Below are 46,171 nucleotides of genomic sequence, written 5' to 3'. Positions count from 1 at the left end.
CCAGGGTGCCGGGGGTCGCGCAAGTCCCGCACCGAGAGGTCGGAGGCCTGGCGGCGGATCTCGGCATCGGAAAGTTTTACCGCGCGGGTCTTGCTCATGCTGCAGCCCTCGTCGGTGGCAGCATCAGGTAGGCCCGCAGCTGCTCCATGGCATCGAAGTGCCCACGGCACACGATCGCCAGATAGCCCTGTTCGGTCAGCGCATGGATGTAGGCATCCTGGCTGGGCGATACAGCGGCATCAAAAGGCGGCGTGGCCTTGAACTCGATGTACAGACCGAAGTAGCCACCACGGGCCATCGGCAAGACGAGGTCTGGAATGCCTGCCTTGACGCCCTGCTCTTTCAGCTTGACCGCCACTGCCTTGTGCCGATGGCCGCCGTTGGGCACGTGATAGATCAGCTTCGCGACAGCCGGGTGGAGTAAGGCAACTTCGCGCAGCAGAGCAGCCTGCTCGAGGCCTTCACGGTCAACATACGGTGCACGCGCCGCTCGCGGCTTGGTGACTTTCGGAGCGAATGGCTTCATCACAGGCGGTCGCTCCACTTACAGGCTCTTAAGCAGGGACTGGAGCTGCTTGAGCTTGCCCAGCGCCTCAGCGTTGCCCTCACGCTCGACTTCCACTGACAAGGCAACCTCTTCGATCCGCCCGGCCAAACGCTTCATGCGCGCCGAGATATCGTCCGAAAGCGCGACGACCTCAGCAGACAGGCTGGCCAGCGCATCGAGAGCCTGAACTTCCGGCTTTTTGATGGCGACGACGGTTTCTTTGGCCGGTACGGGCATGGCGATTTCCTTGACTGTTTTTTGTGAGTAAGCGTCGCGCTGAAACTTGCCGCCCGTGGGCTCACGGATGATCCCGGCGTCTTTCATTTCGTTGAGAGCACGGCGCACAGCGTGGACGGCGACAGAGGTGGCATTCGCCGCAAGAGCAGCGATCTGGATATCGTGGGCACTCCAGCTTTCCTGAATTGGCACATGCGGGAATACCTTGCGGGCTGTCGAGGATTGGCCAGCCAGAAGCTGGACTACTCGCGATTCGGACATAGCCATCAGGCCACCTTCCCTTCACGAATCAGGATGTCCTGGGTACGCATGACGCCCTCGGCGTGAAGCTGGCGAGCCACAAGCCGATCATCAGCGCGACGGCTACCGCGACGGCCGTCGACGTAGTCGTGGCAGGCCGAGCACGCCCAGGCGCCTTGGAAGTCGTTCGGCTTGCAGCCCATGCCGCTGGTACCGGCCAAGCGGTAGTGCGCCAGCACGGTCGTCTCCGGATTGCCGTTGCACACGCCGGGCACGCGCACCTGGCAATCGCGGCCGCGGGCGGCCTTGGTCAATTTGGTCTGTCGAATATTCATCAGTACACCTCGGCCAAAGGCCAAATCGAACGAGCCGTGGCCAGGGCCTCGGCGTAATCTATGGGTTCTCCACCCATGCGGAATGGGTTGTAGCCTGGAACAACGACCCGCCAACTACGCTTGACCACAGGCACCTTCTCGCGAAATTGCTGCTGCAATAGCGTTCCGCGCCTGGCGCTTGCGCAGGTAAATGCGCACGCGCTCGGCCTGGCCTCGCTTGAATGCGGCGCGGCGGCGCTTGGCCTTGTCCGCATTGATGATCTCGCGCACTTTCTCCAGCCTTTTCGCCACCTCTGGCGAAGCTGGTCGGACCTCGCCGAAGAGCAGTCCCGCCACTGCCAGACCATCCTGGGTGGTAGGCGCTATCCGCAAGTCAGCGATATAGCCGGCCGCCTGGTCCTGCGTAATCAGGTTCATGCGCTGCGCAGTCTCGACTGCACGCAGGCGGCGGTTTGGATCAAAGCCAAGAGAGACGGACCACCGCACAGGAGTGGCAGCGGCCCGCGCCTGGGCAACAAGGCGCTCATAGGCGCTGATGAAGGCCATCCGGGCACCAACCTTGTCGCCCATGGCGAGGATTGGCGCGGAGGCGGTCATGGCCTGCTGAATTTCAGAGGTCATCACCACCGTTTCCGCCTCGTCACTTCCCGACAGAGCAATCGACCAGGCCTCATCCTTTCCAGGGCGGCCATCGGCACCGTCGGCGTGCTTGATGATCGACGCTACGGTCAGTCGCCCACCTTCGCGTCGGCAAGCCTTCAGCGCCTGGGCCAGTACAGGTTCCGTGTAGCTGACGAGGTCGTCGACCATGATCAGCGCAGCGCCTTGGGTGAGCTGTTGACCCATCGCCTCAGCGGTGGCGAACAGGGAAATCAGCAGGCCGTCCTGTTGGTGATCATTGAGCATTGGCTGCCCTCCGCTCACGCTGTGCGGCCAAGGCCTGCTCCAACGCAGACAGGTTGGCCTGCGTGTTCTCGGCCTGCCGAGCACTGGCGCCGGTCATTTGTTTTTGGGTGGCCCATTGGGTGTGGTAGGACTCTGCGTTGGCCAGCAGCTCACCCAGTGGATGACACTTCCGAAGCAGTACCGCGTCGTTGATGTTCACGTAGTACGCAGCCACGCTGTGAGCCACCTCGACGCCCAAGCGGCCGATCAGCAAACCAAGCTGGCCGCCAACCTTGCTGTTCCACACCGGCCAGGCCTTGTACCGCTTGCGGTAGGACATGGCGTAGTTCGCCCATGTCTTGAAGGTTTTGCAGCACTGATCCTTCGGGCCGGGCATGTCGTCGGGGATGGCAACCTTAGGCGGCTCGATGCCGCTGACCAGCACCAGGGCGCCGGTTTGGTTCGGCAGCGCCGAGCCCTCCGGCAAGTCCTGACTGGTACCCTGATTGGTATCCTGATGATTGGTATCCTGATTTGTCGGAGATTTTTCCGACCTTTGCTCGGATTTATTTCCGACCTTGCTCGGAGATTTATCCGAGGTAGATCGGATTTTTTTCCGACCTTCGCTCTTCGGTGGGGTCGGATATTTTTCCGACCCATCCAGCTTCTGGTTCCAGGTCTTGGATTTTTCAGTCAGGCGGAACAGGGTGATGTTCGATGTACTCGACAGCTCAATCAAACCGGCCTCGTCCAGCGCCTTCAGCATGCGGTAGGCCGTGTCTGGCTTGTCGGTCAGCAGGGGCAGCTCTTCTGTGATCTTGGCTTTGCTGAGCGCGTAGAACACGCCGGCATCGGTGGTGATCGGCTTGGTCCAGCTCGGGCATCCGTAGATGAACGCAAACAGCAGCGCTTGCTGGGAATTCAACCCCCACTCGAGCGCCTTCACCTGATTGATGGTGATGGTGAACTGCATTTCAGACCTTCCCGGCCGGCGACAAGCCGGTGACTTTTTCAGCGAGCACAACGAGACCGCGGCGGGTGACCATCACCTGCTCGACGATCTTCAGCTCTTCGGTTTCATTGCGGTTGACGCGCACCATCTTGTGCTCCAGCAATCCGCCGGTGATGCGAGGCTGATATGCGGACCAGTTGGCAGAGGGCATGCGCCGGTAGATCCAGCGGTTTACGTTCAACCAGGCAATCAGCTTGAGAGGGCCCATGCCCAGGTGCTTAGCGGCATCGGTGAGGGAAACGGAGCCTGCAGTCTTGGCCAGCCGCTGCAGGGCTGCGACTTTCGGCGCCTGCAACTGGATGACACCAATCAAGCGCTCGTTCTCGTCGGCCTTGTCGGCAGCCAGGCGTAGGGCGTCGGCAAGATTGGTCGGGATGACATAAGGCGCAGCCAATTGCTGCTCGATTTCACGCAGGCGCTTGATGACGCGGTGACGGAGCTTGACGTTGTAGCCGGTGATCAGCGTCTCCGTCAGATCGCGATCAAGGTAGAAGCACGGCAGAACGCGGCCGGAGTCGTCTCGATAGCTGCCCCCAATTGTGGGGTCAGTGATTTCCAGCTCGGCGAGCATGCGGCGGATGTCGCGCATGACGTGGTCGTGGCGCTTTCCAGTGAGATCAGCGATCTCGCGTGAAGACATGACGCGACGCGTCATGGTTTGGTGATTCTGGGCTAATGACGAATCATGATGGGTATTGCGGGGGGTGATCTGAGTGTGCATAATCGGTCCCACGTTTTGATGTTGAAGAAGCCGCCCTGCCAGGCGGTTTTTTTTCGTCTGCGTTTTTTTACTGGTTAAATCAACAGCCCTGCTCGGTAACTACCTTCAAACCCTTGGAGGCCGGATAATTATTCCAATCTCGATCAGGACGCCTTTCTCAGGGCCTGATGGGCTGGGAATGGCTTCATCTCGTGAGCCGCGTAGCTGCCGTCATCCAGCTGAGTGACATAAACGTCACGCTCAGCCTTCAGTGCCTTACTGATTCCGCCCTGCGACATACGCAAAGCAGCCGCAGCCTTGATTTGGCCGATGCTCGCGACGAACTCGGTTAGCGGGATGCCTCGCATATGCAGTCTCCTTCGTTATGCATAGCCAAGTATTACCTGCGGTCTTTAACAAGTCAATATCGGCGGTCTTAGAATGGAATTACCGGACGTAATACAGTTGCCTGATGAATAAACCAGCCAAAAAACGAAATCTATCGGAAGAGGAATTGCGCGAATGCGCAGCCTTGAATGCCCTGTACAAGGCAAAAAAGAAGGAGCTAGGCCTTAGCCAAGAAAAGATCGCTATCGAGGGGCTCAAGGCAAATAGCCAAAGCGCTGCCAGTCATTACCTGACGGGTAGGAATGCTTTAAACGTTGAGGCTGCATCGGTATTTGCTAGGTACCTTCAAGAGCCCGTCTCATCGTTCAGCCCGCGGCTTGCAAAGCAGATTGAGCAAATGTCCTATAGCGGTCACGCCAATGTCTCGATGATCGAGCAGCCAAACATGATGTTCCGGTACCCGGTCATATCCTGGGTTGCGGCTGGAGCGTGGTCCGAAGCAGTTGAGCCCTTCCCTCCTGGCTTCTCCGATCGGTATGAAATGTCGGAGTACGACTCAAAAGGCCCAGCTTTCTGGCTTGAGGTGAAAGGCGACTCGATGACGTCTATCACGGGGCAAAGCGTCCCGGAAGGTACGTTCATCTTGGTGGACACCGAGGTCGATGTGCAGTCTGGCAAGCTGGTGATCGCCAAGCTGGCCGATAGCAATGAAGCCACGTTCAAGAAGCTGGTCGAGGATGGTGGTCGCCGGTTCCTGAAGCCGTTGAACCCGGCCTACCCTACTGAGATGTGCACGGACGGCTGCCGCATAGTGGGCGTGGTTGTGCGGGCACTGATGAAGCTCTGACATACCTGGACGAAACGCTACTGATGGCCGCATCCGTGAATCACCTTGCACCGGGCCAGGTGCTGGGATGGCCATGAGTTTTTGGCAGTTGGTGGCATTCCTGTAGGAAATTCGCCATTGGTGCTGTACGCGTTCAACCATAGCTATAAAGAATCGAATCGATAGGCCGAAACAAACGTTGAACCGCCTGGAACAGCCCCCATCTGAGCTATAGTCGTTTCGTGCGCGCCACGTTTTGTAAATTCACGTTTCGTGGCGCGGAATGCGTTGACTAGTGTGACGGCATGACGATAATCGCCTGTTCGACGCTCTCGGCTACGTAATTTGGCGCAGCCGCCAATTTAAGGAGAGGTTATGCACAGCTGCTTTGACGTAGCAAAGTATTTCCTTGCTCAGTCCAGCGAGGACGCTGGCGATCTGATCTCAAACCTCAAGCTTCAGAAGCTTGTGTATTACGCCCAAGGGTTCAGCCTTGCGCTCAATGGGCGGCCTCTGTTCAACGAACAGATCGAAGCATGGTTGCATGGGCCTGTTGTCCCAGAGCTATACCATCAATACAAGGCTTGTGGATCTGGCCACATTCCTCATCCGGATGCATTCGACCTCGACACCTTCTCAGTAGAAGAGCGCGAACTGCTGGATGAGGTCTATGAGTTCTACGGCCAGTATTCAGCATGGCGCCTGCGTCAGCTGACCCACGACGAAACTCCTTGGCGTGAAAGCTACAGAGAAGGAAGCAACCAGGTCATAAGTCAGGATTCAATGGCCCGTTTCTTTGAGACTCAAGTGGTACATTGAGTGATCTATGGCTAAAAGGATCAGGTCTGCACCCACACCGCCAAGCAGGCTTCTGAAGCCCAAGACAGTGGCGACTGAGCGAAGTCCCGAGCAGCTTCCCCCAATTTTTTCGCTTGAGCATTTGCAGGCAAGTCACTGTGTTTCAGCGATCACTGACAGGTCAGAGCGCGGTCTTTTCATGGACGCGCTTTATACGCTTAGTCGCATGTCTTGGTCTCAAATCAATTCGGCGCCTCGTCACGGATTGGGGACAGAGCGTATGCCTGCAACCCAAATCAAAGCAAAAATACCTTCTTGTGTAACCGAGGACGTGAACCTTCTCGTTTTCCGCTGGAAGGGGAAACTACCGTTCATAGGATTCAGAGATGGACGAGTTCTGCATGTGCTTTGGATTGAGCAGCAATTCGGCGATCTTTATGACCATGATTGACTCTATGCCCGATCCAGCGCCGGGCTTTTTCGTTTCTAGCGTTTGAAGTCAATTTCAAATCCCCTTGCCCTTCTCGTTCAGTCACATAACGTCCGCCTGGAGCCCATCCAGGAGAGCGCTATGCGCCGCTATGACAGCATCACCTCCAACCTTCCCCTCTGCACACCACTAGGCCTACAAGTGACCCTCTGGCAGCTTGGCCAGGCCGACGTCGTCTTCAAGATCCAGCGCGCCGACCTGGTCTTTTTTCTACGAAGCGATCGGCCGGACATTTTCGGATTTCCGAGCAACGCTAATTCTCTGAGGCTCCTTTTTATGACAGCGGTCGATTCGCAGGACCGACGCAGTTCTGATGAGCCAGACCTTTCCTACGTGCCTATTGCCAATCTCCTATAGCGCCACTACTGTATGTACATACAGCAGTAGAAAAGGAGGTTCACAATGCTTCACCAGCCAGACTTCGCTCAGACCAAGCCACGCACCTACGAGCAGATCGGCCACCGAGTGCAGGGCATCATCAATGACCCCAAGGTGCAGAGGCGTCAGTTCGTTCTAGTGTCCAGGCTACCCAACGAGCCACCTGCTGACTGGCGCCGGCTCTTGAGAGAGCTATCAGAGACGGCCGGCATCAGGGTAGATGAGATCGATGGAGAGGAAGTCCGGATAGGCTGGCGTGAATATTGCGAAGCCTAAGACAAGCCCGTCTCGCGCGGGCTTTTTATTACCTGTTGAAGTTTTTATTACCTGCGGTCTTGACTCATTTTATTATCGCTAGTAATGTTGACTCATCGAGACGCCACAGCGACTCGGGACACGACTGGTGAAGCCGCCAGTTAGCACGGGGCCAGCGAATTGGCCTCCCAGCCCCGCGAGGGATCGACTGGAACCAAGTTCTTTAAGAGAGACGGATTTCACTGGCTGGCCTTGGCGACAGGGCCAGACGGGAAATCAACCGCCTGGAGGGCACTGCAATGTTCAACATGGCAACCATGGCGGTTGACGAATGCCGCGAAGCCGCCGAAGAGCGCGCCTACTACCGCTGGATCGATAAGGCATCCCAAGCGCTCGGCCAGCACGTCGCGCTGGGTTCGCACGAAGAAAGCGATTTGCATGACCTCTACGCCGATGGCTGCACTCCGGCCGAGGCTGTAGCTGAGCTACTGGCCCAGGCGGAACTGGATCAAGCTGCTTGACCGAACTATTTACTGAAGCGCCTGGGCGACCGGGTGTTTTGGAAATCAATGGGAGGACATGGTTATGACTACTGAACAACGAGAACCCTACCCGCGCTCTGCCGACAACGCGGACAAAATGAATCTGCCGGAAGGAAAGACCTGTGGCGACTGCGTCCACTGCCGACGCTGCACGATGATGTTTGGCCATATCCCCGAAGACGAGTCTTGCGACTGGAGCCCTTCACGCTTCACTCCAGTGAAGGTGGTCGCTTGAACCATCCTCCTGCGCATTCAGCAAGTGCGCAGCGGGATGCGGACGATTCTCCACCGCGCAACGCGGCCCTCAGCATCAACCCACCCCCAATCCATACGACCGCATCAGCAGATGCTAGGCCACCATTCACGGTGGGTTTGGTCGCCCGCGCCTGGCATCTGACTAATGCGGTTGCACTACCGAGGACGCCACAGTGGCCGCGCGTACGGAAAAACAACCGCGGCGCGGTTCAAGCCACGCTTGGCCACGGTCTGCGGTTCGGCATTGTTTCAATCTGGCCCACGGCCATATTGAGGACGCAAGGCGGTTCAGGGATCGGCGTGACCACAAGTACGCGGAGATGTCGCTGGCCGATGCCGCACATGCTCATGGACTTGCGCGCCAGCTGATTCGCAGCATCCGTTCATAACACCACTTACCAGCCAACATATCGCCGCGGCGTGCACCGCCCGGGCCCAGCCACATCAGAGGCATCAGCATGGACACCATTATCAGCGGCGAATGGAAAGGCCACCTCGGGCGCGGCCTGGCGCCGAAAGAACTGCAGTACTGCATGTCCGTCGCAGCTGGCATGACGGCCAAGGAAATCGCCAAGGTGTTCGGCATCTCGCCGGGCACGGTGAAGAAGCGTCTGGACGTGGCCATGTTCAAACTCGGCGTGCACCGCCGGGCCGCGCTGGTGGCCGAGGCGATGAAGCGTCAGATCATCTCGCCTTTGTGCTTTGTGCTGGCAGCTCTCATCGCGATGCAAGCGGTGGTCGATGATCAGTCAATCCGCCGCGACCGCCGCGCGCCGGATCGCCGAGTTGCAGAGATGCGAGTTACGGGCCGGACAGAGGGCTACGCATATGCGATTTAAGCGAGTGGCGCACCTTGTAGCCAATAGGCAGATCGACACCTCTCGAGCCCTTCCTATTGCTCAGTTCGCGTCGAGTCTTTTGCGGATCGCTACCACAACGATCCTGTTGGCCATTCACGTGACGTCGCTTCTGCTGACGGCAGGAAGCTCCAAATAGCCTGTTGGTGACGCTGCCAATTCACAGCGGTGTACGGATGGAGGGTTGAGTCATGAAGCCATAAACCAGCGCCCGCCCAGGGCAGCACGCACCGCTCTCGTAGGGTGGTACCACTTGAGCACAAAGCCCGGCATGTCCGGGCTTTTCTTTGGCCGTCGATATGAGCCAGCACCCTGCCCCAGGGTCCTGACCAATGCCTTCTGACAAGGAGAAAGACATGCACCCTTTGATGCATCAGCGCGTAACCGTCCTTGAGGCCGTGCGCGCTCGAATGAACACCGCCACCGTCGACCTCTTCACCCGCATCGGGAGACGCTCACCAGTGCAGCAGTTTCGCTATCAGATTGTGGGCAAGGGCCCAGGCGCCTACCAAGTCACCGAGCGCTCGACCTGCCAGGTAGTTGGCGAGCGGGACACTTGGAAGGAAGCGAGCAAATTCGCTCAGGAGATGGAATTGAAAGCTGACGCCAGGGCGCTGATCGAAGGCTCAGGGTTCGAATCTTGAAGCGCCTCACCAAAAGAGTAAGTCAGCGCCGGCGTCTGGCCTGGCTGGATATACCTGCGAGCGGACTGCATGCAAAAGATCACTCGAAACCACACGAATCATCGCTGCGGTGCCAGCCACCAGCGGGCAAAGCTCACCACTGAACAAGTATCCGCCATGCGCGCCGAGTACGAAGCGGGCGTTGGTGGTTACGAATATCTGGCGGCCAAGTACGGCTGCGGTGTTTCCACTGCACGGGACATCGTGAAGTACCGCACCCGCTGGGCTAGCTGAACAACGAGGTACCTATGCCCGCAAGTAAAAAACCCACCAAACCCCAGCTCGAAACGCTCGAGCAAATCCGCCAGTACATCGCAAAGCACGGTTACTCGCCTACCCTGGCCGACCTCGCCGAACTCGCCGGCGTCCGCCAGAACTGCATCGCCGAACGCCTGGGTGCCTTGGTCAAGTTCAAGCTGATCACCAAGACCCCGGGCATCGCCCGCAGCATTCGCCCGGTAGAGCATGCTGATGATTCAGCAGGATCTGGGGAATGAGGTTACTACTCCAGACTTTAGGGGTTGGCGTCGCCCTTTCTCATGGCGTACCAGTCCTTGGCTAACTTAGCGCCTTGCTCGTTCGCTGCTTCACGGCGAATAGGTCCCTTGATGCTCCCTATCTCCTCCACAATGTCACCCTGTCGAACTACGACTGTGACCCCACTCGCCACATGACCTGGCTCGTGGTCAATCCAGTCGCAATGAACATAGGCGGTCACACCTTGTTCGAGTTCAATCTCATGGCTGTAGTACCTGTCCTGCATCGTTGACATAGAAGCTCCTTGATCCGGCCGCACGCCGGTCACCATCTGTACTCCAAACCCACCTTTCTTTGCCACCCACCAAGATATCGTAAGACTGGACACGGCGTGAGGTCAGGCGTCGAGAATTTCGTCGGCTGCTTTCAGCACTGCCTCTATAGCAGCCTCGTTGGATTCCCAAGGCCCATAGATGACCTTGGTCTTCATACCAACAACCACATTGATGATGCGCAGCGGATCCGATTCACCAGATCCACTCGTCCAGTGAGCGAAGGCTCTGACTGTATGCCCTTTGTAGCTCAAGGGCTTTGCCTCATTCGTCCTTGTGTCCATGTCTGTGCCATCCAGACCAAAACACTCATTTTAACCAGTCTGCCTCCTTCCGGATACGGAGGGCGGCGCCTGCAATGGAGATACACCGATGCCTATCCGCCACATGATCATCCACCAGATCGACAAAAAGCCGGACGGTAGCCCGGCGATCCTTCACCTGGCTGACCAGGTGCTGCCAGAGTCGCAGACCTGCGAGACGCTGCTGCAGGATTTCAACAACTCCTACAATGCCAAGCAGGGAAAGGGATGGGGCCTCTTCCATCCAGAATCTGGTGCGTATCCACTCTGCGGCATGTTGGCCCAGTGCCTGGCTGGCCGCCAAACCTTCGTCGACTTCTCCCGCGAGGCGACTGAGCACCTTTGCGAACTGCTCGAAGAGTCGAATCTCACTACTGGCGGCCATGTGCTGTTCGCTCAGTACCAGCAGGGCATCACCGACTACCTGACCATCGCGGTGCTGCAGCAGGTCGAAACCGTCTCCGTGGATGATCAGCTGCGCATAATCAGCACCCGTAGCCTAGACGCTGGGACCGTCACCCTGGCCGCTCGGATCAACCTGAGCGAATGGCAGAGCAACGCCAAGTCCCGGCAGTACATCTCGTTCATCAAGGGCAACGGAGGCAAGAAAGTCTTCGGCTACTTCCGCGACTTCATCGGCTGCCAAGAAAGTATCGACGGCCCAGGCGAGACGCGTACCCTGCTCAAGGCGTTCAGCGACTTCATCTCGGCCGAGGAGGTGCCGGAAGAGTCGGCGCGGGAAAAGACCATGACTCTGGTCGACTACGCCGCTGCCCAGACAAAGTTGGGCGAGTCGGTCAGCCTGGACGAGCTGTCCGGGCTGATCGACGAGGACCGCCCCACGGCTTTCGCCGACCACATCCGCAACAAGGACTACGGGCTGTCTGCTGAGATCCCCGCCGACAAGCGCACGCTCAACCAGTTTCGGCGTTTCACCGGCCGCGCCGAAGGGCTGTCGATCAGCTTCGAAGCTCACTTGCTGGGCTCGAAAATTGAATTCGACCAAGAAGGTGGATCGCTGACCATCCGCGGGCTTCCTACCCAGCTGACTGATCAGCTGAAGCGCGCAGCAGGCTAACACCCCTCCCTTCACCTATCACGCTGAACGCCTCGGCAGTCACCGAAAAAGTGAAGCGCTAGGATCGACGCAAGACATAAAGCTTTTTTGGGCCTTCTGAATCTCGCTTGTTTGGGTCTTCCTCTTCAAAGACTTCCCAGTCATCGCCATTTTGAACCAAGTAACCTGCCGTCAATCCTGAGGCAGAAAGCAACTGCAAATCTCGAATGTAGTACTTAACGGCTCCTTGGTCGTTACGAACCGCGCCTGTTTCGTCAGTTGTCCCGAGGAGCTGACCATCTTTGCCGTAGTAGGAAGGCTGCCGCAGTTGATAGCTGAAGCTCAATAAATCGATAGCCATATTTTTCTTCTCCGTATCCGAGCAAAGCTCTTAATACCCCATTGCAACGAACTATGCCACCTGCGTATGGCGGGCGGCTGTCTGGAGTATCCATGAACATCTATCGGCACACGTTCACAGCCACCTGCCCTTCGAACGGAGACACGATCATCTACAGGCTGGAAATTCGCTCTTTGGCTGTGATGATGGTCGAGCACATCCGGACCGCTACGGCGCTGATCAAATCCGGCTACCACGAGCGCATCGCTGATGACCTGGCGGAGCGGCTGGGTGGTGACCAAACCATCAAGGCTGTGCACCAAGGCATCGAGATCGAAACGGTGAGGCTGAGCGGATGATCCACTACCACGGTACCCCGATCGGGGGCACCCGGCAGGATGGGGCCAGGTTCCTTGCTGGTCGTCACGCACTGGTGCCCTTCCCGCGGCAAGACGACGTGGGGATAGTCGCTGAGGTGTGCCAATCGTTCGTGTTCGACAACGGTGCCTTCAGCATCTGGAACAAGGGCGGGACGCTCGACGTCGACGGCTATACCCGCTGGGTTGAGGACTGGCACCGCCACCCAGGCTTCGACTGGGCGTTGATCCCTGATGTGATCGACGGGGATGAGGTGGCGAACGATGCGTTGCTCGAAGCATGGCCCAAGGCGCTGCGCGGCGTGCCAGTGTGGCATCTGCACGAATCGCTCGAGCGCTTGCAACGGCTCGCCAGCGAGTGGCCGATGGTCGCATTCGGAAGTTCCGGCCAGTGGCGCTCGCCGGGTACAGCAGGATGGTGGAAACGGATGGCAGCGGCTATGGCGGCCATCTGTGACGACCAAGGCCGGCCTGCATGCCGACTGCACGGCCTGCGCATGCTCGATCCGGCTATCTTCCAGCACCTGCCATTCGCATCGGCCGACTCCACTAACGCAGCAGTGAACGGCGGCAGTATTAGCCGCTTCGGCATGTACACACCGTCCACTGCCGGCCAGCGTGCCTGCGTAATCGCCGACCGGATCGAGGCTTACAACAGCGCGCCGCTTTGGCAGAGTGACACACAAACAGAGCTCGCTTTTTAGGCTAAAGCGGGCAACCTACAAAACCAGGAGCCCAGTTTTAGCTCCCATTAGCTCGCTACTTATCTTTTTTGGCACTTGCCTCAACCGCCTTTCCTGCCCAATCAAGCATCTGGGTTGGCGCCATTGCACCCATTGAGGTGAGCATGAGAAGTACACCAACAATCACAACCCCTCCTGCCAACCACAAGCTTTTGTGCTGACTATGAGTAAGAATTCCGCACCACAGAAACCCCATTACCCCAATTAGGAAAAGGAAGTTCTTCCCAGCTGGGGAAATCCATGTGCAGAACGCGAGCGCTGCCATTGTAAACACCACAACCAGCGAAGGAAGAATATACCAAGCATTGCTCATCGGCTTCGCTGGCCGCTCAAAAAAATCTTTCGGGTCCATACCATGGTTCTCTAAGAACCCTTTGATCTCTTCAGCAGTCCCCTCTGCTTGCCCTAGCTTCATTACTTAACCCCTGAACTGGCGAGGAACGATTTTTTCTACGTCAGCTTTAGCCGCTTCCTCAGTCCATTCTCTAGGATTTCCGTCTTTTATTATGACTAACCCATTTTCCTCCATGATAATGTTCGTCCCCTTGAAGTTGAAACCATCAAGATTTCCACCAAATGCATTCTGCTTAACTTTGGACAGCGCCTTATTAACACTTGTTACTGCCATTTTGTAGGTATCGCGATTCCCTTCATGCTCACCAAGCTCAAATACAATTACAGCTCCACCATCGCGAGCGGGGCGAATAAGGCACTTTACTCCAAGCCCAGGACGTGTATAAGCAGATAAGAACTTCCTAAAGCTATTTATATAGCTTTGAACATTCTCACGCCTCACATGATCTTCTTTCACCGATGCACCTTCCTTTGCCTATTATTCTCAATCGGGGCCATATAGTACTCAACCTATAAATAATGTTGTAACCCCCAGTGCCGTATTTCTTATCGACTTACGAAGCGCCAAAGCCCACAGATCAAGGAAGAGTACACCCGTACTCAACCTCCAACCAGTAGTCCACCTGCCTCACAAAGGCATTTTGACACGTGTTGCGGGTGTCCCGCCCACGGAAACCACCGCTCCTGCTCCAAGAAGCGCCAGCAGCGGTATGCACAAGCGAGGAAACAATGAGCCTACTAGCCGCTCAATGCGTCATCGTGTGGCTCTGCCTACAACTTCCCCTCGGCATGATCATCGGCCGCTACATCGCGAGCGCCGACGTCATCGCCAAGTAACCCCTTCCCCTTCAATTCAAAGTCAGCCGCTGTAGCGGTGAGGACGAAGTCATGCCTGAAGAAAATGCACTGAAGCTCAATCGCGCCGCACGCGACGTGATCGCGGAGCGGCAGCGACAAGTGTCCGGCGAGGGCTACACGCTCTATCGCGATGATGGATACATCAAGGGCGAAATGGCCGATGCCGCCGCTGCCTACGCCACCTGCGCTGGGCAACCTAAGAGCCAGACAACCCTCTGGCCATGGGGCACCGGAACGTTCAAGCCCAGCGATGACCGCCGCAGGGGTCTGGTGAAAGCCGCAGCATTGCTCCTTGCTGAGATCGAGCGACTTGACCGACTGCCGCTGATCAAGCACTGGCCAGTCAAGCGCGACGAAAACGGATTTTTCCAGCACCCCGACTTGCCCGACTTTGACGAGGGCGATGGAGAACGCTGCAAAGCCTGGATCGCTGAGCAGGGCCTGCAGGTGGAAATGGTCAGCCTCGAATACCACAGCGACGAAGCGATATCCGAGCGCTACTTCGAAGCAGGCGACCCGGACTGCAGCTACTGGGAGCCAGATCGACCTGATGGGGATCACTGGTTCTGCCTGGCCATCCACGATACCGATGACGGCCCGGTGTGCTGGTGGGCTCGCCGAGTGGTGACGCCATGACCAAGCCAATCAAAGAACGTCCGGTCCTGTTCTCCGCGCCGATGGTGCGCGCCATCCTGGAAGGCAGGAAGACGGTCACGCGGCGCGAAGTGAAGAAGCAGGCCGCGCTGGATTGCTTGGCCGCCGGTTTCGAGCCTGCGTTTCTGGCGCTGCCCGGCAACTCTGACCTTTGCCCTTACGGCCGACAAGGCGACCGTCTATGGGTGCGCGAGACCTGGCAAGACGTTCATCCGATACAAGTTTCTGATGGCCGCTACTCGCAGACAGGGCGCGCCGGAATTCCAGGGCCACCCGGGGTCACCTACCAGACCATCTATCGTGCCGATGGCCCATATCCGAAGGTGTTCCATACCCACCACCATCCTTATCGCGGGCTGGAGCCGCATCCCGATCATGGCTTCAAAGCTCCAGCGGACAGCGGCTATACAGGTTGGACACCTAGCATCCACATGCCGCGCTGGGCCAGCCGCATCCTGCTTGAGATCACTGATGTGCGGGTCGAAAGGCTACGGGAAGGCGAAGGCGAGACGGCATTCGAAAGTCGATACATCGCTGAGGGGATCCACCGCATCCATCACGGCGATGGCGAGTATTACTACCACCCATTCAGCAGCGAGCCAGGTCCTGGAAACTGGATCGATCCATATGACGCCTGGCGAGAGCTATGGGTGGCGATAAACGGGGCCGAATCCTGGAACAACAATCCGTGGGTGTGGGTTGTTGAGTTCAAGCAGGTGATGCCATGACCGACTTGATCGTGGTGCACACCCCCACCCTGAACGGCGCCGCCCTTGACTGGGCGGTAGCCCAGGTCGAGGGCATCGAGGTCGCCATCGCCGCCCCCCACTACGGCACCGACTGGCGCGTCTACCGGACAGAGTCCGGCGGCAAGTACTCGCCGTCGACAGACTGGGCGGTTGGAGGGCTACTGATCGACAAGCATCAGCTCACCGTCAGCTCGCCACAGGCGCTTGTGCACCGTCACACGGGCTGGGAGCCGTCCGGCATTTGGTCGGCGTGCACTTGGACGAATGATGGCTACGGCGCCAGGTCCCACGGCTGGCATCAAACAAGCGCATTGATAGCCGCGTGCCGGGCGATCGTGCACAACAAGCTGGGCGACACCGTGCAGGTGCCCAAGGAGTTGATCCAATGAAGCGAGCCAATCCGGCAGACCTTCGCCGCGCCGTCGACGTGGCTCATACCTACGTCAAGGCCGGCATCCTGTTCGTGCCCATGCCAGCCCTGAACCAAACCGACCATGATGCTCTGGTCGCGCAGTCCGCCGAACGTTTGGAAAAGATGGCTCAACAAGCTGAACAGGTGTCGCCATGACCGTCTATGTCGACAACATGAACGCCCGCTTTGGCCGAATGAAGATGTGCCACATGCTTGCCGACTCGGACGAAGAGCTTCTCGCTATGGCCGACAAGATCGGCGTACAGCGTCGCTGGCACCAACACCCCGGCACTATCAAAAGCCACTTCGACATCTGCACCAGCAAGCGTGAAAAGGCCGTTGATTTAGGCGCCGTCCAGATCGACTACCCCCGGTGACGTGGCGAAAATCATGAAAGCCCGCCGCGCTGCGCTAGCCAAAACACAAGTCTGACCCCCTTCCCTCCCACCTATAGAGCCTGCCGGTAATCGGCGGGCGGAGTATTGCCATGTCCGCACTTGATCGATTCCACGAAGAAGCAAACGACGCGCTCGAGCGGATCGCCGCGCGCCTGCCGGCCGAGGCAGAAATCTGCCTGGCCATCTACATGCCCGGCAAACCTGATTCGGACATCGTCCTCAAAGGCCCTTCCACTTCGCTCGATGAGGTGGTCTCAACGCTACGGCGGCGCGTCCTGACCATCGACGGTGACAACGCCTACAAGCGCGATCTGCTCGACGCGGTTGTGGGCGCCTTGGCGGTGGGAGCTCAGAACCGCAATCCGCCTCCGCCAGGTCATTGGGGTCAGCGATTCTGGGACATTGGCCGTGAAGAGCGGGCGCTTACAGATGAACTGGTCGAAGCGTTGAAGCTCACTCGCGAAAACCTCCGAGCTTGCCAAGCCACCATCCACCTCTGTGGTGGCTTCGATCCGGCATATGTAAACGACGCCCAGGCGGCTATGAAGGTAGCCGATGCGGTGCTGGCGAAGACTTCCGAATAACCCCTTCTGCCGCCACGCGCGGAACGGAACATCCTATGGAACCAGAAATCATCCACATCCCCGAGCTGGCCAAGATGCTCGGGCGTACTGAGTCATCCATCCGCAGCGCGCGGCAGGCCGGTGCATCCTGGCTGCCGCCCTACTTCAAGCAGGGCAGCCGGATTTGCTGGCGGATCGACACCGTCCGGCGTTTTTTGAGGGAGTGCGAGGAAGGCCGGCATGTGCCGGTCCGGCCAGGACGGAAGCGCCAAACGCCCCCAACCCTGGCCAGCGTCAGTTAGCCGAGCTTATCGGCGAGAGCATCCGGGCAAAGGTGCGTGTAGCGCTTGAGCATGCTCAGTGTCTTGTGCCCGGTGATGGATGCCACCTCCATCATCGAAAGTCCCTTCTCGAATAGCCTGGAGGTCCCTTCATGGCGCAAATCATGGAAATGCAGGTCGTCGGCCTGGGCCGCGCGGCAGGCCTTGCCGAAATAGAGCGTCACCGAATGAGGCGCGAGGGAGAACACTTTGCCATCCAGTCGGGCAGGCAGCGACTCAAGCAGCGCTCGGGCGCGAACGGAAAGCGGCACCATCCTTCGCGAGCCATTCTTGGTGTCTTCGAGCAGCGCGTGCTTGCCACGTACGTGCTCGCGCCGGAGCATCAGCAGTTCGCTGCGCCGCATAGCAGTCTCGATCGCGAGCTCGATCACTGCGGGCATTTCAGCATGGATCTCTCCAGCGGCTTTGATGACCGCGGACAGCTCCGCCTTTGTTGGCCGGCGATCCCGCTCTCGGCTGCCCTTCGGCATGCGCAGTTTCGTCACAGGGTTGCTCAGTCCCTCTATCCCCCAGTCCTTGATCGCGACCGTGTAGAGATGGCTGATCAGGGCCAGCCCCAGGCGAACGGTGTTCGTGGAAGCGCCCTCTGCCAGCCGCGCATCGCGGTATGCAGCCAAATCGGATGAGCGAATCTCGGCCAGCGACTTGTTCCCGTACTTGCTCTCCGACCAAGTCTTGATCCTGGTCTTCTCCTGAACAGCACCTTTCTTGTGCACGGTCACTTCGCGCTGATAGCGGCCGAGCGCATCAGCAAGCGTGGTCGACTCGGCCTCACGGGTATCGACAAATCGCTTGCGCGACATATCACCTTCGATTTCGGCTGCCCAGCGCTGAGCATCCGCCTTCGTGTCGAACGAGGCAGAAAGCGCGGGATAGCCTTTTTTGCGGATCTTCGTCCGCCAGGTGCCGTTGGGGCGCTGTTCGATAGTAGCCATGTTGCGGATTTTGCAGGGACCCCGCGGGACATGCAAATGATCTGAGTGTCCCAGAATTGTCCCCAATGTCCCCGCCTACAAAATCCGCAGGCACAAAAAACCCCCGCAGCCCAATGGCTACGGGGGTTCAATGATGGAGGCCGAGGTCGGAATCGAACCGGCGTAGGCGGATTTGCAATCCGCAGCATAACCACTTTGCTACTCGGCCTCAGACGCGAAACAAACCGCTGCTTCGCGAAAACAAACTAGCGCAGGAGAGATACTTCAAACCTTGAGCTAACCTTTTGATTAACCTGGATTTTTCTCATTCCTGCCTCAGGAATGGACGCAATTCTGGACTGCTTTGGAAAGCTTGTCAACACGCAGTATAAAAAACTTCCGCCACGCGCCCTTCCCGTCCAACCTCGACACACAGTATCAGAATCCCACCGCATGTCCGTCGCGACGACTGTCGCTGGCGGCTACGTAGCCGTGATCGGCATCGTCGGAGAGTCGCCAGATGAACTGGCCGGAACCGAAGTCCATATAAGGATCCTCCACCGACTTGAGTGCATGCCCTCTGCCGGTCAAGCCGCTGACCGCCTCGGCGTTCATAGTGGATTCGAGGTCGACCGAGAAATCCCGGTTGACCTTCCAGCGCGGCGCGTCGCAGGCCGCTTGCGGCTGTTGCTGGTAATCCAGCATGCGCACCAGCGTTTGCACATGGCCTTGCGGCTGCATGTCCCCACCCATGAGACCAAAGCTCATTTGTGGGATACCGTCCTTGGTCAGGAACGCCGGAATGATGGTGTGGAAAGGTTTCTTTCCTGGAGCCACGACGTTGGCCGATGCAGGGTCGCTGGAAAATCCGGCACCGCGGTTCTGCAAGCTGATGCCGTAGCCTGGCACGACGATGCCGGAGCCAAATCCCATGTAGTTGGACTGGATGAACGAGACCATCATACCGCTCTCGTCGGCCGCTGTGAGGTAGACGGTACCGCCGGATTTGGGCATGCCGAAGCCAGGGTGACTGGCCTTGACCGGGTCGATCAACCGCGCACGATTGGCAAGGTAAGCAGGATCGAGCATCTGCTCAGGCGTCACCGCCATGCTGGCGGGGTCGGCGACGTAGCGATAGACATCGGCGAATGCGAGCTTCATGGCTTCTATCTGCAGATGCTGTGATTGCGCCGAATCAACCGGCAGGGCCGCCAGGTCGAAATGCTCGAGTATGCCCAAGGCGATCAAGGCCGCAATGCCTTGGCCGGCGGGTGGAATCTCATGAACCTCATGACCGCGGTAGCGTTGCGTGATTGGCTTGACCCATTCGGGCTGGTAACGGCGCAGGTCATCCAGCGCCAATCCTCCACCGGTTGCCTTAGCGTAGCCGGCAATGGCCTCGGCAATCTCGCCTTCGTAATAGGCTCGCCCGCCCTGCTGACCCAGCAGCCGAAGGGTACGGGCTGCCTCCTTGAAGATGAACTTCTCACCGGTAACAGGGGCGCGGCCGCCCGGCATGAAGGTGTCAGCGAACCCGGGCTGGTCATGCAGGGCTGGAATGGCCGCAGCCCATTTGTGTGCGACGATGGGGGCCAGGGTAATCCCTCGCTCGGCGATCTCGGCGGCCGGCTCCATTACATCGGCGAACGGCAGTTTGCCGAAGCGCTCGTGCAGCGCCGCCCAACCCGCCACTGCGCCGGGAACGGTCACCGCATCCCAGCCCCGAACCGGCCGCTTGACGTGCCCTTGGCCATCTTCGCCGTAGCGCTGGCGAAAGTACTCCAGATTCCATGCATGCGGCGCGGGGCCGGAGGCATCAAGCCCATGCACCTGCTGACCGTCCCAAACCAAGGCGAAGGCATCGCTGCCCAGGCCGTTGGAGACTGGCTCGACCACAGTCAGGGTAGCCGCCGTGGCGATGGCGGCATCGATGGCATTGCCACCTGCCAGCAGAATCCGCACCCCAGCCTGCGCCGCAATGGGATGGGAAGTCGACACGACATTGCGTGCGAACACGGGAATACGGGTGGTGGGGTAAGGGTTGTGCCAATTGAAAGTCATGGACGTATCTCTAGCGTTGAGTGTTTCGAGCCGCACCGGGCTCCCAGAAAATCACCCGCCGTTGCAGCCAGCGGATGAATTGCGCGCCGCACAGACCGATCAGCGCCAGCAGCACCACGCCGGAGAACATGGTCGCCAGGCTCATGCTCACCGAGCTCGAAGCGATCAGGTAACCCAGCCCGCGCTGCGCCGAGAGAAACTCGCCGACAACCGCACCAATGAGCGCCAGGGACACACCGATTTGCAGGCCTGCGAAGATTTCGCCAGCAGCCGAGGGCAACTTGACGTGCACCAGCAAGTACCAGCGCGAGGCAGAAAAAACCCGGCAAGCATCAAGCAATTCCGGAGGGGTGCGGCGAATGCCGTTGACCGTATTGACGAACAGGGGAAAGAAGCAGACCAGCGCGACCAGCACGACCTTGGACGCCATGCCGAAACCGAACCACACCAGGATGATGGGTCCCAGTGCAATCTTCGGCGTGGCTTGCAGACCGATCAACAGCGGATAGACGAAGCGCTCGAACGTTTGCGATTCGGCCAGCGAAGCACCAAGCACGATCGCCAAAACCCCGCCGATGAAATAGCCGCTGAGCATTTCCGCAAGCGTGGCGCCGATGTGAGGCCACAGGCTGCCGTCGGCGAAACCGCTGACCAGCGACTGGAATACTGCGCAGGGGCCTGGCAGTACATAGTCTGGTATGGCAAACACCGCCACGGCCAAGGACCACAACAGAATGACCCCAGCCAGGCTGATGAGCGGGTACAGCATGGCAGTGAGTCTATTCATGGGTGAAGTGCCTGCGCAGGTGTTGGCAAAGCGCCGTGAATTCAGGATCGGCTAGGGTTCCAAGGGTGCGCGGTCTGGCCAGGCAGATGGGTAATTGCTCGATGATCCGTCCGGGCCGCGGCGACATGACCAGGACCCTGTCGGCCAGGAATACGGCTTCCTGGATGCTGTGAGTTATGAAAAGCACCGACTTGCGGTGCTGACTCCAGATGCGCTGCAACTCCAGGGTCAATGACTCTCTGGACAGCGCGTCCAGCGCGGCGAAGGGTTCATCCATCAGCAACAGATCGGGATCGTGCAGCAACATCCGCGCGATCCCTACGCGCTGCTGCATGCCGCCGGACAACTCGAACGGGTAGTCCTTGGCGAAGGGTGCAAGCCCCACCAGTTCCAGCAGGGCCATGGCGCGTTCCCGCGCAGGCCCCGTCGGCAAGTCCAGGGTCCGTGCCGGCAACAGGACATTGTCCAGCACGGTCTTCCATGGCAACAGATTGGGTTTCTGGAACACCACGCCGGTGTGGCGTCCGGGGCCGGAGACTGTGTGCCCGGCGAGTTCTATACGCCCGCGTGAGGCCGACAGCAGACCGGCGGCCAGCTTGAGTATCGTCGACTTGCCGCACCCGGAGGGGCCCAGCAGGGCAACGAACTCACCAGGCTGTATGCTCAAATCGATGTCAGCCAGCGCTTCGATCGCACCGCGCCGAGTGGCGTAGGTAACCCCGACACCGTGCAACGCCAGAGCAGCGCTCATGGGCGTTCACCCTGCGCGCTCACGGCGCGATCGAGAAATGCCAGTACGACATCCCAACTGCGGCGGTTGGCCTGGGCATTGGCCAAGGCCGTACCGCCGCCGCTGATCACCACTCCGGCTACCGGATGACGCTTGGCAATCAGCGTAGTGGGCACGTAGGGAAAACCGATGGCGTGCCCGGCGCCTTCATTGCATAGGTGCTGAGCCGGCCACGGATGCCCCGCAGCGCTCAACGCTTCGACGATGCGCGTACAATACTCAGTCGATGGCCAGAAGCCATCGTCGCTACCCGAGATCAGTAACACCGGACCGTTGATGCGCTCCACGGGAATACGTGCGGCCGCCACGTTATCGGCGGCCTGCTCCACTGTGCTGAAAGCGGGCGCCTGACGAATAGGCACCCCAGGTATCGGCGGCTGGTCGAAAGCGGACCAGTCGGCATGGACGTTGTTCCGCCAGACGTTGGGCAGCGGCTGCCCCTGCCACGTCCAGGCATCGGCGTCGCGGGCTTGGCCCGGGCGTCCGGCGCGCAGGGTGCCGTGCACAACGGCACTGGGTACGTAGCCGATCACTGCCGATACCTGGTGTGCAAAGGTACTGGCCAACAACAACGCCAACTCACCCCCGCGCGAAAGGCCCGCCACGGCGATGAAATTATGACGAGGGGCGAGACTGCGCTGCGCCCACTCCAGTGCCGTTTGAAAGTACTCCAGCGGCGTATCAGAAATGTACTCCGGGCGCCCCGGTGCTTTGAAATAAGCGAGCGCTACGCCAATGTAGCCATGGGCGGCATACAGCGCAGCGCGCTGCTCCGGCGTGCCGCCACCCGAGCCATTCAAAACGATGACCACTGGAAACTGGCCGTTGCCAGCGGGGAGAAATACGGTGCCCGACAGGCCGGCGTCGACGATAGGTCGACGACTTACTCCGGGGGCCAGGAATCTTTGGCCGAAAGTCGCGCAGGCAAGGCCGCCGCGCTCGTCCTCGATCTCCACATCGATGTTCAGCGGTGCAACGCTCTCGCTCAGCGATGAGTCGAGCGGTTCGCGGATCTGGCGCATGGCCCATACGCAGGCCATGGCTTGCGGCACATCCCAGTCGCCCGCCACCGGCGATTGCGCGTCGAGGTCCAAGCGACCGTCATCGGCAATCCGAAAATCCGCCTGGCTGCGCCACTGACTGCCATCAGGGTGCGCCAGCGTGGCTGTAAGCCTGGCGATTCCGGGCGTTGCACCGCGCGCCGTTATGCGCCGCGGTTGGTCGATCAGGCCGTCAGCCGCATCGATGAACAGTTGCAGGCTCACTTGGCTCCCTCCGCACGCTGACGCAGCGCTGACTTGTCGAAATCATTGAACGAGGTCACGAACTCATTGGAGAAAATTTGCTCAACCGGCAGTTCGGCAGTAGGAAATTCGCCAGCGGCAGCCATGGCGCCAATCGCCGCGCGGATCACCTTCAGGTCGTACTGCCCAGGCGTCCGGGCGCTGCCGTCAGGCCGATAGAGGGTGCGCTGCAAGCGTCGGCTGAGTAGAGTCTTGGCCTCTTCAAGGCCTTTGCCATCGGCGTCGGCCGGTTTGCTTTCCGGATGCTGCCGCCAGAAAGCCTGCACGCAGAACGCCGGATTGACCTCGCAGACGAACTGCGCCTGGGTGTAGGCACGACCGAAGCGGCGGATCAGATCAGGGTTGTCTCTGAAGGTGTCCTGGTGGGCGATGAAGCCATTACCCGGATTTTCCTGAAAGACATCCGGGTAGGCGATCCGGCGAATCGCGGTACCTGAAAGCTCCAGCATGTCGTCCCAGCTACTGTTGAAGTTCAAGGCATCGACTTTTCTGCTGCGTAACGCCTGAAATCCCGCGCCCAACGCGCCCACGGCCACGAACTCGACGTTCTCTCCCGGTTTCAGGCCGGCGACCTTGAGCGCCGCGCGGCTGTTGGGCAGGGTTCCCCACGTCAGAGCGCCAACGCCGATCTGCTTGCCCTCCAAGTCAGCCAGGGTCTTGATCGGAGAATCGGCCAGTACGGCGTACTCCAAGGTCTGGCTGGGCACACCGTTGTAGAAGTAACGCACCGGCAGCGGGTCCTTGCCGTGGAAATAACTGGAGATGACCGGCTCCGCCACAGGAAAACCGAAGGTGACTCGTTTGCTGGCGACCTGCGGCAGCAAGGCACCGGCGCCCTGGAAGATCAGTACCTTGACGTCCAGCCCCTGGTCCTTGAACAGACCCAGCGCCTCGGCCGCTGCGTAAGGGGCGCCGTCATGCACGGCGGGCGGAATCGCCAGGGCAACGGTGACCTCGTCGAGAGCATAAGCTGGAGTGGCACACGCCAGGGTGAGCGGCAGTAGAGACGTGAGGCGCATATCGGATTCCTTGACCTGATGGGGATTGGGCTATTCGTCCGCTGCCTGAAGCCGCCGGTGGGCGTCCTGCAGCAAGGTGGTGCGGTCGATCTTGTTGGTTGTCGCCAACGGCAAGGCGTCGACGAACCAGATCCTGCGCGGGTGCTGGTAGGCCGGGGCATGCTCCAGCGTGAACGCTTTGATCTGCGCCTCGCTGGCGTCCGTCCCCTGGCGCAGCACCACGAAGGCCATGGGCTTGAAGCCCTTGATGTCGTCGACCACCGCGACCACGCAGGCCTGCTGGACCGCAGGATGGCGCTCCAGAAGCTTCTCCACTTCGCCGGGATAGATGTTCTCCCCCCCGCTGACGAACATGTCGTCGCGGCGCCCGACATAGGTATAGAAGCCGTTGCGGTCGCGCTGAAACACGTCACCCGTGCTGTAGAAGCCGTCGGCGTCGATGGGGGCTGGCAAGTCCGGACGCCGGTGATAACCGATCATCAAGCCGGGACTTTTCAGCTCCAGAACGCCCTCTTCGCCCAGGCGCCCGGCAGCATCGCGCAGGCGCAGCTGCACCTGTGGATGGGCGTGACCTACCGATAGCGCTGGACTGGGCAGCCCTTTGGGATGCTGGCCGAAAACCACCGGGCCACCCTCGGTAGTACCATAGGCATTGATGACCCGCGCATTGGGCAGCAGATGATGAATGCTGTGGAGCAAGCTGGCGCTGACCGGCGCCGAGCCCATTCGGATCACCCGTACCGAACTCAGATCGGCCTGGGCCAATTGCGCCTGTTCCTGCAGCATCATGGCGATCATTGGCGGCACTGCCGTCAGCCAGGTGCAGCGATAGCGCTGGATGGCATCGATGTAACCCACTGCGTTGAACTGCGCCATCAACACCGTGGTTGCTCCGCAGGCCAAGCTCAGCAACGCCAGCGCAAGCGCATTCATGTGGTACAGCGGCGCGGCGATGAGCGGGCGTTCCTGCCCCAAGGGCGTAGCTTGCAGTCGGGTCCGGACCACCCACAGTTGGGCAGCATGGCTGAGTACCACACCCTTGGGTTTGCCGGTGGAGCCGGAGGTATAGAGGATCAAGGCAGGCTCGTCTGCCCGGGGCTGGAAGCTTGCGAACGGACCCGCGTCGAGAAATGCGTCCAGCCCGCGCTCGCCGCCCCGGACCAATGACACTTGCGCCAAGTTCACAGGTACAAAAGACGCCCGTGGTTCATCGCAGAACACCAGACGAGCGCCGCTGTCGGCGATCACGTACTCGACCAGCGCCTGCGGAAAACGATGGTTGACCGGCACGGCGACCAGACCTGCGCGCAGGATGCCCAGCAGCACTGCGATAAATTCGACGGAGTTTGCGGCCAGCAACGCGATGCGCTCGCCTTGGGCATAGCCACGGGCGTGCAGGCCCCGAGCGACACCACTGGCCAACCGATCCAACTCATCGAAGCGATAGCAGGTCTCGCCCTGCTCGCCATCCAGCCCGATGAAGGCCGCCTGATCGGCAGGGCTGTGCGCACCGACGACGTCCCCCAGATTTCGAATGGTCAGCCTCATGCAATGAACTCGAGCAACAGGTCGAACGCCGGCACCGCAATGGTCACTCGGGCTGCCTCGACGCGATGGTCCAGGCCCAGGCGCGCTGCGTGCCGCGCGAGCAACAACGGATCGGCGCCGCGAAACGTGATTGCCGCGAAGCGTTCGGCGCGCGGCGTGAGGGCTTGGGCCAAGGCTGCAAAGCGCTCCGTAAGCGTGGCCTCATCGATGATGTCGAGCACGAAGCCTGAATCGAATGCACCCAGTTTGGCGTATTGTCGACGGGTCGCTTCCGGGTCCTGGCTGACCACAGTCAGGCCGGCCAGCACCGTGGCGCCATTGGCATGGCCCAGCCACTCGGGGCGCCAGACCAGTTCCGGCGTCTGGTGATGGCAGAAGTAGACGCGACCTGCCAGGAACTGCCCGGGCACCAGGCGTACAGTGCCGAAGCGCGCTTCTGCCGCCGCGCCATCGATCTCCACCGGCCTGGAAAAATACTGCACCGGCTGTACCCGAAACCCTCGGTCCAGCAACGCTGCGTGGGTAGCTTTCGGATCAGCCGTGGCGACCACTAGTCCATCAATGCCACGCGGGCTGTCGAGGACCTCCAGGCGCAGGGTATTGGTACCCAATGGCAGGCCGATGAGCTCTAGATAACCCTCGGTGAACATTACCAAGTGGTTGATCGAACCCAGCGAGTGATGCCCCTGCGGTGTCAGGGTAAACCCCAACTGCCTGAACAGCGTTGCAGCAGCCTCGGTATCGAAGCGGGTGTTGATGACCAGATGATCCACGGCGACGCTCATGCTTCAGGCCTTTGCCGCAGGCGTGGCGTACACACCCCGACCGCTGGCGACCAAGTGGCCTTGGGCGTCGAACACCTGAGCCTCGGCGACCGAGAACTGCTTGCCGAACTTGATCACCTTGCCGCTCGCCCGCAAGTTGCCTTTGGCGGCACGGTGGTAATCCACACGCAGGTCGATCGTGGGCACGCCCTTGCCGGTTTTGGATACCAGGGCCCAGTCGGCCGTCAAATCCACCAACGCTGCGAGAATGCCGCCATGGGTGTAGCCGCCTTCGACGTTGACGACCCACTCTTCACGCCATGTGGCACTCAACTCGATGCTGCCCTCACCGACTTCGAGCACTTGCAGGCCCAACCATTGGTGGTAGGGGCCTTTGAGCAAAAGGGACTGGATTTCAGCGGCAGTGGGCAGGGTGACTTCAGTCATGGATGTATTCCTTTCAAGTGGAGAATGAACTTGGGCTGCGACATGACTCGCCGCAGCCGACAGGGCGATCATGGTGTGATGACGACCTTGCCCAGAACTTCGCGGTCGCGGATCAGCGCCAGCCCCTCTGCGGCCTGTTCCAAGGGCAGGACGCGATCGATCAGCGGGTCGATCTTGCCGTCGGCAATCAGGTCGAGCAGCCCGACCAGGTTCTCTTCGTAGAAACTGTTCGAACCCTTGATGTTGAGCTCGAAGCTCCACACGTAGCGCAGGTCTTCCTTGGGGTCATGCCCGGCAGTGGCACCGCATACCAGCAAGGTCCCCCCACGCTTGATGCACTTTAGCGATGGCAGCCAGGTATCGCCGCCGGTGAAGTTGATCACCACATCAACGCCCCCTTCGTAGTTGCGCCGCTGCGGTTTGCCGTACTGGGCAATCGCCCACTTGGAGAAATCAGTGTCGCGATAATTGATGACATGATCGGCGCCCAGGGCTTTCAAGCGCTCGGCCTTGGCATCGCTGCCAGCGCAGGCGATCACTTGCGCACCCAGCAATTTCGCGAGAATCACACTGGCAGTGCCGACCCCGCCGCTGGCACCGAGGATCAGCACCCGATCACCCGCCTTGACCGTGTCATGCGTCACCAGCATGCGATGAGCCGTGCCGTAAGCCACCGGCAACGCAGCCGCTTGTTCGAAACTCACCGCATCGGGCAGACGAATGAGTTGGCGGGCATCGACCAGCGCGTACTCGGCCATGCCGCCGTCGACCATCTCGCCCATCAAACCCACGTCTGGCTTGAGCGGATTGACCAACACCCGCTCGCCTTCCTGCCAACCCGAGACCCCGTCGCCAATGGCGCTGATGGTGCCCGCCAGGTCCAGGCCGATCACTACCGGCAGCGGTACCTTGATGCCCGGCATACCCTTGACGGTAAAGACGTCGTGGTAGTTGAACGAGGAGGCGCCGACGCGGATCAACACGTGCCCGGCTGCGACGGCCGGGATCGGCTTGTCGGTGACGACGTGCAGCCGGTCGAGGTCGCCGTGTTCGTCGAGTACCAGGGCTTTCATGGTTGTGCTCACAGTCGTTGTCTCCAGGGTCAGTTGAGGTGTTTGGATTGGGCGTAGGGTTCGGTCGCGAACAGGTCAGGCGTCAGGTCACCCTTGATCAGGCCGCCCGCAGCAAACACCTGATGCTGGCGACGCAGTGTGTCCAGGTCCTGAGGCTCGAAGGCCAGGCGGTTCATCGCGTTCCATTGGCCGGCATAGACCCGTGCGTCGTTGTCGGGCAGATTGGCGCTCTTCTTCAGGATCGCGACCACTTCATCGGGATGGGCGTCACCCCAGGCCAAGGTGTCACGCAGCGCTGCGATGACCTTTGCCACGGTCTGCGGATGGCCATCGACCAACCCGCTGCTGACCGCGCCGACACCGATGTACGGCACCGCATCGCTTTTGGTCAGGGTTTTCCATTCCTCGGCAAAGCTGCCCAGACGCTTGAGTTTGAGCTCATCGCCGACTTGGGCGATGGTCACCGAACGCAATGCGGCGGCGTCCACCTGGTGCTGAGCGAGGAACTGCGCAAGCCGCGACTCGTTGGCGCCCACCAGTGAAAAGTCGTTGCTGCGGATGCCGTGATTGCCTTCGAGCACCGCGCTGGCGATCACCGCCACCGACGAGCCGGCAGGCGACATGCCGATCTTCTTGCCCTTGAGTTCGGCAAGGGTGTTGACCGGTGAATCGGCGGGCACTACGAATTGCACATCGGCCGGCTGGGTCGCGGCGAAGATCTTGATCGGCACGCCTTCCGCCGCCGAGCTGAACACCCCGGCCAAAGGCGCGCCGAAAGCCAGATCGATGGAGCCTGCAGCCAAGGCACGGACCGGCGCATTGACGTCGGGAAAGTGGAAAAACTCGGCGTCAATGCCGCGCCTGGCGAGGAAATCCTTGGCCTCCAGTACTGAGCCATAACCCAGGCTGACGCCGCTGGTCCAATAGCCGATCCGGACTTTCTCCGCCGCTTGGGCAGCAGCCGACAACGCAGCGCTCGCGGCAAGCGCGGCGACGATGATCAATTTGCGCATCTGGGGTTCAACCTTATGAGTTAAAGACTGTGGGTTTTCCAACGGAACAGCCAGCGTTCCAGGGGTTTGAGGACCCCGGCTTCAAGCAACAACATCAACGCCACCAGCAGCACCGTCCAGGCAAAGACCTGATCGCTTTGCACCAGGTCCGCCGCCTGGCGCAGGCGATAACCGATGCCGTCCGACGCACCCAGCGTTTCCGCGACCAGCGACACACGCCAGCCGAAACCGAACGCCAGGCGCGCACCGGCAAAGAAATGAGGGAGGATGCTGGGCAGGGAAATTTTCAACAGAATCTGCAGGCGCGACATGCGGAACGACTGCGCCAACTCGACGTATTGCCGCTCCACCGTCTGCGCGCCCTGCCAGACGTTGGTGAGGATCAACGGCATGGCGGTCATGAACACCACGAACACCGTAGTGGCATCGGAAATACCGAACCAGATGATCGCGAAAATGGCCCAAATGGCCGATGAGACCGTATTGAATACCGCAAGCAGCGGTTCGAAAAAAAGCGCCAGCATGCGGCTTGTGCCTAATGCCAGCCCGAGCGGCGTGCCCACTAGCACTGCAAGGAAAAACCCGCTGAAAACCCGCCCCATGGTCGCGCCGACGTCATGCAAAAAGGTTTCGCTGTGCAGCAGGCTAGTCAGCGCAGCGAAGACCTTCTGTGGACCGGGCAGTACGAACGACGGCATCCTGCCGGCGGCGTACCACCACACCACCGCAACTACGGCAAGCAGCGCAAGACGCTGCAATACAAGGCTGGAATAGTGTTTGGCCTGTCCCATCTCAGACCTCCAGCCGCAATTGCCGGACGTGCTCGGTCACCGCAGGATCGGTCGGGATACGCGGCCGCGGAAGTGTCAGCGACTTGACCGCGCGCACGCGCCCTGGCCGCGGATCGAGAATCACCACGCGGTCGGCCAGCACTACCGCCTCTTCCACATCATGAGTAACGAACACCACAGTCATGCCAGTAAGCGCGTGCAGGCGCAGCAGCTCGTCGTGCATCTGCCCGCGAGTGCTGGGGTCAAGTTTGGAGAACGGCTCGTCCATCAGCAGAATCCGCGGCTCCACCACCAGGCTGCGCGCCAAAGCGACCCGGCTGCGCATGCCGCCGGACAATTGGTGTGGCCATGACTTGGCGAACGGGACCAGGCCGACCAGTTCCAACACTTGCGCTACCCGCTGTGCCCGCCTGCTCTTGCCCAGCGAAGAGGCCTCCAGGCCGAACGCAATGTTTTCCTGCACACTCCGCCACGGCAGCAAGCGATCTTCCTGAAACATGTAGGCAATTGCCTGCCAATCGTGAAAACGCTCGGCGGGCACCCCCTCGATGGAGAGGGAGCCATGGTCGGTCGGTAGCAACCCGGAGAGAATGTTGAGCAGCGTGCTTTTGCCGCAGCCCGAGGTACCCAGCACGGCGACGATCTCCCCTTGTGCTACATCCAAAGAGATATCACTCAACACCTGCAGCCTATCGAAGCGCTTGTTCAGCCCTCTGGCGCGGAACGCCGAGGGTGCGAGCTCGATATTCAGGGCCGCGTTCATCGGGCGAACCTCGCCGCTAGCATCGGCAGTGACGCTCCGGCTTCGCGAAGGCTGGCATAAACTTTTTCGAGAGTCATGGCCTGGAAGGTTTCGATGTGCCGGCGGGCAATGGACTCCACCCGTTTAGCATCGCCTTCCTCAAACGCGGTGATCAGCGCATTGTGATCGTGCTTGATCTCGGGTTTGGTGCCCTGCACGTTGAACCCGAGCGCCACCAGCCGGCTCATTTCATCCATCAGACTGGACAGCGTCCGCAGCAATCGCTCGTTGCCCGTGGCTTGGGCGATCTCCAGATGAAACGCCTTGTTGGCATCCATGAACACGTCGATCTGGTCCGGCAAGGGGGTCAGATGCCTGACCCGGCAGGCCGCCTCCAACGCTTTGAGTCGGGAAACATCCACCCTGCCGACCGCCAAGCGCGCGGCCAACGGCTCCAGTTGCACACGCAGCGTGAACACTTCCTCCACATCTTTCACGGTGATGGCCGCCACCTGGTAGCCCTTGCGTGGACGCGACGTGACCAGATGTTCGTGGCACAGCCGGGTCAGGGCAATGCGGCAGCTGCTCTTGCCGATGTCGTACATCTGCATCAAGGCAGGCTCGGTGATGTTCACGCCCGGCATCAAGCGGCACGACAGGATGTCACGACGAATGCGCGCATAGGCGGCATCGCCCTGGTTGCTACTATCGACACAAATGTCCGACGCGACGGATGACAGCGACATGAACGACCTACCCAAGTGTGTGAGCAGCTCACAGCGTTGGTCTGTGAGGCTTACTGGAGGCCGCTAAGCTAAAACAATTGCGGTTGAACTCGAACGATTTGTTTGGGCTATGAATATGCCGGGAGCGCATATTGTGAGCGGCTCAGCGTGCGTAGGACGTGAGCATGTGAGTCGGCAAGGGATGGGCACGGTCTGAAAAAAGCAGCGTAGACGGTCGTCTCGGAGCTGATAGCAGAGTTTCGAACGGCCTGCCGGGTTTTTTCGAGGCAACGAAAAAAGGACCCGAAGGTCCTTTTTTCAATGATCAGCAGAATTCATGAAATCCTGCAGATCCAATTTGGAGCGGGAAACGAGACTCGAACTCGCGACCCCGACCTTGGCAAGGTCGTGCTCTACCAACTGAGCTATTCCCGCGTCGTGTTGACGGGCGCCATTCTATCTAATCGGCGACACCCGTCAAGCCTTTGATTCAAAAATAGTTTTATTTTTTCTCAGCGGTCGTGCGCAAGTGTGGCCAGGCGGCGCGCAGGTATTGCAGCATGGACCACAGGGTCAACGCGGCGGCGACGATCAAAAGCGTATAGCCGACGATGACCCAGAAGGTCACTGCCTTGGGGTTGGCCAGCAGGATGACCAGCGCCAGCATCTGCGCAGCGGTCTTCCATTTGCCCATGTTGGACACTGCCACCTGGGCCCGCGCGCCGATCTCGGCCATCCACTCGCGCAGCGCGGAAACGACGATCTCGCGGCCGATGATGATGGCAGCAGGCAAAGTCAGCCAGAAGTTGGCGTGCTCCTGCACCAGCAGCACCAGGGCCACCGCCACCATGAGCTTGTCGGCCACCGGGTCGAGGAAGGCGCCGAACGGCGTACTCTGCTCCCAACGACGGGCCAGATAGCCATCCAGCCAGTCGGTGGCTGCCGCGATCGCGAACACCGTACTGGCTGCCATGTAGCTCCAATGGTAAGGCAGATAGAACAGCAGTATGAAGAACGGTATCAGCAGGACGCGCAGTACGGTAAGCAAGTTAGGGATATTCATCGGCACAACTGGCTGCAAGGTGAGATGGCATTCTACTCGCTGTGCAGGTTCGCATAAATCGACTCTGCCAGCTTTTTACTGATTCCCGGTGCCTTGGCGATTTCCTCGACACTGGCACGGGCGATTTCCTGTAGCCCGCCGAAATGCTTGAGCAGTTCGCGACGGCGCTTTGGCCCGACGCCTGCCACTCCTTCAAGGGTGGAGGTACGTCGGGTCTTGCCGCGCCGTGCACGGTGACCGGTGATTGCAAAACGGTGGGCTTCGTCACGGATCTGCTGGATCAGGTGCAGCGCCGGCGAATCACCCTTGAGCGTGAACTCGTGAGCCACGTCGTTGAGGTACAACGTTTCGAAGCCGGCCTTGCGCGTCGTGCCCTTGGCCACGCCGAGCAGGATCAGGTCGGGTATGGCCAGCTCGTTGAGGACGTCCCGGGCCATGTTCAACTGGCCCTTGCCACCGTCCACCAACAGCACGTCTGGCAGCTTGCCCTCGCCTGCCTTGATCTTGCTGAAGCGCCGCATGAGCGCCTGATGCATGGCCGCGTAATCATCGCCTGCGGTAACGCCATCGATGTTATAGCGACGGTAATCGGACTTGATCGGCCCTTCGGGGCCGAACACCACGCATGACGCCACGGTGGCTTCACCGCTGGAGTGGCTGATGTCGTAGCACTCGAGGCGCTGCGGGGGCTCGTCCAGGTTCAGCACCTCGGCCAGCGCATCGAAACGCGCGGCGACGTGCTGGCGGTTGGCGAGGCGTGCGCCCAGCGCCTGCTCGGCGTTGGTCACCGCCAACTGCTGCCAGCGTGCCCGAGTGCCGCGCACGCGATGGCTGAGGCTCAGCTCGCGTCCACGCAGGGTGTCGAGGGCATCGAGCAACGCTTCGTGGTCTTCGGGAATGACGTTGACGATCAACTCGCTGGGCAGGTCGCGCTCGGAACTGCCCAGGTAGTACTGCGACAGGAACGCCGACATGACCTCGGCGACCTCCTCTTCGATACCCACTTGGGGAAAGAAATTCTTGCTGCCCAGAACCCTGCCGCTGCGCACGGTGATGAGGTGCACGCAGGCACCGCCCGGATTGACGAAAGCGGCGATGACGTCGACGTCGCCGCTGCCGCCTTCCATGCTTTGCTGGTCCTGCACACGGCGCAGCAGGCCGATCTGGTCGCGCAGTTGCGCAGCCTCCTCGAACTGCAGGTCCATCGCCGCCTTCTCCATGCTGGCCGACAGCTCATTGGTCAGCTGGTTGCTGCGCCCTTCCAGGAACATCACCGAATGGCGCACGTCCTCGGCGTATTCCGGCGCTTCCACCAACCTGACGCACGGTGCCTTGCAGCGTTTGATCTGGTGCTGCAGACAGGGGCGCGTACGATTCCTGAAATAGCTGTCCTCGCACTGACGCACGAAGAAGGTTTTCTGCAGCAGGCTCAGGCTTTCACGGATCGCCCCGGCGCTTGGGTACGGGCCGAAGTATCGACCCTTGGCTTTCTTGGCGCCCCGGTGAATGCTCAACCGTGGAAATTCGCCGTCGGACAGAAACACATACGGGTAGGACTTATCGTCACGCAGCAGAATGTTGTAGGGCGGCCGCCATTCCTTGATCAGGGTCTGCTCGAGCAGCAGCGCCTCGGTCTCGTTGGCAGTGATGGTGGTTTCGATCTGGTGGATCTTGCCCACCAGCGCGGCCGTCTTGGGTGCCTGGCCGGTCTTGCGGAAATAGCTGGCAAGACGCTTCTTGAGGTTCTTGGCCTTGCCCACGTACAGCAGGCGCATGGCGTCGTCGAACATCCGGTACACGCCCGGACGTCCGCTGCAGGTGGCAAGAAAGGCACTGGGATCGAATGGAGCGGTCATGGTCAAAGGTTGGTGTCTACCATGCCATGCCGGACCGCCAGCAAGGTCAATTCCACATCACTGGTCACGGAAAGCTTCTCGAAGATCCGGTAGCGGTAGGTGTTGACCGTCTTTGGCGACAGGCAGAGCTTATCTGAGATGATCTGGACCTTCTGGCAGCCAACGATCATCAAGGCAATCTGGATTTCCCGTTCGGACAACAGGTCGAACGGCGAATGGCTGGTCTGTGGCTGAAATGACTTGAGCGCCAGCTGTTGGGCAATCTGTGGGCTGATGTAGCGCTGACCGGCGAAGACCAGGCGAATGGCCTGAACCATTTCTGCCAGCCCTGCGCCCTTGGTCAGGTACCCCGCCGCACCAGCTTGCAGCAGGCGCGTGGGGAATGGGTCTTCCTCGCAGACGGTCACGGCGACCACCTTTATATCGGGGTGGCTGCGCAACAGTTTGCGCGTGGCTTCGAGACCACCGATGCCGGGCATCTTGACGTCCATCAGGACCACGTCCGGCTTGAGATCGCGGGCAGACTGCAGCGCCCCCTCGCCCGACTCCGCCTGGCCCACGACCTGCAGATCATCGATATCGGCGAGCATGCGCGTGATACCGGTACGGACCAGGTCGTGATCGTCGACTACTAGAACCCGAATCAAACGGACACCTCGTAATAGTGGTCTCGGGGAATGCCGCCACAGTAGCAAACATTGCCCCCTTGGACCTAGCTCAAAGCGTCATGGATATGGCGTTGCACGTCGATGCGACAATTAATCAGGACGCTTTGCAGGCGCTATTTTTTTCTGGACCCTGCCGCGTACCGAATAGTTCGCCGCCATCTCGGCCATGCTGTTGGCCAGATTGCTCAGAGCTGCTTGCCCAGACGTAGGAAGTATCCGATATGTCTCTAGGACTTTTTCCTCGCCTCCGCTGAGTGCCTGCTCGGCGAGGGGTGTCCGGCGCCCCAGCACGACATACAGAACGTCGACGCCTATCGTCGAAACAGCTGCCAAATAGTCGGCTCTGGGGGATCTTTCACCATTTTCGTACTTGCCCTGGGCATTGGGTTCCACCCCGCCCACTTGGCCAAACTCTCGTTGCGTGAGCTCCAGACGCTCGCGCTCTTCCCTTAGTCGGGGACCGATTCCAGTCATTTGAATGTATAATCCTTTATCGAAACACCCGAAACGGTGCTGAAAAATACTACTTTGAACCATCTAAAACGGACTTGAACTATGCATGGTATACGGACTGCCGCACAAGCCAGGGCCTGGCTCGATCAGCAAGGGAAATCGGTACAAGAGTTTGCGCGCGAGCATGGCGTGGACCCAGCCACCACCTATCAGGTGCTGGCCGGACGCAAGAAAGGACGGCGTGGCGAGGCGCACAAGGTCGCCGTGCTACTGGGCATGAAGCTGGGCACCATCACCGTCACGCTGGAGCCCGGCCAGCGCTGACAGGGGCAGCGCCGGGGACGCCGTCAGTGGCCGCGTCTGGGCAGGACAAGCTCCATGCGCAGAAAGCTGTCCTGCTCGCCCACCACTTCGAAACCGTTGCGGCTGTAGAGTCGCTGCGCGGGATTGACCTTGAACACCATCAGTCGTATTCGCGGCAAGCGCTCACTGCGCGCCAGCAGCGCGACCTGTTCGAGCACCCATTGACCCACGCCTTGCCCACGATGCGCCGGAAGCAGATGCAACTCGCGAATGAACAGGGCCTGGGTATCTCTGGAAAGGCTGATGTAGCCCAGTGATACCGTATCGCGGCAGATCACCCGGTTATCGCGCCAGTGCCAGGCCTGGTCGAAGCCGGCGTCTAGCCAGAGCAGGTCGTGCCGAGCGTAGTAAGGCAGCATGGCCTGCCGAGTGAGGTCTCGGGCGAACCGCAGATCGGCATTGGCAGCAGGCCGTAGGTACAGAGTCATCGAATTGTCTCTACTGCGAGAATGGGCTTGAATCCTTCGCCACGGCTGAAGTAAGCTCCAGCCATCTACCGGAGATGCACAATGTCGCACAACACCCTCAGCCCTGCATCCTTGCCTGCGACCTGCGCAGCAATGACGGCTGTGCGTGCACCGGTAAGCTTTTATTTTGGGTATTGGTTTAGCCACTGGCGCGCCTGATACCCATCTCGGCGCCCATTTCGTAGGGGTCGCCTGACAGAGAATTCTCAACCCCCGGTCGGCTCCCCGACCGGGGGTTTTTGCTTTTCAGGGTTTCACGCTTTACAGCACATCATCTTTCTACCGGCACTTTCGCCACGAATCGAGGAACGCTTCATGACCTACTTCACTTATTACCGCTTCGACACTTGCGACTTCTGGCGATTTAGCAACCTCCGTTCGGGCCAGCCTGCCGCCTCCGACCGGTCGCTCATGGGTGGCATGACCCTCAGTCCAGATTCCCCGGCACTTTGTCGAACACCTTGATAGGACAGCGCAAGCGGGCAACCACCCCGCCGCTGTCCAGGAACTTGATCATGAACAACAGCCTGACCGCTCTGCCTCGCACCACCCTCGTCCAGCCCCACGCTGTGAAGGACGCCGCCAATACATCGGCGACCCATCGCCTGCCCAGCCATTTCGCGCTCAAGCAACAGCTGCCCGTACCGGACCCACTCGCGGCCCAGGTACAAAATCACCGTCTTGCCATCCGCGCCATTCTCGAAGGCCGTGACCCACGCCTGCTGGTGGTGGTCGGCCCCTGTTCCTTGCACGATCCAAAGTCCGCACTCGAGTACGCCCGCAACCTGAGCCAGCTGGCCCACGAGCTCAACGGCGAGATGCTGCTGGTGATGCGCGCCTACGTGGAAAAGCCACGCACCACGGTGGGCTGGAAAGGCCTGGCGTACGATCCTTACCTGGACGGCACCGACGACATGGCGGGCGGCCTGACCCTGTGCCGCGACCTGATGCGCGAAATGCTGACCTTGGGCCTGCCGCTGGCCAGCGAAGTGCTGCAGCCAATGGCAGCGGGCTACTTCGATGACCTGTTGAGCTGGGTCGCAATCGGCGCGCGCACCACCGAATCGCAGATCCATCGCGAACTGGCCAGCGGCCTGGGCATCCCGGTGGGCTTCAAGAACGGCACCGACGGCAGTGTAGGCGTGGCCTGCGATGCCATGCGCAGTGCGGCACACGCTCATCGCCACTTCGGTATCGATCCGCAAGGGCACCCGGCGATGATCGACACCACCGGCAACCCCGACACCCACCTGGTGTTGCGTGGCGGCCACCGAGGCCCGAACTACGACCGGCAGAGTGTCGCTCAAGTCCATCACGACCTGGCCAAGGCAGGCGTGAAAGCGCGGATCATGGTCGACTGCAGCCATGCCAACAGTGGCAAGGACCCTCTGCGTCAGCCAGCGGTGTTCGACGATGTGCTGCAGCAGCGCCTGGACGGCGATCGGTCGTTGGTGGCGGTCATGTTGGAAAGCCACTTGCAGGAAGGCAATCAGCCCATCAGTGGGCACATGCGCTATGGCGTGTCGGTCACCGATGGCTGCCTGGGCTGGGCGGCCACCGAGCAGTTGCTGCGCAAGGGTGCCCAGCGCCTGCGAGGGGTGGCCGACGCCTGAGGCATCAGCGCTTGCGCTTGCGTGTGCCGATCTGGATCCAGGTCGGCGCATGGTCGCTGGCGTGTGCCTCGTTGCGCACCCAGGCATCCACGCCGGCGTCCGTCAGGTACGGCGCCAGTGCCGGGTTGAGCAGCAGGTGATCGATGCGCAACCCGGAATTCTTCTGCCAGTGCTGTCGGAAGTAGTCCCAGAAGGTGTAGATGCGCTCTTCCGGGTACAGCGCGCGTAGCGCGTCGGTCCAGCCTTGCTCGAGCAGCCGCGCATAGGCTTCCCGACTTTCGGGTTGCAGCAAGGCGTCCTTGAGCCAGGACTTGGGGCTGTAGATGTCCTGATCGGTGGGCACTACATTGTAGTCACCCGCCAGTACGACAGGATGATCGCTGGATTGCAGCGTACTGGCGTGCTCGATCAGGCGTTCGAACCAGGCCAGCTTGTAGTCGAACTTGGGGCCTGGCTGAGGGTTGCCGTTGGGCAGGTACAGGCAGCCGACCAGTACACCGTGTACGGCTGCTTCCAGGTAGCGGCTCTGCTGCTCGTCCGGATCGCCGGGCAGGCCTCGGCGACTCTCCAAAGGTTGCGCGTCCCGAGCCAGGATGGCAACGCCATTCCATGACGACTGTCCGTGCCAGAGGGCACCGTACCCTACGGCTTCCAACGCGCTGGCGGGGAAGTCCTTGTCGGCTGCCTTGAGCTCCTGCAGACACACGATGTCCGGCTGATCGCGTTCCAGCCAGGCGATCAGGTTGGCCTGATGCGCACGGATGCCGTTGACGTTGAAGGTGGCGATCTTGAGTTTTTTCATCCGTGCCGGGCTCCCTTGGCTGACTGGCCTTGCATGTGACCTTGCGCAGTCGCAATAGGTCGTGGGAGGACAGCGCCTGGCAGGCAACCAAATGGATACGACCGAGTCAAACCAGTACGCCTTGAACACCGGAGATCACCATGAAAATGCTTCCATTCGCTGGGCTGGTGCTTAGCCTGGCGCTGCTGCAAGGCTGTTTCGACAGTGCTGACAAGAGCACCACCAAAGGCAACAACGACGGCACACCGTCCTCGGTGCAGATGCAGAAGCCGGATCAATCCAAGGATAAATAAATACCCGCGCCTGCCCCTGCAGGCGCTTTCATGAAATGATGGCGACTTCCCCGTCCGCTGTCTCCGCGCACAAGGATTGTCGCCTTCATGCCGTTGCAACTCGCCGCTTCCAAACGCCGATATTCGCGTCTGCTGCTGCCCTGGGTAGCGGCAGCGGTGCCATTGGTCTGCGGCGCGCTCATTTTGAGCTGGGAAGCCGACCGTTCGCTGAACTCGGCGGCTGTGCGCACCAGTCAACTGGCGATCGAGCAATTCGAACTTATCCTCGACAACGTGGCGGCAGCCGCCGATGCAGTCCTGCCGCTGTCCGGCCAACCGTGCGCTCAAGTGCAACCGGCCCTGCTCGATCAGGTCACCCGGCGGCCCTTCGTGCGCTCGGTGAACCTGATCGACGCCGGCACACTGTATTGCAGCTCGCTGTCCGGCGACGTCAGCGAAGCAGTGGACCCGCTCGACTACGTCGATGGACAGTTGTGGCTGCTGGCGGGCAATCCGGTGACACCTGACCGCGGCTTGTTGATCTACCGTGCCACCCGTGGCCAGGCCAGCGTATTGAGCACCGTCGACGGCTATCACTTGTCCAACGCCTTGCGAATGATGGGCTCGGCCAACGCGATCACCCTGCAGGTGGGTCCGAACTGGATCGAGGCCAATGGCAAGGTTCATCAAGGCACTGCACCCGTGTCGGCGGTGGCCCACACGCAGCTTAAGTCTGCGCGTTATCCGTTCAGCGTCGTCAGTGGCTTCCCGGCCGGGGCCCGCTGGACCGTGATTCGTGAACAGTACATCGGGATGTTCGCCCTGCTGCTGCTGATCGCGGCGGTTGCCGGTGGGCTCTGCCGGTGGGCCATGAGCCGCTCCCCATCGCGCTACCAGGAACTGCAACGCGCCCTGGATGCAGGGGAGTTCGTGCCCTTCTTCCAGCCCATCGTGCTCAGCCAGGGGGGCACCTGGGCCGGTGTGGAGGTGTTGATGCGCTGGCAGCATCCGCGTGAAGGCCTGGTCCGTCCGGATTTGTTCATCCCCTATGCCGAAGACTGTGGATTGATCGTGCCCATGACCCGCCTGCTGATGAAGCGCACGGCGCACCAACTGGCGGCCTGCCTGGATCACCTGCCGGAGGGTTTCCACGTCGGCATCAATGTCACCGCGCGGCATTGCCAGGACCCGGCGTTGTTCGACGACTGCAAGGCATTCCTCGATGCTTTTCCGCAAGGCCGGATCGCCTTGACCCTGGAGCTGACCGAACGTGAGCTGATCCAGCCCTGCGCCGAGATCCACGGGCTGTTCGACCGTCTGCGTGGACTGGGCGTGAGCATTGCGATCGACGATTTCGGTACCGGCCAGTCGAGCCTTAGCTATCTGCAGCAATTCAAGGTCGACCTCCTCAAGATCGACCAGAGCTTCGTAGCCATGATCGGCGTCAACACCCTTTCGCGGCATGTGCTGGACAGCATCATCGAGCTGTCGGCCAAGCTCGGCCTGCAAGTAGTGGCCGAAGGCGTGGAAACCGAGGAGCAACGCGCCTACCTCGCGGCACGGGAGGTGAAGTACCTGCAAGGGTATCTGTTCGCCCGGCCCATGCCGCCGACGGATTTCGAGCGGGCACTGCGGCAGGGCTGAAAGCACGGCCTCTGAACGCACAGGTTGTACCCTGCTCGGCTGCCTGAGATCATTGTCGGCTCAGTCAGGTTTTTGCGTTTCGAGGCTCCCCTTGTCCAAAGGCATCATCACATCCGTCACGGCGTCGACCTTGTTCGCCGTGATGTATTTCTATACCTCGTTGCTGGCGCCCCTGAGTGGCGAAGAGATGTTCGGCTGGCGCATGCTGCTGACCCTGCCCTGCGTGACCCTGTTCATGTGGCTCAGCGGCGATCTGCCGCTGATCGGCAAGGTCTGGCGTCGCATTGCCCAGCGCCCGGTACTGTTGCTCGGCTCGATCGGTACCTCGGCGCTGATGGGCGTGCAGCTGTGGCTGTTCCTCTGGGCACCGCTGCACGGGCGCAGCCTGGAAGTGTCGTTGGGGTATTTCCTGCTGCCGCTGACCATGGTGCTGACCGGGCGTCTGGTGTATGGCGAACAGCTCTCGCATCTGCAGAAACTGGCGGTACTCTGCGCCTCCTGTGGTGTGGGCCACGAATTGTTCCAGCATGGCCGCTTCGCTTGGGAAACGCTGCTGGTGGCAGCCGGCTACCCGGTGTATTTCGTGCTGCGCCGCGCGTGCCGCAACGATCACCTGGGCGGGTTGTGGACGGACATGTGCCTCATGCTGCCGGCGGCGCTGTTGTTCATCGTGCAAGGGCATCTGTCATCGGCGGATATGGACGCGCGACCGCTGCTGTACGTGCTGATCCCGATTCTGGGGGTGATCAGCGCCTCGGCATTGATCTGCTATGTGATGGCCAGCCGCCTGCTGCCGTTCAGCCTGTTCGGACTGCTCAGCTATGTGGAGCCGGTGTTGTTGGTGGGTGTGGCGCTGTTGCTGGGCGAGAGCATCGCGCCAGACCAGTGGCTGACCTACTTGCCGATCTGGCTGGCGGTGCTGGTGTTGATGTTCGAGGGGGCCAAGCATCTGGCTCGCTCGCGTCGCGCGGTGTGATACCGCGCTAGACGTCTACTGGCTGCTTGCGCAGGAGCACCTGCTTGACCCGACGCTCCTCGACCGTCAGCACGGTCAGGGTCCATTGCTCCCACTGCAGGGTATCGCCTTGTTTGGGCAAACGGTCGAGCAGGCTCATGACCATGCCCGCCAGGGTTTGGTAGTCGTTGGTCGGCGGCGCATCGAAACCGATGCGCGTCTGGATCTGCCTGAGGTCCAGTGCGGCGCTGACGCGATAGCCATCGTCCTGCTCGACGATGTCCGGGGCCTGCACCTCACTGGCGTCGGGCAGCTCGCCTGCGATCGATTCGAGAATGTCGGTCATGGTCAGAATCCCGATGAACCCACCGAACTCGTTGACCACGAACGCGATGTGCGTGGACTGCGCGCGCATCTGCTCCAAAGCGTTGAGAATGCTGAAGCTTTCGAGCAGATTGATCGGCTGGCGCGCCAGGCTGGCCAGGCCCGGTGCCTCACCGGCCAGGAGTTGCTTGAGCAGCTCTTTCTTGTGAACGAAACCCAGCGGCTCGTCGACCTGACCCTGAGCGATCAATGGCAGGCGTGAGTAGGACGACTGCATCAGGGTCTGCTCGGTGACTTCCCGCGACGCGTCCAAATCCAGACAGTCGACCTGGGCACGCACGGTCATGATGCTGCGGATCGGCTTTTCGGCCAGGTTCAGTACCCCGCTGATCATCACCCGCTCGCGTCTGTCAAACAGCGCTTCGCTCGGCTCCTCCCCTACCAGGTCTTCGATTTCCTCGTCCATGGCTTCGCTGGCCGGACGGCGACCGCCGAGCAGGCGCAACACGGCGTGGGCGGTGCGCTCGCGCATCGGCCGGTCCTGGTGCTTGTGTTTGCGCCGTGCCCGCGCGATCTGGTTGAACACCTCGATCAGGATCGAGAAACCGATCGCGGCGTACAGGTAGCCCTTGGGAATGTGGAAGCCCAGGCCTTCGGCGGTCAGCGCGAAGCCGATCATCATCAGGAAGCCCAGGCACAGCATGATCACCGTCGGGTGGCTGTTGACGAAACGGGTCAACGGCTTGCTGGCGACGATCATCAGGCCGATGGAGAAGATCACCGCGATCATCATGATCGACAGTTCATCCACCATGCCCACGGCGGTGATGACCGCATCCAGGGAGAACACCGCATCGAGCACGACGATCTGCGCAACGATCGGCCAGAACAGTGCGTAGGTCTTGACCCCAGCGCGCTGAGCGACATGCCCTTCGAGCCGTTCGTGCAACTCCATGGTGGCCTTGAACAGCAGGAAGACACCGCCGAACAGCATGATCAGGTCACGCCCGGAGAACGTCTTGCCGAACACTTCGAACAAGGGCTCGGTCAGGGTCACCATCCAGGAAATACTGGCCAGCAGGCCCAGACGCATGATCAACGCCAGGGACAGGCCGATCACCCGCGCGCGATCGCGCTGATGGGGCGGCAGCTTGTCGGCGAGAATCGCGATGAACACCAGGTTGTCGATGCCCAGAACCAGTTCCAGGACGATCAGGGTCGCCAGGCCGAGCCAGGCCGTGGGGTCGGCTAGCCATTCCATGGAAGGTTACTCGTCAGGCAGGGGAAGGATGTTGCGGGAAGCGCGGGACTGCAAGGTTCCGGGAGGGGGTTCATAGAGGTCTTGAGTAGTTTCGGAATCTGATCCTACCGCTGCCAGAACAAATTCCTACAGTGGGAAAGTATTTCAAAGATTGTATACCTGTGCCGTCACCGCCGAAGCCGCCGTCGCGCTTCTATCGATGAGATCGATAGCAAGCTTAGTATCTACCTGAAAATCAAGCACTTGGTGCGGTGTTCATCATTCACGCTGATAGTTACCTTCGAACCATTCGATTCGTCGATGGTCGCGCCCGCGCCGCATCATCCGCCCCATCGTTAATGCTCCCTTAACTCACTTGGCGGATCTGCACATGCACCAGTCACTCACTCCGTTGCGTTTCCCGTTGGCGGCCCTTGCGCTGATGGTGATCAGCGCCTGCGGCAAAACGCCGGACGTTGCTCAGGCCCCGCCTGCTCCCAAGGTCACCGTGGCTCAGGTGCTGGAACAGCCGGTCAATGAATGGGACGAGTTCACCGGACGCCTGGAAGCGCCGGAAACCGTCGAGATCCGTCCACGCGTGTCGGGCCAGATTGACCAGGTAGCCTTCACCGAGGGCGCCCTGGTGAACAAGGGCGACCTGCTGTTCCAGATCGATCCGCGGCCGTTCCAGGCCGAAGTGCGACGCCTGGAAGCACAATTGCAACAGGCCCGCGCCAATTCCGTGCGCAGCGACAACGAAGCCCAGCGCGGTCAGCGCCTGCAGGCGAGCAACGCCATCTCCGCCGAGCTGGCCGAAACCCGCAGCAGCGCCGCGCAGGAATCGCGCGCCGCGCTGGCCGGCATTCAGGCACAGCTGGACTTGGCCCGCCTGAACCTGAGCTTCACCCGCGTGACAGCGCCGATCAGCGGCCGCGTCAGCCGCGCCGAGATCACCGCCGGCAATATCGTCACCGCCGATGTGACGCCGCTGACCAGTGTGGTCTCCACCGACAAGGTGTACGCCTACTTCGATGCCGACGAGCGGGTGTACCTCAAGTACACCCAACTGGCCCGGCAAGGTCAGCGTGGCCAGACCACCCCGGTCTACCTGGGCCTCTCCAACGAGCCCGGCAACCCGCACCTGGGGCACATGAATTTCGTCGACAACCAGGTCAACCCCAAGACCGGCACCATCCGCGGTCGCGCGGTGTTCGACAACAAGGACGGCAGTTTCACCCCTGGTTTGTACGCCCGGCTGAAGCTGGTGGGCAGCGCCACCTACTCGGCCGTGCTGATCAAGGACGAAGCGGTAGGTACCGACCTGGGCAAGAAATTCGTGCTGGTGATGGACCCGGACAACAAGGCCGCCTACCGCAGCATCGAGCTGGGGCCCAAATTGGAAGGCCTGCGCATCGTGCGCAGCGGCCTGAACAAGGGTGACCGCATCGTCATCAATGGCCTGCAGCGCGTCCGGCCCGGTGCCCAGGTCGATCCCGAGGTTGCCCAGATGGCCAGCCCCGCGACCCTCGCCGCCCTGGCCGAACAGCGCCAGGCCCTGGAAGCCAGCAACACGCCCGCAACGCCGGTCAAGGTTGCCAGCGTTTCGACTCCACGCGGTTAAGGGATCACTGCGATGAACTTCTCTCAATTCTTCATCAAGCGGCCGATCTTCGCCGCCGTGCTGTCGCTGATCATTCTGATCGCCGGCGCCATCTCGCTGTTCCAGCTGCCGATCAGCGAGTACCCCGAAGTGGTGCCACCGACCGTGGTGGTGCGTGCCAGTTTCCCCGGTGCCAACCCCAAGGTCATCGGTGAAACGGTGGCCGCGCCTCTGGAGCAGGCCATCACCGGTGTGGAGAACATGCTGTACATGTCCTCGCAGTCCACCGCCGACGGCAAGCTGACCCTGACCCTGACCTTCGCTCTGGGCACCGACCTGGACAACGCCCAGGTGCAAGTGCAGAACCGTGTGACCCGCACTCAGCCAAAGCTGCCTGAAGAGGTGACCCGGATCGGCATCACCGTGGACAAGGCCTCGCCGGACCTGACCATGGTGGTCCACCTGACCTCCCCCGACCAGCGCTACGACATGCTCTACCTGTCTAACTATGCCACCTTGAACATCAAGGACGAACTGGCCAGGCTCAACGGCATCGGCGACGTGCAGCTGTTCGGCATGGGCGACTATTCGCTGCGGGTCTGGCTGGACCCGAACAAGACCGCGTCGCGCAACCTGACGGCCACCGACGTGGTCACCGCCATTCGCGAACAGAACCGCCAGGTCGCTGCCGGCCAACTGGGCGCCCCGCCTGCGCCCAATGCCAGCAGTTTCCAGCTGTCGGTCAACACCCAGGGTCGCCTGGTCACCGAGGAAGAGTTCGAGAACATCGTCGTGCGCGCCGCCGACGACGGTGAAATCACCCGCCTCAAGGACATCGCCCGGGTGGAGCTGGGCTCCAGCCAGTACGCGCTGCGCTCGCTGCTCAACAACCAGCCGGCAGTGGCCCTGCCGATCTTCCAGCGGCCCGGCTCCAATGCCATCGACGTGTCCAATCAGGTTCGGGCCAAGATGGCCGAACTGAAACAGTCGTTCCCTGAAGGCATGGACTACAGCATCGTCTACGACCCGACCATTTTCGTGCGCGGTTCGATCGAAGCGGTGGTGCATACCCTGTTCGAAGCGCTGATCCTGGTCGTGCTGGTGGTGATCCTGTTCCTGCAGACCTGGCGGGCGTCGATCATTCCGCTGGTGGCGGTACCGGTGTCGCTGATCGGCACCTTTGCGGTGATGCACATGTTCGGCTTCTCGCTCAACGCGCTGTCGCTGTTCGGCCTGGTGCTGGCCATCGGCATCGTGGTGGACGACGCCATCGTGGTGGTAGAGAACGTCGAGCGTAACATCGAGCTGGGCCTGGAACCGGTGGCCGCCACCGAGCGGGCCATGCGCGAGGTCACCGGGCCGATCATCGCCACGGCCCTGGTGCTGTGCGCGGTGTTCGTGCCGGCAGCGTTCATTTCCGGCCTCACGGGGCAGTTCTACAAGCAGTTCGCCCTGACCATTGCCATTTCCACGGTCATTTCGGCGTTCAACTCGCTGACCTTGTCGCCGGCACTGGCGGCGGTGCTGC

Annotated in this window: 59 protein-coding genes and 2 tRNA genes; 26 read left to right on the top strand and 35 right to left on the bottom strand. The window is 60.5% G+C overall.

All coding sequences use genetic code 11. The features are described 5' to 3' along the window. Positions 1-94: 94 nt before the first annotated feature. The 7 genes from B2V21_RS00305 to B2V21_RS00275 all read right to left on the bottom strand — a co-directional run bounded on the left by B2V21_RS00305 (position 95) and on the right by B2V21_RS00275 (position 4,324). Positions 95-526: a VRR-NUC domain-containing protein gene (locus B2V21_RS00305; protein WP_286915691.1), complete on the bottom strand. Its 432-nt coding sequence runs from the start codon at positions 524-526 to the stop codon at positions 95-97. An 18-nt stretch (positions 527-544) separates the two neighbouring features. Then, the gene (locus tag B2V21_RS00300; RefSeq protein ID WP_244646800.1) at positions 545-1,051 is read right to left on the bottom strand and encodes a hypothetical protein; all 507 of its coding nucleotides are present in this window, start codon (positions 1,049-1,051) and stop codon (positions 545-547) included. After that, positions 1,051-1,353 (bottom strand): DUF1364 domain-containing protein, encoded by a 303-nt coding sequence (locus B2V21_RS00295; protein WP_185794139.1) that lies wholly within the window; start codon positions 1,351-1,353, stop codon positions 1,051-1,053. The genes B2V21_RS00300 and B2V21_RS00295 overlap by 1 nt, the downstream gene beginning before the upstream one ends. 120 nt (positions 1,354-1,473) lie before the next feature. After that, a complete protein-coding gene (locus tag B2V21_RS00290) occupies positions 1,474-2,265 on the bottom strand; it encodes a hypothetical protein (protein WP_286915690.1) in 792 nt (263 codons plus the stop codon). Continuing rightward, positions 2,255-3,217: a phage replication protein gene (locus B2V21_RS00285; RefSeq protein WP_286915689.1), complete on the bottom strand. Its 963-nt coding sequence runs from the start codon at positions 3,215-3,217 to the stop codon at positions 2,255-2,257. The genes B2V21_RS00290 and B2V21_RS00285 overlap by 11 nt, the downstream gene beginning before the upstream one ends. A 1-nt stretch (position 3,218) precedes the next feature. Then, entirely contained in the window at positions 3,219-3,977 is a 759-nt protein-coding gene (locus tag B2V21_RS00280; protein ID WP_286915688.1) for a phage regulatory protein/antirepressor Ant, read from the bottom strand. Between the two features lie 143 nt (positions 3,978-4,120). Beyond that, entirely contained in the window at positions 4,121-4,324 is a 204-nt protein-coding gene (locus B2V21_RS00275) for a Cro/CI family transcriptional regulator (RefSeq protein WP_286915687.1), read from the bottom strand. A 104-nt stretch (positions 4,325-4,428) separates the two neighbouring features. Here B2V21_RS00275 and B2V21_RS00270 point away from each other — a divergent pair, with 104 nt between their 5' ends. The 9 genes from B2V21_RS00270 (at position 4,429) to B2V21_RS00230 (ending at position 9,885) form a co-directional block, all read left to right on the top strand. Next, entirely contained in the window at positions 4,429-5,151 is a 723-nt protein-coding gene (locus B2V21_RS00270) for a LexA family transcriptional regulator (protein WP_286915686.1), read from the top strand. 354 nt (positions 5,152-5,505) lie between these two features. Next, entirely contained in the window at positions 5,506-5,949 is a 444-nt protein-coding gene (locus B2V21_RS00265; RefSeq protein WP_286915685.1) for a Panacea domain-containing protein, read from the top strand. Positions 5,950-6,499: 550 nt separating this feature from the next. After that, a complete protein-coding gene (locus B2V21_RS00260) occupies positions 6,500-6,775 on the top strand; it encodes a hypothetical protein (protein WP_286915684.1) in 276 nt (91 codons plus the stop codon). Between the two features lie 45 nt (positions 6,776-6,820). Then, a complete protein-coding gene (locus B2V21_RS00255) occupies positions 6,821-7,072 on the top strand; it encodes a DUF1654 domain-containing protein (protein WP_286915683.1) in 252 nt (83 codons plus the stop codon). A gap of 278 nt (positions 7,073-7,350) precedes the next feature. Continuing rightward, positions 7,351-7,572, top strand: coding sequence for a hypothetical protein (locus B2V21_RS00250; protein ID WP_286915682.1), 222 nt, complete (start codon positions 7,351-7,353; stop codon positions 7,570-7,572). Between the two features lie 734 nt (positions 7,573-8,306). Next, complete coding sequence (locus B2V21_RS00245) at positions 8,307-8,687, top strand: helix-turn-helix transcriptional regulator (RefSeq protein WP_286915681.1); 381 nt, start codon at positions 8,307-8,309, stop codon at positions 8,685-8,687. Between the two features lie 374 nt (positions 8,688-9,061). Beyond that, positions 9,062-9,349, top strand: coding sequence for a hypothetical protein (locus B2V21_RS00240; protein ID WP_286915680.1), 288 nt, complete (start codon positions 9,062-9,064; stop codon positions 9,347-9,349). 69 nt (positions 9,350-9,418) lie between these two features. Beyond that, a complete protein-coding gene (locus B2V21_RS00235) occupies positions 9,419-9,622 on the top strand; it encodes a hypothetical protein (RefSeq protein ID WP_192057287.1) in 204 nt (67 codons plus the stop codon). A 14-nt stretch (positions 9,623-9,636) separates the two neighbouring features. Beyond that, positions 9,637-9,885, top strand: a complete 249-nt coding sequence (locus B2V21_RS00230) for a LexA family protein (protein ID WP_286915679.1) — start codon at positions 9,637-9,639, stop codon at positions 9,883-9,885. Positions 9,886-9,902: 17 nt separating this feature from the next. Here B2V21_RS00230 and B2V21_RS00225 read toward each other — a convergent pair whose 3' ends face one another. Together B2V21_RS00225 and B2V21_RS00220 are read right to left on the bottom strand one after the other, a co-directional pair. Beyond that, positions 9,903-10,160, bottom strand: a complete 258-nt coding sequence (locus tag B2V21_RS00225; protein WP_286915678.1) for a hypothetical protein — start codon at positions 10,158-10,160, stop codon at positions 9,903-9,905. 102 nt (positions 10,161-10,262) lie between these two features. Then, complete coding sequence (locus tag B2V21_RS00220; protein ID WP_286915677.1) at positions 10,263-10,451, bottom strand: hypothetical protein; 189 nt, start codon at positions 10,449-10,451, stop codon at positions 10,263-10,265. A 118-nt stretch (positions 10,452-10,569) separates the two neighbouring features. On the opposite strand from B2V21_RS00220, the gene yejK reads away from it, so the two are divergent. After that, entirely contained in the window at positions 10,570-11,577 is a 1,008-nt protein-coding gene (gene yejK, locus B2V21_RS00215) for a nucleoid-associated protein YejK (RefSeq protein ID WP_286915676.1), read from the top strand. A gap of 58 nt (positions 11,578-11,635) precedes the next feature. Here the strand turns inward: yejK and B2V21_RS00210 are convergent, their stop codons facing one another. Continuing rightward, entirely contained in the window at positions 11,636-11,917 is a 282-nt protein-coding gene (locus B2V21_RS00210) for a hypothetical protein (protein WP_286915675.1), read from the bottom strand. Between the two features lie 92 nt (positions 11,918-12,009). On the opposite strand from B2V21_RS00210, the gene B2V21_RS00205 reads away from it, so the two are divergent. Beyond that, a complete protein-coding gene (locus tag B2V21_RS00205) occupies positions 12,010-12,255 on the top strand; it encodes a hypothetical protein (RefSeq protein WP_286915674.1) in 246 nt (81 codons plus the stop codon). After that, positions 12,252-12,977 carry a hypothetical protein gene (locus B2V21_RS00200; protein ID WP_286915673.1) on the top strand — a complete coding sequence of 242 codons (726 nt, stop codon included), beginning with the start codon at positions 12,252-12,254 and terminating at the stop codon, positions 12,975-12,977. The genes B2V21_RS00205 and B2V21_RS00200 overlap by 4 nt, the downstream gene beginning before the upstream one ends. Before the next feature lie 55 nt (positions 12,978-13,032). On the opposite strand, the gene B2V21_RS00195 is transcribed toward B2V21_RS00200, so the two are convergent. Together B2V21_RS00195 and B2V21_RS00190 are read right to left on the bottom strand one after the other, a co-directional pair. Then, entirely contained in the window at positions 13,033-13,431 is a 399-nt protein-coding gene (locus B2V21_RS00195; RefSeq protein ID WP_286915672.1) for a hypothetical protein, read from the bottom strand. Positions 13,432-13,434: 3 nt separating this feature from the next. After that, positions 13,435-13,827 (bottom strand): hypothetical protein, encoded by a 393-nt coding sequence (locus B2V21_RS00190; protein WP_286915671.1) that lies wholly within the window; start codon positions 13,825-13,827, stop codon positions 13,435-13,437. Positions 13,828-14,546: 719 nt separating this feature from the next. On the opposite strand from B2V21_RS00190, the gene B2V21_RS00185 reads away from it, so the two are divergent. From B2V21_RS00185 to B2V21_RS00155, 7 genes are all read left to right on the top strand, one after another. Next, positions 14,547-14,864: a hypothetical protein gene (locus B2V21_RS00185; RefSeq protein WP_376787107.1), complete on the top strand. Its 318-nt coding sequence runs from the start codon at positions 14,547-14,549 to the stop codon at positions 14,862-14,864. After that, a complete protein-coding gene (locus tag B2V21_RS00180) occupies positions 14,861-15,610 on the top strand; it encodes a hypothetical protein (protein ID WP_286915670.1) in 750 nt (249 codons plus the stop codon). The genes B2V21_RS00185 and B2V21_RS00180 overlap by 4 nt, the downstream gene beginning before the upstream one ends. After that, positions 15,607-16,020: a phage protein NinX family protein gene (locus B2V21_RS00175; RefSeq protein WP_286915669.1), complete on the top strand. Its 414-nt coding sequence runs from the start codon at positions 15,607-15,609 to the stop codon at positions 16,018-16,020. Before B2V21_RS00180 ends, B2V21_RS00175 begins: the two co-directional genes overlap by 4 nt. After that, on the top strand, positions 16,017-16,199 hold the full coding sequence (locus B2V21_RS00170) for a DUF1382 family protein (RefSeq protein WP_286915668.1): 183 nt from the start codon (positions 16,017-16,019) through the stop codon (positions 16,197-16,199). Before B2V21_RS00175 ends, B2V21_RS00170 begins: the two co-directional genes overlap by 4 nt. Next, the gene (locus B2V21_RS00165) at positions 16,196-16,420 is read left to right on the top strand and encodes a DUF4031 domain-containing protein (protein WP_286915667.1); all 225 of its coding nucleotides are present in this window, start codon (positions 16,196-16,198) and stop codon (positions 16,418-16,420) included. Before B2V21_RS00170 ends, B2V21_RS00165 begins: the two co-directional genes overlap by 4 nt. Positions 16,421-16,530: 110 nt before the next feature. Beyond that, positions 16,531-17,025 carry a hypothetical protein gene (locus tag B2V21_RS00160; RefSeq protein ID WP_286915666.1) on the top strand — a complete coding sequence of 165 codons (495 nt, stop codon included), beginning with the start codon at positions 16,531-16,533 and terminating at the stop codon, positions 17,023-17,025. 35 nt (positions 17,026-17,060) lie between these two features. After that, on the top strand, positions 17,061-17,306 hold the full coding sequence (locus B2V21_RS00155) for a helix-turn-helix transcriptional regulator (RefSeq protein WP_286915665.1): 246 nt from the start codon (positions 17,061-17,063) through the stop codon (positions 17,304-17,306). Here the strand turns inward: B2V21_RS00155 and B2V21_RS00150 are convergent. The 20 genes from B2V21_RS00150 to B2V21_RS00055 all read right to left on the bottom strand — a co-directional run bounded on the left by B2V21_RS00150 (position 17,303) and on the right by B2V21_RS00055 (position 35,384). Continuing rightward, entirely contained in the window at positions 17,303-18,280 is a 978-nt protein-coding gene (locus tag B2V21_RS00150) for a tyrosine-type recombinase/integrase (protein ID WP_286915664.1), read from the bottom strand. The genes B2V21_RS00155 and B2V21_RS00150 overlap by 4 nt on opposite strands. 134 nt (positions 18,281-18,414) lie before the next feature. Next, a tRNA-Cys gene (locus B2V21_RS00145) sits at positions 18,415-18,488 on the bottom strand. A 209-nt stretch (positions 18,489-18,697) separates the two neighbouring features. After that, entirely contained in the window at positions 18,698-20,320 is a 1,623-nt protein-coding gene (locus B2V21_RS00140; protein ID WP_286915663.1) for a gamma-glutamyltransferase family protein, read from the bottom strand. A gap of 10 nt (positions 20,321-20,330) precedes the next feature. Beyond that, positions 20,331-21,107 (bottom strand): ABC transporter permease, encoded by a 777-nt coding sequence (locus B2V21_RS00135; protein ID WP_056842287.1) that lies wholly within the window; start codon positions 21,105-21,107, stop codon positions 20,331-20,333. Then, on the bottom strand, positions 21,100-21,858 hold the full coding sequence (locus B2V21_RS00130) for an ABC transporter ATP-binding protein (protein WP_049859942.1): 759 nt from the start codon (positions 21,856-21,858) through the stop codon (positions 21,100-21,102). Before B2V21_RS00130 ends, B2V21_RS00135 begins: the two co-directional genes overlap by 8 nt. Next, positions 21,855-23,162 (bottom strand): acyl-CoA thioesterase/bile acid-CoA:amino acid N-acyltransferase family protein, encoded by a 1,308-nt coding sequence (locus B2V21_RS00125; RefSeq protein ID WP_286915662.1) that lies wholly within the window; start codon positions 23,160-23,162, stop codon positions 21,855-21,857. Before B2V21_RS00125 ends, B2V21_RS00130 begins: the two co-directional genes overlap by 4 nt. Beyond that, positions 23,159-24,220, bottom strand: a complete 1,062-nt coding sequence (locus B2V21_RS00120; protein WP_286915661.1) for an ABC transporter substrate-binding protein — start codon at positions 24,218-24,220, stop codon at positions 23,159-23,161. Before B2V21_RS00120 ends, B2V21_RS00125 begins: the two co-directional genes overlap by 4 nt. A gap of 30 nt (positions 24,221-24,250) precedes the next feature. Beyond that, positions 24,251-25,768, bottom strand: a complete 1,518-nt coding sequence (locus B2V21_RS00115) for a class I adenylate-forming enzyme family protein (protein ID WP_049859939.1) — start codon at positions 25,766-25,768, stop codon at positions 24,251-24,253. After that, positions 25,765-26,553, bottom strand: coding sequence for a VOC family protein (locus B2V21_RS00110; protein ID WP_049859938.1), 789 nt, complete (start codon positions 26,551-26,553; stop codon positions 25,765-25,767). Before B2V21_RS00110 ends, B2V21_RS00115 begins: the two co-directional genes overlap by 4 nt. Positions 26,554-26,556: 3 nt before the next feature. Beyond that, on the bottom strand, positions 26,557-26,979 hold the full coding sequence (locus tag B2V21_RS00105) for a PaaI family thioesterase (RefSeq protein WP_049859937.1): 423 nt from the start codon (positions 26,977-26,979) through the stop codon (positions 26,557-26,559). Positions 26,980-27,047: 68 nt separating this feature from the next. Then, positions 27,048-28,052: a zinc-binding dehydrogenase gene (locus B2V21_RS00100; protein WP_177327953.1), complete on the bottom strand. Its 1,005-nt coding sequence runs from the start codon at positions 28,050-28,052 to the stop codon at positions 27,048-27,050. 29 nt (positions 28,053-28,081) lie between these two features. Then, positions 28,082-29,065, bottom strand: coding sequence for an ABC transporter substrate-binding protein (locus tag B2V21_RS00095; protein WP_056842281.1), 984 nt, complete (start codon positions 29,063-29,065; stop codon positions 28,082-28,084). 20 nt (positions 29,066-29,085) lie between these two features. Further along, positions 29,086-29,856 carry an ABC transporter permease gene (locus B2V21_RS00090; RefSeq protein ID WP_286915660.1) on the bottom strand — a complete coding sequence of 257 codons (771 nt, stop codon included), beginning with the start codon at positions 29,854-29,856 and terminating at the stop codon, positions 29,086-29,088. Position 29,857: 1 nt separating this feature from the next. Further along, positions 29,858-30,619 (bottom strand): ABC transporter ATP-binding protein, encoded by a 762-nt coding sequence (locus tag B2V21_RS00085; RefSeq protein WP_286915659.1) that lies wholly within the window; start codon positions 30,617-30,619, stop codon positions 29,858-29,860. Further along, complete coding sequence (locus B2V21_RS00080) at positions 30,616-31,344, bottom strand: GntR family transcriptional regulator (RefSeq protein WP_049859932.1); 729 nt, start codon at positions 31,342-31,344, stop codon at positions 30,616-30,618. The genes B2V21_RS00085 and B2V21_RS00080 overlap by 4 nt, the downstream gene beginning before the upstream one ends. A gap of 338 nt (positions 31,345-31,682) precedes the next feature. Then, positions 31,683-31,758 (bottom strand) — tRNA-Gly (locus tag B2V21_RS00075). Between the two features lie 67 nt (positions 31,759-31,825). Beyond that, complete coding sequence (gene pgsA, locus B2V21_RS00070; RefSeq protein ID WP_049859931.1) at positions 31,826-32,386, bottom strand: CDP-diacylglycerol--glycerol-3-phosphate 3-phosphatidyltransferase; 561 nt, start codon at positions 32,384-32,386, stop codon at positions 31,826-31,828. Between the two features lie 32 nt (positions 32,387-32,418). Then, positions 32,419-34,242: an excinuclease ABC subunit UvrC gene (uvrC, locus tag B2V21_RS00065; RefSeq protein WP_056842276.1), complete on the bottom strand. Its 1,824-nt coding sequence runs from the start codon at positions 34,240-34,242 to the stop codon at positions 32,419-32,421. A 2-nt stretch (positions 34,243-34,244) separates the two neighbouring features. Continuing rightward, positions 34,245-34,889, bottom strand: a complete 645-nt coding sequence (gene gacA, locus B2V21_RS00060; protein WP_049859929.1) for a response regulator transcription factor GacA — start codon at positions 34,887-34,889, stop codon at positions 34,245-34,247. Positions 34,890-35,000: 111 nt separating this feature from the next. Continuing rightward, entirely contained in the window at positions 35,001-35,384 is a 384-nt protein-coding gene (locus B2V21_RS00055; protein WP_049859928.1) for a helix-turn-helix domain-containing protein, read from the bottom strand. Between the two features lie 81 nt (positions 35,385-35,465). Here B2V21_RS00055 and B2V21_RS00050 point away from each other — a divergent pair, with 81 nt between their 5' ends. After that, on the top strand, positions 35,466-35,687 hold the full coding sequence (locus B2V21_RS00050) for a DNA-binding protein (RefSeq protein WP_049859927.1): 222 nt from the start codon (positions 35,466-35,468) through the stop codon (positions 35,685-35,687). 23 nt (positions 35,688-35,710) lie between these two features. Here the strand turns inward: B2V21_RS00050 and B2V21_RS00045 are convergent, their stop codons facing one another. Further along, on the bottom strand, positions 35,711-36,154 hold the full coding sequence (locus B2V21_RS00045) for a GNAT family N-acetyltransferase (protein WP_122743367.1): 444 nt from the start codon (positions 36,152-36,154) through the stop codon (positions 35,711-35,713). 554 nt (positions 36,155-36,708) lie between these two features. Between B2V21_RS00045 and B2V21_RS00040 the strand changes: the two genes are divergently transcribed. Further along, positions 36,709-37,806 carry a 3-deoxy-7-phosphoheptulonate synthase gene (locus B2V21_RS00040; RefSeq protein WP_090358906.1) on the top strand — a complete coding sequence of 366 codons (1,098 nt, stop codon included), beginning with the start codon at positions 36,709-36,711 and terminating at the stop codon, positions 37,804-37,806. Between the two features lie 4 nt (positions 37,807-37,810). Here the strand turns inward: B2V21_RS00040 and xth are convergent, their stop codons facing one another. After that, positions 37,811-38,608 (bottom strand): exodeoxyribonuclease III, encoded by a 798-nt coding sequence (gene xth / locus B2V21_RS00035; RefSeq protein ID WP_049859924.1) that lies wholly within the window; start codon positions 38,606-38,608, stop codon positions 37,811-37,813. Between the two features lie 140 nt (positions 38,609-38,748). Between xth and B2V21_RS00030 the strand changes: the two genes are divergently transcribed. From B2V21_RS00030 to rarD, 3 genes are all read left to right on the top strand, one after another. Next, positions 38,749-38,901, top strand: a complete 153-nt coding sequence (locus B2V21_RS00030) for a hypothetical protein (RefSeq protein WP_167375944.1) — start codon at positions 38,749-38,751, stop codon at positions 38,899-38,901. A gap of 87 nt (positions 38,902-38,988) precedes the next feature. Continuing rightward, positions 38,989-40,524, top strand: a complete 1,536-nt coding sequence (locus tag B2V21_RS00025) for a cyclic diguanylate phosphodiesterase (RefSeq protein WP_282346343.1) — start codon at positions 38,989-38,991, stop codon at positions 40,522-40,524. Between the two features lie 91 nt (positions 40,525-40,615). Beyond that, on the top strand, positions 40,616-41,500 hold the full coding sequence (rarD, locus tag B2V21_RS00020) for an EamA family transporter RarD (protein WP_286915657.1): 885 nt from the start codon (positions 40,616-40,618) through the stop codon (positions 41,498-41,500). Between the two features lie 7 nt (positions 41,501-41,507). On the opposite strand, the gene B2V21_RS00015 is transcribed toward rarD, so the two are convergent. Next, positions 41,508-43,064, bottom strand: coding sequence for a TerC family protein (locus B2V21_RS00015; protein WP_286915656.1), 1,557 nt, complete (start codon positions 43,062-43,064; stop codon positions 41,508-41,510). Positions 43,065-43,434: 370 nt separating this feature from the next. Between B2V21_RS00015 and mexE the strand changes: the two genes are divergently transcribed. Further along, the gene (gene mexE / locus B2V21_RS00010; RefSeq protein WP_049859920.1) at positions 43,435-44,664 is read left to right on the top strand and encodes a multidrug efflux RND transporter periplasmic adaptor subunit MexE; all 1,230 of its coding nucleotides are present in this window, start codon (positions 43,435-43,437) and stop codon (positions 44,662-44,664) included. Positions 44,665-44,676: 12 nt separating this feature from the next. Continuing rightward, positions 44,677-46,171: efflux RND transporter permease subunit (locus B2V21_RS00005; RefSeq protein ID WP_286915655.1), on the top strand; the 1,495-nt coding region annotated here is incomplete at its 3' end.

Source organism: Pseudomonas sp. UBA6276 (assembly GCF_002438365.1).
Classification (GTDB): Bacteria; Pseudomonadota; Gammaproteobacteria; order Pseudomonadales; family Pseudomonadaceae; genus Aquipseudomonas; species Aquipseudomonas coleopterorum.
Note: the sequence above shows the minus strand (reverse complement) of the source record. Positions and strands in the feature narration are given on the sequence as shown.

Excerpts from the sequence above, each read along its gene's own strand:
- B2V21_RS00110 (WP_049859938.1), bottom strand. The coding sequence starts at position 26,553 with ATGAGCGTCGCCGTGGATCATCTGGTCATCAACACCCGCTTCGATACC.
- B2V21_RS00170 (WP_286915668.1), top strand. The coding sequence starts at position 16,017 with ATGAAGCGAGCCAATCCGGCAGACCTTCGCCGCGCCGTCGACGTGGCT.
- pgsA (WP_049859931.1), bottom strand. The coding sequence starts at position 32,386 with ATGAATATCCCTAACTTGCTTACCGTACTGCGCGTCCTGCTGATACCG.
- B2V21_RS00305 (WP_286915691.1), bottom strand. The coding sequence starts at position 526 with ATGAAGCCATTCGCTCCGAAAGTCACCAAGCCGCGAGCGGCGCGTGCA.
- B2V21_RS00180 (WP_286915670.1), top strand. The coding sequence starts at position 14,861 with ATGACCAAGCCAATCAAAGAACGTCCGGTCCTGTTCTCCGCGCCGATG.
- B2V21_RS00255 (WP_286915683.1), top strand. The coding sequence starts at position 6,821 with ATGCTTCACCAGCCAGACTTCGCTCAGACCAAGCCACGCACCTACGAG.
- B2V21_RS00280 (WP_286915688.1), bottom strand. The coding sequence starts at position 3,977 with ATGCACACTCAGATCACCCCCCGCAATACCCATCATGATTCGTCATTA.
- B2V21_RS00090 (WP_286915660.1), bottom strand. The coding sequence starts at position 29,856 with ATGGGACAGGCCAAACACTATTCCAGCCTTGTATTGCAGCGTCTTGCG.
- B2V21_RS00155 (WP_286915665.1), top strand. The coding sequence starts at position 17,061 with ATGGAACCAGAAATCATCCACATCCCCGAGCTGGCCAAGATGCTCGGG.
- B2V21_RS00130 (WP_049859942.1), bottom strand. The coding sequence starts at position 21,858 with ATGAGCGCTGCTCTGGCGTTGCACGGTGTCGGGGTTACCTACGCCACT.
- B2V21_RS00040 (WP_090358906.1), top strand. The coding sequence starts at position 36,709 with ATGAACAACAGCCTGACCGCTCTGCCTCGCACCACCCTCGTCCAGCCC.
- B2V21_RS00050 (WP_049859927.1), top strand. The coding sequence starts at position 35,466 with ATGCATGGTATACGGACTGCCGCACAAGCCAGGGCCTGGCTCGATCAG.
- B2V21_RS00160 (WP_286915666.1), top strand. The coding sequence starts at position 16,531 with ATGTCCGCACTTGATCGATTCCACGAAGAAGCAAACGACGCGCTCGAG.
- B2V21_RS00095 (WP_056842281.1), bottom strand. The coding sequence starts at position 29,065 with ATGCGCAAATTGATCATCGTCGCCGCGCTTGCCGCGAGCGCTGCGTTG.
- B2V21_RS00085 (WP_286915659.1), bottom strand. The coding sequence starts at position 30,619 with ATGAACGCGGCCCTGAATATCGAGCTCGCACCCTCGGCGTTCCGCGCC.
- B2V21_RS00260 (WP_286915684.1), top strand. The coding sequence starts at position 6,500 with ATGCGCCGCTATGACAGCATCACCTCCAACCTTCCCCTCTGCACACCA.
- B2V21_RS00210 (WP_286915675.1), bottom strand. The coding sequence starts at position 11,917 with ATGGCTATCGATTTATTGAGCTTCAGCTATCAACTGCGGCAGCCTTCC.
- B2V21_RS00205 (WP_286915674.1), top strand. The coding sequence starts at position 12,010 with ATGAACATCTATCGGCACACGTTCACAGCCACCTGCCCTTCGAACGGA.
- B2V21_RS00270 (WP_286915686.1), top strand. The coding sequence starts at position 4,429 with ATGAATAAACCAGCCAAAAAACGAAATCTATCGGAAGAGGAATTGCGC.
- B2V21_RS00140 (WP_286915663.1), bottom strand. The coding sequence starts at position 20,320 with ATGACTTTCAATTGGCACAACCCTTACCCCACCACCCGTATTCCCGTG.
- B2V21_RS00240 (WP_286915680.1), top strand. The coding sequence starts at position 9,062 with ATGCACCCTTTGATGCATCAGCGCGTAACCGTCCTTGAGGCCGTGCGC.
- B2V21_RS00290 (WP_286915690.1), bottom strand. The coding sequence starts at position 2,265 with ATGCTCAATGATCACCAACAGGACGGCCTGCTGATTTCCCTGTTCGCC.
- B2V21_RS00175 (WP_286915669.1), top strand. The coding sequence starts at position 15,607 with ATGACCGACTTGATCGTGGTGCACACCCCCACCCTGAACGGCGCCGCC.
- B2V21_RS00030 (WP_167375944.1), top strand. The coding sequence starts at position 38,749 with ATGAAAATGCTTCCATTCGCTGGGCTGGTGCTTAGCCTGGCGCTGCTG.
- B2V21_RS00025 (WP_282346343.1), top strand. The coding sequence starts at position 38,989 with ATGCCGTTGCAACTCGCCGCTTCCAAACGCCGATATTCGCGTCTGCTG.
- B2V21_RS00235 (WP_192057287.1), top strand. The coding sequence starts at position 9,419 with ATGCAAAAGATCACTCGAAACCACACGAATCATCGCTGCGGTGCCAGC.
- B2V21_RS00250 (WP_286915682.1), top strand. The coding sequence starts at position 7,351 with ATGTTCAACATGGCAACCATGGCGGTTGACGAATGCCGCGAAGCCGCC.
- B2V21_RS00080 (WP_049859932.1), bottom strand. The coding sequence starts at position 31,344 with ATGTCGCTGTCATCCGTCGCGTCGGACATTTGTGTCGATAGTAGCAAC.
- mexE (WP_049859920.1), top strand. The coding sequence starts at position 43,435 with ATGCACCAGTCACTCACTCCGTTGCGTTTCCCGTTGGCGGCCCTTGCG.
- B2V21_RS00245 (WP_286915681.1), top strand. The coding sequence starts at position 8,307 with ATGGACACCATTATCAGCGGCGAATGGAAAGGCCACCTCGGGCGCGGC.
- B2V21_RS00015 (WP_286915656.1), bottom strand. The coding sequence starts at position 43,064 with ATGGAATGGCTAGCCGACCCCACGGCCTGGCTCGGCCTGGCGACCCTG.
- B2V21_RS00200 (WP_286915673.1), top strand. The coding sequence starts at position 12,252 with ATGATCCACTACCACGGTACCCCGATCGGGGGCACCCGGCAGGATGGG.
- B2V21_RS00195 (WP_286915672.1), bottom strand. The coding sequence starts at position 13,431 with ATGAAGCTAGGGCAAGCAGAGGGGACTGCTGAAGAGATCAAAGGGTTC.
- B2V21_RS00300 (WP_244646800.1), bottom strand. The coding sequence starts at position 1,051 with ATGGCTATGTCCGAATCGCGAGTAGTCCAGCTTCTGGCTGGCCAATCC.
- B2V21_RS00230 (WP_286915679.1), top strand. The coding sequence starts at position 9,637 with ATGCCCGCAAGTAAAAAACCCACCAAACCCCAGCTCGAAACGCTCGAG.
- B2V21_RS00225 (WP_286915678.1), bottom strand. The coding sequence starts at position 10,160 with ATGTCAACGATGCAGGACAGGTACTACAGCCATGAGATTGAACTCGAA.
- B2V21_RS00265 (WP_286915685.1), top strand. The coding sequence starts at position 5,506 with ATGCACAGCTGCTTTGACGTAGCAAAGTATTTCCTTGCTCAGTCCAGC.
- B2V21_RS00135 (WP_056842287.1), bottom strand. The coding sequence starts at position 21,107 with ATGAATAGACTCACTGCCATGCTGTACCCGCTCATCAGCCTGGCTGGG.
- B2V21_RS00150 (WP_286915664.1), bottom strand. The coding sequence starts at position 18,280 with ATGGCTACTATCGAACAGCGCCCCAACGGCACCTGGCGGACGAAGATC.
- B2V21_RS00120 (WP_286915661.1), bottom strand. The coding sequence starts at position 24,220 with ATGCGCCTCACGTCTCTACTGCCGCTCACCCTGGCGTGTGCCACTCCA.
- B2V21_RS00105 (WP_049859937.1), bottom strand. The coding sequence starts at position 26,979 with ATGACTGAAGTCACCCTGCCCACTGCCGCTGAAATCCAGTCCCTTTTG.
- xth (WP_049859924.1), bottom strand. The coding sequence starts at position 38,608 with ATGAAAAAACTCAAGATCGCCACCTTCAACGTCAACGGCATCCGTGCG.
- B2V21_RS00285 (WP_286915689.1), bottom strand. The coding sequence starts at position 3,217 with ATGCAGTTCACCATCACCATCAATCAGGTGAAGGCGCTCGAGTGGGGG.
- B2V21_RS00055 (WP_049859928.1), bottom strand. The coding sequence starts at position 35,384 with ATGACTGGAATCGGTCCCCGACTAAGGGAAGAGCGCGAGCGTCTGGAG.
- B2V21_RS00100 (WP_177327953.1), bottom strand. The coding sequence starts at position 28,052 with ATGAAAGCCCTGGTACTCGACGAACACGGCGACCTCGACCGGCTGCAC.
- B2V21_RS00045 (WP_122743367.1), bottom strand. The coding sequence starts at position 36,154 with ATGACTCTGTACCTACGGCCTGCTGCCAATGCCGATCTGCGGTTCGCC.
- yejK (WP_286915676.1), top strand. The coding sequence starts at position 10,570 with ATGCCTATCCGCCACATGATCATCCACCAGATCGACAAAAAGCCGGAC.
- B2V21_RS00275 (WP_286915687.1), bottom strand. The coding sequence starts at position 4,324 with ATGCGAGGCATCCCGCTAACCGAGTTCGTCGCGAGCATCGGCCAAATC.
- B2V21_RS00115 (WP_049859939.1), bottom strand. The coding sequence starts at position 25,768 with ATGAGGCTGACCATTCGAAATCTGGGGGACGTCGTCGGTGCGCACAGC.
- B2V21_RS00165 (WP_286915667.1), top strand. The coding sequence starts at position 16,196 with ATGACCGTCTATGTCGACAACATGAACGCCCGCTTTGGCCGAATGAAG.
- uvrC (WP_056842276.1), bottom strand. The coding sequence starts at position 34,242 with ATGACCGCTCCATTCGATCCCAGTGCCTTTCTTGCCACCTGCAGCGGA.